The sequence below is a fragment of the Brotaphodocola sp. genome (genome assembly GCF_050873365.1).
In the GTDB taxonomy this organism is placed as follows: Bacteria; Bacillota; Clostridia; order Lachnospirales; family Lachnospiraceae; genus Brotaphodocola.
The window spans coordinates 1-57671 of sequence record NZ_JBNMIQ010000009.1 but is presented as its reverse complement, the minus strand read 5'-3'; the positions used below and the strand labels follow the sequence as shown (position 1 = coordinate 57671).

General features: G+C 47.9%; 46 protein-coding genes. 31 read left to right on the top strand and 15 right to left on the bottom strand.

All coding sequences use genetic code 11. The features are described 5' to 3' along the window. Window positions 1–30: 30 nt before the first annotated feature. Both spoVG and ACR0QT_RS06525 read left to right on the top strand, forming a co-directional pair. Window positions 31–315 (top strand): septation regulator SpoVG, encoded by a 285-nt coding sequence (spoVG, locus tag ACR0QT_RS06530; RefSeq protein ID WP_177978168.1) that lies wholly within the window; start codon window positions 31–33, stop codon window positions 313–315. A 201-nt stretch (window positions 316–516) separates the two neighbouring features. Next, window positions 517–1896 carry an MATE family efflux transporter gene (locus ACR0QT_RS06525; protein ID WP_432630027.1) on the top strand — a complete coding sequence of 460 codons (1380 nt, stop codon included), beginning with the start codon at window positions 517–519 and terminating at the stop codon, window positions 1894–1896. A 45-nt stretch (window positions 1897–1941) separates the two neighbouring features. Here the strand turns inward: ACR0QT_RS06525 and ACR0QT_RS06520 are convergent, their stop codons facing one another. Genes ACR0QT_RS06520 through ACR0QT_RS06510 form a run of 3 tightly spaced genes read right to left on the bottom strand, consistent with a single transcriptional unit; the run spans window position 1942 to window position 5151 of the window. After that, window positions 1942–3381, bottom strand: coding sequence for an MATE family efflux transporter (locus ACR0QT_RS06520; RefSeq protein WP_432630026.1), 1440 nt, complete (start codon window positions 3379–3381; stop codon window positions 1942–1944). Beyond that, window positions 3374–4222 (bottom strand): polysaccharide deacetylase family protein, encoded by an 849-nt coding sequence (locus tag ACR0QT_RS06515; protein ID WP_177978171.1) that lies wholly within the window; start codon window positions 4220–4222, stop codon window positions 3374–3376. Before ACR0QT_RS06515 ends, ACR0QT_RS06520 begins: the two co-directional genes overlap by 8 nt. Next, on the bottom strand, window positions 4222–5151 hold the full coding sequence (locus ACR0QT_RS06510) for a polysaccharide deacetylase family protein (protein WP_432630025.1): 930 nt from the start codon (window positions 5149–5151) through the stop codon (window positions 4222–4224). Before ACR0QT_RS06510 ends, ACR0QT_RS06515 begins: the two co-directional genes overlap by 1 nt. Before the next feature lie 396 nt (window positions 5152–5547). Between ACR0QT_RS06510 and ACR0QT_RS06505 the strand changes: the two genes are divergently transcribed. From ACR0QT_RS06505 to mfd, 5 genes are all read left to right on the top strand, one after another. After that, complete coding sequence (locus ACR0QT_RS06505) at window positions 5548–6438, top strand: transporter substrate-binding domain-containing protein (protein ID WP_432630024.1); 891 nt, start codon at window positions 5548–5550, stop codon at window positions 6436–6438. Between the two features lie 43 nt (window positions 6439–6481). After that, window positions 6482–7150 carry an ABC transporter permease subunit gene (locus ACR0QT_RS06500; RefSeq protein WP_177978174.1) on the top strand — a complete coding sequence of 223 codons (669 nt, stop codon included), beginning with the start codon at window positions 6482–6484 and terminating at the stop codon, window positions 7148–7150. After that, window positions 7134–7856, top strand: a complete 723-nt coding sequence (locus tag ACR0QT_RS06495) for an amino acid ABC transporter ATP-binding protein (protein ID WP_432630023.1) — start codon at window positions 7134–7136, stop codon at window positions 7854–7856. Before ACR0QT_RS06500 ends, ACR0QT_RS06495 begins: the two co-directional genes overlap by 17 nt. Window positions 7857–8383: 527 nt before the next feature. Then, a complete protein-coding gene (gene pth / locus ACR0QT_RS06490; protein WP_432630022.1) occupies window positions 8384–8962 on the top strand; it encodes an aminoacyl-tRNA hydrolase in 579 nt (192 codons plus the stop codon). A gap of 323 nt (window positions 8963–9285) precedes the next feature. After that, window positions 9286–12843, top strand: a complete 3558-nt coding sequence (gene mfd, locus ACR0QT_RS06485; RefSeq protein ID WP_432630021.1) for a transcription-repair coupling factor — start codon at window positions 9286–9288, stop codon at window positions 12841–12843. 237 nt (window positions 12844–13080) lie between these two features. On the opposite strand, the gene ACR0QT_RS06480 is transcribed toward mfd, so the two are convergent. The 10 genes from ACR0QT_RS06480 to ACR0QT_RS06435 all read right to left on the bottom strand — a co-directional run bounded on the left by ACR0QT_RS06480 (window position 13081) and on the right by ACR0QT_RS06435 (window position 25298). Then, window positions 13081–14493 (bottom strand): FAD-dependent protein, encoded by a 1413-nt coding sequence (locus ACR0QT_RS06480; protein WP_177978178.1) that lies wholly within the window; start codon window positions 14491–14493, stop codon window positions 13081–13083. 302 nt (window positions 14494–14795) lie between these two features. Next, window positions 14796–16130: a uracil-xanthine permease family protein gene (locus tag ACR0QT_RS06475; RefSeq protein ID WP_432630020.1), complete on the bottom strand. Its 1335-nt coding sequence runs from the start codon at window positions 16128–16130 to the stop codon at window positions 14796–14798. Between the two features lie 3 nt (window positions 16131–16133). Beyond that, entirely contained in the window at window positions 16134–16721 is a 588-nt protein-coding gene (locus ACR0QT_RS06470) for a xanthine phosphoribosyltransferase (protein WP_177978148.1), read from the bottom strand. Between the two features lie 358 nt (window positions 16722–17079). Then, window positions 17080–17658 (bottom strand): peptidylprolyl isomerase, encoded by a 579-nt coding sequence (locus ACR0QT_RS06465; protein WP_432630019.1) that lies wholly within the window; start codon window positions 17656–17658, stop codon window positions 17080–17082. A 171-nt stretch (window positions 17659–17829) separates the two neighbouring features. After that, window positions 17830–18906, bottom strand: coding sequence for a M24 family metallopeptidase (locus ACR0QT_RS06460; RefSeq protein WP_432630018.1), 1077 nt, complete (start codon window positions 18904–18906; stop codon window positions 17830–17832). A 583-nt stretch (window positions 18907–19489) separates the two neighbouring features. Further along, window positions 19490–20326 (bottom strand): ABC transporter permease, encoded by an 837-nt coding sequence (locus ACR0QT_RS06455; protein ID WP_432630017.1) that lies wholly within the window; start codon window positions 20324–20326, stop codon window positions 19490–19492. Further along, the gene (locus ACR0QT_RS06450; protein WP_432630016.1) at window positions 20326–21345 is read right to left on the bottom strand and encodes an ABC transporter permease; all 1020 of its coding nucleotides are present in this window, start codon (window positions 21343–21345) and stop codon (window positions 20326–20328) included. Before ACR0QT_RS06450 ends, ACR0QT_RS06455 begins: the two co-directional genes overlap by 1 nt. 76 nt (window positions 21346–21421) lie before the next feature. Beyond that, a complete protein-coding gene (locus tag ACR0QT_RS06445) occupies window positions 21422–23062 on the bottom strand; it encodes an ABC transporter substrate-binding protein (protein WP_432630015.1) in 1641 nt (546 codons plus the stop codon). A gap of 255 nt (window positions 23063–23317) precedes the next feature. Then, window positions 23318–24295: an ABC transporter ATP-binding protein gene (locus ACR0QT_RS06440; RefSeq protein ID WP_432630014.1), complete on the bottom strand. Its 978-nt coding sequence runs from the start codon at window positions 24293–24295 to the stop codon at window positions 23318–23320. Then, window positions 24288–25298 carry an ABC transporter ATP-binding protein gene (locus ACR0QT_RS06435; RefSeq protein ID WP_432630013.1) on the bottom strand — a complete coding sequence of 337 codons (1011 nt, stop codon included), beginning with the start codon at window positions 25296–25298 and terminating at the stop codon, window positions 24288–24290. Before ACR0QT_RS06435 ends, ACR0QT_RS06440 begins: the two co-directional genes overlap by 8 nt. A 451-nt stretch (window positions 25299–25749) precedes the next feature. Here ACR0QT_RS06435 and ACR0QT_RS06430 point away from each other — a divergent pair, with 451 nt between their 5' ends. The 4 genes from ACR0QT_RS06430 (at window position 25750) to ACR0QT_RS06415 (ending at window position 31074) form a co-directional block, all read left to right on the top strand. After that, window positions 25750–26286 carry a V4R domain-containing protein gene (locus ACR0QT_RS06430; RefSeq protein WP_432630012.1) on the top strand — a complete coding sequence of 179 codons (537 nt, stop codon included), beginning with the start codon at window positions 25750–25752 and terminating at the stop codon, window positions 26284–26286. 39 nt (window positions 26287–26325) lie between these two features. Continuing rightward, a complete protein-coding gene (locus tag ACR0QT_RS06425; protein ID WP_432630011.1) occupies window positions 26326–27618 on the top strand; it encodes a diguanylate cyclase domain-containing protein in 1293 nt (430 codons plus the stop codon). Window positions 27619–27734: 116 nt separating this feature from the next. Then, complete coding sequence (locus tag ACR0QT_RS06420) at window positions 27735–28550, top strand: substrate-binding periplasmic protein (protein WP_432630010.1); 816 nt, start codon at window positions 27735–27737, stop codon at window positions 28548–28550. Continuing rightward, entirely contained in the window at window positions 28540–31074 is a 2535-nt protein-coding gene (locus ACR0QT_RS06415) for an ATP-binding protein (RefSeq protein WP_432630009.1), read from the top strand. Before ACR0QT_RS06420 ends, ACR0QT_RS06415 begins: the two co-directional genes overlap by 11 nt. 25 nt (window positions 31075–31099) lie before the next feature. Here ACR0QT_RS06415 and ACR0QT_RS06410 read toward each other — a convergent pair whose 3' ends face one another. Together ACR0QT_RS06410 and ACR0QT_RS06405 are read right to left on the bottom strand one after the other, a co-directional pair. Continuing rightward, complete coding sequence (locus ACR0QT_RS06410) at window positions 31100–32845, bottom strand: putative bifunctional diguanylate cyclase/phosphodiesterase (protein WP_432630008.1); 1746 nt, start codon at window positions 32843–32845, stop codon at window positions 31100–31102. Continuing rightward, complete coding sequence (locus tag ACR0QT_RS06405) at window positions 32842–33969, bottom strand: cobalamin B12-binding domain-containing protein (protein WP_432630007.1); 1128 nt, start codon at window positions 33967–33969, stop codon at window positions 32842–32844. Before ACR0QT_RS06405 ends, ACR0QT_RS06410 begins: the two co-directional genes overlap by 4 nt. A 662-nt stretch (window positions 33970–34631) precedes the next feature. Between ACR0QT_RS06405 and ACR0QT_RS06400 the strand changes: the two genes are divergently transcribed. The 20 genes from ACR0QT_RS06400 to ACR0QT_RS06305 all read left to right on the top strand — a co-directional run bounded on the left by ACR0QT_RS06400 (window position 34632) and on the right by ACR0QT_RS06305 (window position 57582). Beyond that, window positions 34632–36866: an ATP-binding protein gene (locus ACR0QT_RS06400; protein ID WP_432630006.1), complete on the top strand. Its 2235-nt coding sequence runs from the start codon at window positions 34632–34634 to the stop codon at window positions 36864–36866. Between the two features lie 82 nt (window positions 36867–36948). Beyond that, window positions 36949–38454: a Na+/H+ antiporter NhaC family protein gene (locus ACR0QT_RS06395; RefSeq protein WP_432630005.1), complete on the top strand. Its 1506-nt coding sequence runs from the start codon at window positions 36949–36951 to the stop codon at window positions 38452–38454. Between the two features lie 355 nt (window positions 38455–38809). After that, a complete protein-coding gene (locus ACR0QT_RS06390) occupies window positions 38810–39772 on the top strand; it encodes a glycosyltransferase (protein WP_432630004.1) in 963 nt (320 codons plus the stop codon). 110 nt (window positions 39773–39882) lie between these two features. Continuing rightward, the gene (locus ACR0QT_RS06385; RefSeq protein WP_432630003.1) at window positions 39883–40869 is read left to right on the top strand and encodes a metallophosphoesterase; all 987 of its coding nucleotides are present in this window, start codon (window positions 39883–39885) and stop codon (window positions 40867–40869) included. 72 nt (window positions 40870–40941) lie between these two features. Continuing rightward, window positions 40942–42258 carry a hypothetical protein gene (locus ACR0QT_RS06380; protein ID WP_432630002.1) on the top strand — a complete coding sequence of 439 codons (1317 nt, stop codon included), beginning with the start codon at window positions 40942–40944 and terminating at the stop codon, window positions 42256–42258. Window positions 42259–42322: 64 nt separating this feature from the next. Next, window positions 42323–44236, top strand: a complete 1914-nt coding sequence (locus ACR0QT_RS06375; RefSeq protein WP_432630001.1) for a GGDEF domain-containing protein — start codon at window positions 42323–42325, stop codon at window positions 44234–44236. Between the two features lie 34 nt (window positions 44237–44270). Next, the gene (locus tag ACR0QT_RS06370) at window positions 44271–45485 is read left to right on the top strand and encodes a glycosyltransferase family 2 protein (protein ID WP_432630000.1); all 1215 of its coding nucleotides are present in this window, start codon (window positions 44271–44273) and stop codon (window positions 45483–45485) included. Window positions 45486–45565: 80 nt separating this feature from the next. Next, complete coding sequence (locus ACR0QT_RS06365; RefSeq protein ID WP_432629999.1) at window positions 45566–46675, top strand: glycosyltransferase family 1 protein; 1110 nt, start codon at window positions 45566–45568, stop codon at window positions 46673–46675. Between the two features lie 17 nt (window positions 46676–46692). Next, a complete protein-coding gene (locus ACR0QT_RS06360) occupies window positions 46693–47772 on the top strand; it encodes an acyltransferase family protein (protein ID WP_432629998.1) in 1080 nt (359 codons plus the stop codon). Window positions 47773–47788: 16 nt separating this feature from the next. Next, complete coding sequence (locus ACR0QT_RS06355) at window positions 47789–49315, top strand: lipopolysaccharide biosynthesis protein (protein ID WP_432629997.1); 1527 nt, start codon at window positions 47789–47791, stop codon at window positions 49313–49315. Between the two features lie 13 nt (window positions 49316–49328). Next, window positions 49329–50348 (top strand): glycosyltransferase family 2 protein, encoded by a 1020-nt coding sequence (locus ACR0QT_RS06350; RefSeq protein ID WP_432629996.1) that lies wholly within the window; start codon window positions 49329–49331, stop codon window positions 50346–50348. 128 nt (window positions 50349–50476) lie between these two features. After that, window positions 50477–51649, top strand: a complete 1173-nt coding sequence (locus ACR0QT_RS06345) for a CDP-glycerol glycerophosphotransferase family protein (RefSeq protein WP_432629995.1) — start codon at window positions 50477–50479, stop codon at window positions 51647–51649. A gap of 437 nt (window positions 51650–52086) precedes the next feature. Beyond that, window positions 52087–52311 (top strand): DUF5348 domain-containing protein, encoded by a 225-nt coding sequence (locus ACR0QT_RS06340; protein WP_278854517.1) that lies wholly within the window; start codon window positions 52087–52089, stop codon window positions 52309–52311. 543 nt (window positions 52312–52854) lie between these two features. After that, complete coding sequence (locus tag ACR0QT_RS06335; protein ID WP_432629994.1) at window positions 52855–53757, top strand: DUF6017 domain-containing protein; 903 nt, start codon at window positions 52855–52857, stop codon at window positions 53755–53757. A gap of 41 nt (window positions 53758–53798) precedes the next feature. Beyond that, window positions 53799–54626 carry a ParA family protein gene (locus ACR0QT_RS06330; protein WP_432629993.1) on the top strand — a complete coding sequence of 276 codons (828 nt, stop codon included), beginning with the start codon at window positions 53799–53801 and terminating at the stop codon, window positions 54624–54626. Next, on the top strand, window positions 54583–55509 hold the full coding sequence (locus ACR0QT_RS06325) for a ParB/RepB/Spo0J family partition protein (protein ID WP_118629850.1): 927 nt from the start codon (window positions 54583–54585) through the stop codon (window positions 55507–55509). The genes ACR0QT_RS06330 and ACR0QT_RS06325 overlap by 44 nt, the downstream gene beginning before the upstream one ends. 8 nt (window positions 55510–55517) lie before the next feature. Then, the gene (locus ACR0QT_RS06320) at window positions 55518–56045 is read left to right on the top strand and encodes a hypothetical protein (protein ID WP_432629992.1); all 528 of its coding nucleotides are present in this window, start codon (window positions 55518–55520) and stop codon (window positions 56043–56045) included. Window positions 56046–56099: 54 nt separating this feature from the next. Beyond that, the gene (locus ACR0QT_RS06315; RefSeq protein ID WP_002588969.1) at window positions 56100–56741 is read left to right on the top strand and encodes a DUF3846 domain-containing protein; all 642 of its coding nucleotides are present in this window, start codon (window positions 56100–56102) and stop codon (window positions 56739–56741) included. Window positions 56742–56751: 10 nt separating this feature from the next. Continuing rightward, window positions 56752–57063, top strand: coding sequence for a DUF5720 family protein (locus ACR0QT_RS06310; RefSeq protein WP_002304317.1), 312 nt, complete (start codon window positions 56752–56754; stop codon window positions 57061–57063). 36 nt (window positions 57064–57099) lie between these two features. After that, complete coding sequence (locus tag ACR0QT_RS06305; protein ID WP_432629991.1) at window positions 57100–57582, top strand: PcfB family protein; 483 nt, start codon at window positions 57100–57102, stop codon at window positions 57580–57582. The last annotated feature ends 89 nt before the right edge of the window (window positions 57583–57671 follow it).

The window sequence follows — 57671 nt, the reverse complement described above, 5'->3', positions numbered from 1 at the left end:
ACATATACGACATGGAAGGGGCTTTGCGATATGCAGATAACGGATGTTAGAGTGAGAAGAATCGAGAAAGAGGGAAAGATGAAGGCCATTGTCTCTATCACGCTGGACAATGAGTTCGTCATTCATGATATTAAAGTAATTGAAGGGGAGAAAGGTCTGTTTATAGCAATGCCTAGTCGCAAGGCAGCAGACGGAGAGTACCGGGATATTGCACATCCGATCAATTCGGAGACCCGTGATACGATTCAGAAAGCCATTTTAACAAAGTATGAGATGACTGCTTTGGAGAGTCAGGAAGACGAGACTTACGCATAAAAATTTATGCATAGGAATCGCGAAAAAAGAGTATGCATCTTGAAAGAAAAATAGATTGATATGTGACTGAGAGAAGATCTCCTGCATTGGCGGGGGATCTTCTCATTTTTATCTTGCGGAGGAAATTTGCCTGTGCTATAATGAGTCCCGTTTATCTAAAAAATGGAATTTTGGACTTGTATTAGGGAAAGGACTTTATTTATGGAAAAAACGCAGAAAAAAGACATGTCCCCTGTGCGGGATATGACGAGCGGAAACCCGTTAAGCCTGATTCTGGCATTTGCGGTGCCGATGCTGATGGGAACGCTGTTTCAGCAGTTTTACAGCATGGTCGATACGATCATTGTAGGTAAATTTCTCGGCGTTGATGCGCTTGCCTCAGTAGGATCGACTGGTGCGGTCAATTTCATGGTCAACGGTTTTGTGATCGGTGTGACGGCGGGATTTGCGATTCCGGTTGCCCAGCAGTTCGGTGCGCAGAATTACCGGAACATGAGAAAATATGTGGCAAACACGATCTGGCTGACAATTGGATTTTCCGTTGTGATGACGGCGGTGATCGGAGCACTGACGTGGAAGATTCTTGTCTGGATGCGGACCCCGGAAAACATCATTCAGGGTGCATACAACTATATTTTCATCATCTTCCTCGGAATTCCGGTGACTTACCTCTACAACCTGACGGCGAGCATCATCCGTGCACTCGGTGATTCGAAGACACCGGTCTATTTCCTGATTTTGTCGTCTCTCGTCAACATTGTGCTCGACTACATTTCGATTAACTTTTTTGGAATGGGAGTCGCAGGACCGGCGTGTGCGACCGTTGTCTCTCAGGGACTTTCCGGCATCCTCTGCGTACTTTATATGAAGAAGAAATTCACGATTCTTCACTTTCAGAAGGGCGAGATGGAGTTTGATGGACGGATGTGTCTGAATCTGTGCAACATGGGAATTCCGATGGGACTTCAGTACTCGATCACCGCGATCGGATCGGTTATCTTGCAGACCGCAGTCAACACGCTTGGTTCTGTCGCAGTTGCGTCCGTCACCGCGGGTCAGAAGGTCAGCATGTTCTTCTGCTGTGTGTTTGATGCACTCGGAGGAACGATGGCGACGTATGCGGGTCAGAACGTCGGTGCGGGGAAAATTGACCGAATCATCAGCGGTGTGAAGGCGGCGACGATTCTTGGAAGCATCTATGCGGTTGTCGCATTTGCGGTGCTGTTCTTCTTTGGCGGATATATCCCGCTGTTGTTCGTGGATGCGGATCAGACGCTCGTGATTCATCAGGCGCACCTCTTCCTGATCTTCAACTCGCTGTTCTATGTTGCACTTGTGTTCGTCAATGTGTGGCGGTTCTGTATTCAGGGTATGGGATATTCGGCATTTGCGATTCTTGCGGGTGTCTGCGAGATGTTTGCGCGTTCGATGATCGGATTTATCGGCATTCCGAAGTTTGGATATATCGCAGTCTGCTTTGCCTCCCCGCTTGCGTGGGTTTGCGCGGACTGCTTCCTGATTCCGGCGTTTTATCACTGTATTGGGCGGTTGAGAAGGATGCTGAATAAGGAAAAAAAGTAATATTTATAATATAGGGTAATTTGAAAAATGGAGAAGAAACCAGCGTCAGTTCTGGTTCCTTCTCCATTTTTTACTTTTGATTCTCCAGATACACAGGATCATGCGGATCAGGCAGTCGACTGCGATTGCAAGCCAGACCCCGACGACACCGAGTCCGAGTGGGTGGATTGCAAACCAGACGAGACCGATGCGCAGTCCCCACATGCCGATGATGCTCACGAGGAGAGCGAAGCGGACATCGCCGGAAGCGCGGAAGATTCCGCCGGCGATCACGGTGAAACTGAAAAAGATCTCCGTCGTGGCTGCGACAAAGAGGGTGCGCGTTCCGAGTGCAACGACGTCAGGGTCCGGGCTGAACAGGTGGATGATCGGACCGGAGAACAGGGCGACAGGAACGCAGGCGAGAACGATGACAATCGAGCCGATCCAGCTGATCCGGACGGCAAAGCGGTCTGCGAGGTCTGTTCGATGTGCGCCGAGCGCCTGCCCGACAAGTGCGGTTGCGGTGTAGGCAAAACCGTAGGCGGGCAGGTAGAGAATTCCCTCTGTCTGGTTCGTCAGATAATGGGCGGCGAGGGAGATTGTACCAAGTCCCGAGATCATCGCGGTCAGGGCGATCTGTCCGGAAGTCAGAGTCAGGCGCTCAAGGAGTACGGGCACGCTGATCTGCCAGAGCTGGGCGAGGGTCTGCCGTTCCACGCGAAAGTCTGCGTGAAGAAGATTGAGCTGAATCGGCGTCTTTCCAAATGTCAGAAAGGCGAGAAGGATCAGCAGGAGCAGACACTGGGAGAGTGCGGTCGAAGTTCCGGCGCCGGCGACGCCGAGACCTGCTCCCCAGATCGAAAACGAAGTTCTTCCAATCGTGATTGTCCGAGTCGGGTAGATCAGGAAAAAGTTTCCGATGATGTTGGCGACGTTTGCCGTCAGGTTGGCGGTCAGTGGAATCTGAGTGTTTCCGGCAGAACGGAAGACTGCGGAGATCGTCACGCACATCGCCTGTGCAGTCAGCCCAAAGCCGATGATCTGCATGTAGCGCTGAGCCTGAGGGACGACCTCGGGATCTGCGCCGAGCCAGATTGGGAGCGGGTGACAGATCAGTTCCACTGCCAAAGACAGGGTGATTCCGAGAACCGCAGAACAGAGGAGAGCCTGAGCTGTGATGCGCCGGGCGTGAACGGGATCTCCAGCGCCGACGGTGTGGGAGATCAGATAGGAGAATCCCACGCTGAGCGCAGTGATAAATCCGTTGATCAGCCAGATGCTCGAGATGTTGACGGCAACGGCCGCAGTCGCAGATGCGCCGATCGAGCCGACCATTGCGGTATCTGCGAGGGAAGCCATACAGATCAGAAATTGTTCGAGGATCGCGGGCCATGCGAGCATCAGAATCGTGCGCGTCAGATGGCGCTGGGCGGAGTCGGACAGAACGTCTGGAGTCTGTGATTCCTTTGACTGTGCTCTTGTTTGGGTGTTTGCGCTACTCATGATCCGGCACCGAAAAACCGTTCTGTTTTAAAACCCAGGAAGCGACGGCACGGTTTGTGTCGAGCCATGCGCCGTGAGATTTCATGTAGCCGATCAGCCGACTCAGCATCTGAACACGGCTTGCGCGTCCGACAAACTGAGGGTGGAGAACGAAGTTGATCATGCGTCCCTCGACGGCAAGGGTGTCAAACTCATCTTTCCAGATCTCGTACATCTCATCCGGGGACTTGAGTCCGTAGCGTTCCGGGGCGGCATCGGTGTAGAAATCATAGGCAGTGTCGTCGAAGATCGAATCTTTTGGAAGTTCGACGAGCGGAACGGTCTTTCCGTCGATCTGGTGGAGAAACGGACCGTCGCTGTCACGCCAGTTACTGCTGTAAATATAGCCGTGCTCAAGGAAGAGGCGCAGGCTGTAATCGTGGATGACTCCACCGGGCGCGCGATGACCGGCGATTTTCTGACCAGTCAGATCATAGATGATCTTTTCACTGCGGTGCATTGTTGCGTCTTCCTGCTCGTAGGTCGTTGCAGTGGATTCCTCATGGAGATAGCCGTGGAAACCGATGTCATGTCCGCGTCTTGCGATTTCTTTCACGACGAGCGGATATTTCTCTGCGATGACACCTGGGATGAAGAAGGTTGCCTTTACCTGATGGACGTCGAGCATGTCGAGAATGCGCGGAACTCCCTGTTTCGGACCGTATGCTCCGCGGGAAAGGTTTGTCATGTGTGCGGTGCTTCCGTCTCCGTGTGTTGTCCACATCGTTTCTGCATCGAGATCGAATGCCATCATGACGGCAATTCGTTTGTTATCCGGCCATTTGATTGTCTCTGCGTTCATCACTGAATTCCTCCGTTTTCTTCTGTCCGATTGTTTGAGTTTGTCAGCAGATTTTGAGTCTGGTTTCCGTTCTGATTCTGTTCCAGGACGTAGCGGGCAACTTCCTCACAGGTTGCAATCCATGCGCCGTGTGCCTTCATGTAGGAAATCAGCTCGCCGACCATTCCGATTCGACTTGCGCGACCGATCATCTGAGGGTGAAGTTTCAGGATGAAAATCTTGTTGCCCTCGAGTGCAAGTCCGTCAAATTCCTGTTTCCAGTTTCCAAATACCTCGCGGTTTGGATACATACAGCGGACAGCGGGATCACTGAACGTGAAATAATAATAGGTAAAGTCATCCATTGTGATGTCGTTTGGAAGCTCGACGAGAGGAAGCGTCTTGTCATCCTGCTCCCAGAGATAAGCCCAGTCACAGTCTTTCATTGAGGAGCTGTAAAGGTATCCGCGCTCGGCAAGAAGCTGTGGGGTAAACGGATGGATCACGCTCTCCGGTCCGCGGTGACCGACCGGTTTTCTTCCGGTGATCTCAGCAAGAATTGCCTCACTTCGGTCAAGAATCTCGCACATCTCCTCGCGGGAGAGGTTCGGATCGGACTCGTGCATATATCCGTGGCAGGCGATCTCATGACCACGGCGGTGAATCTCCTCGACGGTGTCGCGGTAAGTCTCAGCGACGATTCCCGGAACGAAGAATGTGGATTTGATGTTCATCGTGTCGAGCATGTCGAGGCATCGGCGAAGTCCCTCGTGCGGGCCATACTGTCCGCGGGAGAAGTCTGTGAATCCGATTTTCGTTCCCTTTGTCTTTGCGCGGGAGATGCGAAGAAATTCGGCATCGTAATCGAAGGTGACCATGACAGCAATCCGGGCGCCATTCGGCCAGGTGATTGCGGGACCACTGCTTTTTCCATCTGCAATGTAACTCATAAGTAACGATACTCCTTTCAGGTTTCCATTAGTTTTCATTAGTTTCCATTAGGTAGGTTTGCGTTTTTGCAAATTTGTCAGAAATAAAACAAATGTATAAATATAGAAAATAAAGACATATTACACTGCATCCATTAAACGAGGTCCGAATTTGTTCGGAATTGGGATGCATCTCGATTATAAGCATGGGTTTTTGCAATGTCAACTGCCAGCGCCTTTGCGTGAAAAAACAAAAAATGAGAAAAACAAATTATGAATGACATTTTCACTAGATTTTGTATGATTTTTGTTCGGATTTGCATACATGGACAGTTGAAACCTGTGAATGAAAGTGCTATAATTATGCGATATCTTGTATTTTGATACATATAGGTACAAATGAGGAGGAGAAAAACAATGAGAAAAAGTCTGATTTGGGCAGCAAGCGCAATGATGGCAATCGGTCTGCTGACCGGTTGTGGAAGCAGTAAGAGTGCGGAGACCACCGCAGAGGCTTCTGTCGCAGAGAGCAGTAGTGAGGAGAGCACTTCCGCAGAAGCTGAGAGCAGTTCTGAGGAAGCAGAGAGCAGTGAGGCAGAGGTATCTGCTGACAACCCATTCAACGGTAAGACCGTAAAAGTTGGATGTTCTGCAACTTTCGTACCGTTTGAGTCCATCGAGATGGCAGCAGACGGATCAAAGACCTATGTTGGTATGAACATCGACATCGTAAAGGATGTTGTTGAGAAGAATGGCGGAACCGTAGAGTTCGTTGATATGCCGTTTAAGAGCCTGATGGCAGCAATTCAGGCTGGACAGATTGATTTCTGCAGTGGCGGTATGGCTCCGACTGAGGAGAGAGAGAAGACTCTGGATTTCTCTGATATCTTCTTCTATCCGAGAAATGCAATCGTATATCGCGCAGAGGATGATTACCCGAACCTGGATTCCCTTCAGGGCAAGACCGTTGCTTATGCATTTGGAACCAACTACCAGCAGGTAGCTGAGAGCATTCCGGACGTTCAGGCAGTAGGTATTCAGGGAAGCCCGGCATGTATCGAGGAAGTAAAGAGCAAACGTGCAGATGCCTGCATCATTGATGGTGCTGGTGCAGCAGAGTTCTTAAAGAACAATGCAGAGCTGAAGATGAGCCTGCTTGACAAGACCGATGACTGCTTCGCAATCGGTTTCCCGAAGAATTCTCCGTACTATGAGACCTTCAACAACACGCTCAAAGAGATGATGGAGAATGGTGAGCTTGATGCCATCATTGCAGATCATCTGAGCGAGCAGTTCATTCTGGACTAATTTGATTTTTGATTAATGAATCCGGAAAGGTAGGAATATTTATATGAAGCTCGATTTTAGTAGCGTCTGGCAGTACTGGCCGTTTCTTTACCATGGCGCGCTGACAACCTTAAAGATAACGGCTATCTCGGCTGTGCTTGGATTCGTGCTTGGTGTTCTGCTGTCGTTGATTAAAATCAGCAAATGCAGACCATTAAACTGGTTTGGAACGTTTTATACTTCTATTTTCCGAGGAACTCCGCTTCTCGTTCAGCTGTGTATCGTCCATTTTGGACTTCCGCAGTTGACGGGAATGACACTGACGACGATGCAGTCCGGTGTTCTGACGTTCTCGCTGAATTCCGCAGCGTATATCTCTGAGATTTTCCGAGGCGGAATCAATGGTGTGGACAAGGGACAGTATGAGGCTGCAATGTCTCTCGGTGTCGGCTATCGCGATATGATGAAGGATATCATTCTTCCGCAGGCTGTCAAGCACATCCTGCCGAGTTTGGTGAATGAGGCGATTTCTCTGTTGAAGGAGTCCTCGATTCTTTCTTATATCGGAGCCGTGGAACTGCTTCGTGCAGCAGATCAGATCACGGTGCTCACATTCCGTTTCTTCGAGCCGTATCTGGTTATTGCAGTGATTTATTATATTCTGGTAATGATTTTATCGATGGTTGCAAGCCGTCTTGAGAGGTGGGTGAACAGAAGTGATCGAGTTTCGTGATGTACATAAGAGCTTCGGCTCTCTGGAAGTATTAAAGGGAATCAACTTAAAGATCGAGAAGGGACAGGTTGTAACCCTGATCGGACCGTCCGGTTCCGGAAAATCCACGATTCTGAGATGTATGAACCTTCTGGAGCGTCCGACAAGCGGTCAGGTGCTGATCGCAGGAAAGGACATTACCGCACCGAAGACGGATATTCAGGGAATCCGCAAGAACATCGGAATGGTGTTCCAGCATTTTAATCTGTTTCCGCACATGACCGTCATGGAAAATATGACGTATGCCCCGATCCGTGTAAATAAACTTCCGAAGGATCAGGCGGAGCAGAAGGCGATGGAATTGCTGAAACTCGTTGGACTGACGGAGAAGGCGCAGACTTATCCGGGAAAGCTCTCCGGTGGTCAGAAACAGAGAATTGCAATTGCGAGAGCGCTTGCGATGGAGCCGGAGATCATGTTGTTCGATGAGCCGACGAGTGCACTTGATCCGGAGATGGTAAAAGAGGTTCTTGAGGTTATCAAGGGACTTGCACATACCGGAATCACGATGGCGCTTGTCACGCATGAGATGGGATTTGCGAGAGAGGTATCTGACAGAGTTTGCTTCATCGATAATGGATTGATTGTCGAGGATGCCGATCCGGCAGAGTTCTTCTCACATCCGAAGAGCGAGAGAGCACAGAACTTCCTGGATATGGTGCTGTAATCAAGGCTATCTCTTGGGAGTTTTGATTTTGGTACTAATAGGAATCGAATTCTTTTATGAATTTTGAGGGCTTTGAGAATTTTGAAAATTGGGTGGGGCTCCTCAGGCGGGTAAAGTCCTGCAAACTCGTTCTCACTCCGGGTTCGACGTAGCGGTGCATAAGGTCGCAAAGGACGCGACCTAAACACCGACGTCTCACACGGGTTTGCAGGATCTTTCCCGCCCTCAGAGCCCTGCTAGTTATTCTCAAGATTCTAAAGAATCTTATTTCAACTATTAACATAACGCATAAAAACAGAAATGTGGAAAAGAAGTCTTGCGAGGCTTCTTTTTTTGCACTATAAAAGAAAAAATTTTGCAAAAGTTATGAGAAAAAATTAAAGATGAGAGAGAGTTAGGCGGGACTTTACAACCCACCTCACAACTGCTAAAATGGTGCAAGACTCTACTTATAAATGACTTTAAACTGTATGATAGAAGCGAATACAGAGCGCCTTAAATGTTTGTAATTAGGAAAGGAAAGAACAATGTATATAATTGCAGGACTTGGAAACCCGACACGGGAATATGATAAGACAAGACACAATGCAGGCTTTTCCGTGATCGATGTGCTGGCAGATCGCCACAACATTGATGTGAGTGAGAAGAAGCATAAAGCACTTTGCGGAAAGGGAATGATAGAGGGCGAGAAGGTCATTCTTGTAAAGCCTCAGACCTACATGAATCTTAGCGGAGAGAGTATCCGTGAGGTTATGGACTACTATAAACTTGATCCGTCTGAGGAGCTAATTGTGATTTACGATGACATCAGCCTTGATCCGGGACAGCTCAGAATCCGTCTGAAGGGAAGCGCAGGCGGTCACAATGGAATCAAAAATATCATTGCCCAGCTTGGAAATCAGGAATTCCCGAGAATCAAGGTTGGAGTTGGTGCAAAACCACCGAAGATGGATCTTGCAGACTATGTGCTGGGACATTTTTCGGCTGAAGATCAGACTGTGATGAATGAGGCATTTAAAGAGGCATCAGATGCGGTAGAAATGATGTTGCGAGATGGTGCTGATCGTGCAATGAATCATTACAATGCAAAGAAAAAGGCAGAGTAAAAGTATTAAAAAGGATTTTTCAAATTGAATGTAGAATTATCCAGTATGATGTGGAAGCGACAGAGGCGAGAAGGTCTAAGCAAACCCGTGTGAGACGTTGGTGCTTAGACTGCGTAGTTTGCAGTCTTATGCACCATTACGTCGAACCCGGAGTGAGAACGAGTTTGCGTGACTTATCTCGCCGGCGGAGCATTACGAAAGAAAAAGTAAGTATGAAAAAACGCTATTATAATGAATAATAACGTGTAAAAAATATCGATGTAAGTAATTTTGAAGATGGATTAAAAAATTATTTTAATGTGATATGTGGAGGTGAAGAGAAGATGAGTCAGGTATTTGCAAGTCCGCTGTCGGAACTGGCGGAGTTCGAGGAACTGAATCGTGAGATCCAGCGGAGAAAAGGTCCCGTTCAGGTCAGCGGATGCATGGATTCCCAGAAGGTACATCTGATGCAGGAGACGGCATCTGAGATACCGTGGAAGCTTGTGGTGACGTATGAGGATGCAAGAGCAAAAGAAATCTACGACGATTTCTGCTGTTTCCGAAATGATGTGTGGCTGTATCCCGCAAAGGATCTGCTGTTTTACAGTGCGGATATTCACGGAAATCTTCTGGCGCGCCAGCGAATCTCTGTGCTTCGTCATCTGATGGAAGATGCATCCGGCGTGATCGTGACGACGCTTGACGGTCTGATGGATCATCTTCTCTTGCTTTCGCAGATGAAAAAACACGTTTTGCATATTGAGAACGGTCAGGAACTCGATCTGGATTACTGGAAAGATCAGCTCGTGCGACTCGGCTATGAGCGCACTGCTCAGGTTGACGGCATGGGGCAGTTCTCGATTCGCGGAGGTATTCTCGACATTTTTCCGCTGACTGAGGAAGTTCCGATCCGAATTGAGCTGTGGGACACGGAGGTTGACTCGATCCGCTCGTTTGATTTGGAGAGTCAGCGTTCGATTGAACAGCTCGATGAAGTCGCAATTTATCCGGCGATGGAGACGATTCTGACCCCGTCTCAGCTCACAGATGGAGTGAAGAGAATTCGTGAAGAGGAGAAAATTTATGAGCAGAGCCTGAGAAGTCAGAGAAAGACCGAGGAGGCTGGGCGCATTCTGCGGATTGTGAATGAACTGACCGAGGGCATTGAGGAAGGTTGGAATCTTCAGGGACTCGATGCCTACCTCTCGTATTTCAGCGGGGAGACCGTGTCGTTTCTTGACTACTTTGATCCGGAGACGAGCATGATTTTTCTGGATGAGCCGGCGCGACTTCGCGAGAAGGGAACCGCGGTTGAGACGGAATTTCGCGAGAGCATGATGCACCGTCTTGAAAAAGGATATTTGCTTCCGGGACAGACTGCTCTTCTCTATCCGGTCAATGAGGTTCTCGCACATGCACAGCGCGCAAATACCGTTTATCTGACCGGACTGGAACAGAAACTTCCGGGGATGGAAGTGAAGAACCGATATGCGATCAGCGTGAAGAATGTTGCGTCCTATCAGAATAATTTTGAGATGCTGATCAAGGATCTTCAACGGTGGAAGCGCGAGAAATACCGCGTGATTCTGCTCTCGGGTTCGAGGACAAGGGCAAGCCGTCTTGCGGGCGATTTGAGAGAGTACGAGTTGAGCGCATTCTGCCCGGATGATGAGGAGCGAAAAGTTCAGCCCGGCGAGATTCTTGTGACTTATGGAAAGCTCCATCGTGGATTTGAGTATCCGCAGATTCGATTTGTCGTCATCACTGAGGGCGATATGTTTGGCGTGGAGCGTAAGAAAAAGAAGCGCCGGAAAACTGCATATGAGGGAAAGAAGATTCAGAGTTTTACCGAGCTTTCTGTCGGCGACTATGTTGTCCATGAAGATCATGGACTCGGTATTTACCGTGGAATCGAGAAGATTGAGAGAGACAAGGTCGTAAAAGATTATTTAAAGATCGAGTACGCGGATGGAGGAAATCTTTACCTGCCGGCAACGAGACTTGAGGGAATCCAGAAGTATGCGGGCGGGGATGCGAAGGCGCCGAAGTTAAATAAACTCGGCGGAGAGCAGTGGAATAAGACAAAAACTCGTGTGCGCACTGCCGTGAAGGAGATTGCAAAGGATTTAGTCAAGCTCTATGCAGCGCGACAGAATACAGATGGATTTGTCTACGGACCGGACACGGTGTGGCAGAGAGAATTTGAGGAACTTTTCCCGTATGAGGAAACCGACGATCAGCTCACGGCGATCGAGGACACGAAGCGCGATATGGAGAGCCATAAGATCATGGATCGTCTGATCTGTGGGGATGTCGGTTATGGCAAGACGGAGATTGCTCTGCGCGCAGCATTTAAGGCGATTCAGGAGGGCAAACAGGTCGTCTATCTCGTTCCGACGACAATCCTTGCGCAACAGCATTACAATACCTTTGTTCAGCGCATGAAAGAATTCCCTGTTCGCGTTGATCTGATGTCACGCTTCCGGACTCCGACGCAGATCAAGAACACGATTGAGGCACTCAAAAAGGGACAGGCGGATATCGTGATCGGCACACACCGCGTGCTCTCAAAAGATGTGAAGTTTAAAGATCTCGGTCTTTTGATCATCGATGAGGAACAGCGCTTTGGCGTTGCGCATAAGGAGAAAATCAAACAGCTCAAGGAAAATGTCGATGTTCTGACGATGACGGCGACGCCGATTCCGCGTACCCTGCACATGAGTCTTGTCGGAATCCGCGATATGAGCGTGCTCGAAGAACCGCCGGTTGACCGAGTTCCGATCCAGACCTATGTGATGGAGTACAACGAGGAGATGATCCGCGAGGCGGTGAACCGTGAGCTTGCGCGGGGCGGACAGGTCTACTATGTATACAATCGCGTCAAGGATATCGAGGAGGTTGCGGGAAAGATTCAAAAACTCGTTCCGTCCGCAAATGTGGTCTACGCGCACGGGCAGATGTCGGAGCACAAGCTCGAGAAGATCATGTTTGATTTTATCAACGGGGACACCGATGTGCTTGTGTCGACGACGATCATTGAGACGGGACTTGATATTCCGAATGCGAACACGATGATCATCCACGATGCCGACCAGATGGGACTCTCCCAGCTCTATCAGCTCCGCGGGCGTGTTGGACGCTCGAACCGCACATCGTATGCATTTCTGATGTATAAGAGAGATAAATTGCTCAAGGAGGAGGCGGAGAAGCGTCTTCAGGCAATCCGAGAATTCACGGAACTCGGAAGTGGAATCAAGATCGCAATGCGGGATCTCGAGATTCGAGGAGCGGGAAATGTGCTCGGCGCGGAACAGCACGGCCATATGGAGGCAGTCGGATACGATCTGTACTGCAAGCTCTTGAATCAGGCAGTCCTTGCGCTCAAGGGAGAGCGAAACGAGGAGGACGAGTTCGAGTCTGTTGTGGAGTGTGACATCGACGCTTATATTCCGGCTTCCTATATCAAGAATGAGTATCAGAAGCTCGACATTTATAAGCGAATTTCTGGGATTGAGAACGAAGAGGAATACATGGATATGCAGGATGAACTGCTTGACCGTTTCGGAGAGATCCCCAAACCGGTGGAAAATCTGCTTGTTGTCGCAATGCTCAAGGCGGAGGCGCATCGCGCCTACGTGACGGAAGTCAAAGTAAATCGTCAGGAAGTGCGCTTAAAGATGTTCAAGCAGGCAAAACTCGATCCGTCGGGAATTCCGGAGCTTGTTGCCTCTCAGAAAGGAAATCTCAAGTTTATGATGACAGAAGAGCCGTATTTCCTGTATACAGAGAGAAAGAAGCAGAAAGATTGTATGGCAATGCTTGAGAAGGCAAAAGAGCTTCTACTTGCAATCGGAAAACTTGCGGAAGATGCGAAAAATACAAACGATATAAAAGAATAAGATTCTGAGAATACGAATGAGAATACAAAACAGAGTACAAATCAGAATACAAATTAGGACGATGTGAATCAGCATGTGAGATTGAGATGTGCAGAAAACGAAAAAAATCTCAGATGATTGTGGATAAAGAAACGCGCGGAGGATTGTGGAAATCTTCCGCGCGTTTCTTATGTGGAAAAATACTGTCCCAAAGACATGTGGATGATTCAAGTCGACTTTTTCGGAGACTTGGTTATATTACTGCTCCATCTTCTTCAGAATACTCTCAGCCACGCTGAGTCCGTTTGCAGATGCCTGCTGAAGACCTCTCGTCACGGATGCACCGTCACCGACTGCGCGCAGACCGGAGATGCTTGTCTCGAAGTCCTTGTTTACGACAACTTTGTTGGAGTAGAATTTTACCTCAACACCGTAGAGCAGAGTCTCATCACTTGCGATACCCGGCGTTACCTTGTCGAGTGCGATCAGCATCTCGCTGATATCCTTCATGATGCGGTAAGGCAGAACGAGGGACAGATCGCCCGGAACGGCATCCTTTAAGGTCGGGATCAGGTTGTTTCTGCACAGACGCTCCTCTGTGGTACGACGACCTCTCTGGAAATCACCGAAGGTCTGAACCATGATGCGACCACCGCAGAGCATGTTGGAGAGCTGGGCGATGTGCTTGCCGTACTCGATCGGCTCGTTGAACGGACGGGTGAAGTTCTTGCTCACGAGAAGTGCGAAGTTCGTGTTGGTTGTCTTGTACTCCTGAGACTTGTAAGCGTGACCGTTTACAACGGCAAGACCGTTCTCATAATACTCCGTTGCAACCTCACCGGACGGGTTGGTACAGAAGGTACGAACTTTATCATCGAAGGTTGGGGTGTAGTAAACGAGCTTTGCCTCATAGAGGTTTTTATTCAGGAACTCCATAACCTCATCGCGAACCTCAACACGGACACCGATGTCGACAGTTCCGACCTGAGTCTCGATGTCATGCTCTCCGCAGACGTGGGAGAACCAGTCAGAGCCCTCTCGACCGATTGCGGAAACGATTTCCGGCGCATAGTAAGTCTCGCCCTTGTCGGTGATGACGCCCTTTGCGACGTTGTCCTCGATGATGATGTTCTCAACCATCGTGTTGAACTCCATAATGACACCCTGAGCGAGCAGATGCTCCTGAAGACGGGTATAAATCTTGTATCCTTCCTCGGTTCCGAGATGACGGATCGGGCACTCGATCAGCTTTAAGTTTGCGCCGATTGCCTTACGGCGGATCTCCTCGATCTCTCTCTGCTTGTCGACACCGTATACGCTGGTATCTGCGCCGAATTTCAGATAAATATCATCGGATTCCTTGATGAGTTGCACTGCACGGTCATAACCGAGAATCTCCGGAAGATTTCCGCCGACATCCGGGGAGAGGGACAGTTTTCCATCGGAGAATGCGCCCGCACCTGCAAATCCGGTCGTGATGGAGCACGGCTTACAGCCGACACATACACCAGTCGTTCTCTTCGGACATACACGCTTTTCGATCGGACGACCTTTCTCGATCATGAGAATTTTCATATCCGGTTTCTTCTCAATCAGTTTGTAAGCACAGAAGATACCGGACGGACCTGCTCCGATGATGATGACATCATAATTTTTCTGATTCTGACTCATGTACAAAACTCCTTTTCTTTAAACAAAAATGGTAATAAATAACCGCAATTCTGCATCGTTGATGTTGTTGATGCTGTCAGAAAGGCGCACAAAAAACCAGCATACGCAAAACAGAAGCCTGTAGGCAACTGTTTCGGCAGCTGGTAGAAACGTTCAACCCTATCGTGGTTATCGTTCATGCATCGCATAAACTCGAACCTATCTTGAACCTATACACGCATTTTGACGTTAATAGGCTATCACAAAATGCGAAATTTCGCAAGTAAAAAAGTGTCCTGTATTTCCATTAGAACAAGCGAGGGTTATCCTTTTTTCTTTGCGGATGTTGCCTCCATATCAGCCGGCAGAACCAGGTTCAGAATGACGGATACGAGGAAGACAACAGCAACACAGTTTTCTGCAAACACGGTGCGGATGATCTGCGGGAAGATCTCGAAGAGCTCCGGTGCCTGAGTAAATCCGATTCCGACACTCAGAGAAACCGAGGCGATCGTGATGTTTCTCTGGCTGTAACCGCAACGGCTCATCATCTGGATTCCACTCATGACGATCATTCCGAACATCATGATCGTGCAACCGCCGAGAACCGCATCCGGGAGCGTTGCAAGAAGTGCGCCGACAGCCGGGAAGACACCGGCAATGATCATGATGATGGCACCCGTTGCAATCGCATAGCGGTTTACGACTTTTGTCATTGCGACAAGACCGATGTTCTGGCTGAAGGAGGTGATCGGAAGGCATCCGAACAGCGCGGAGAGCGAGCTTACAAAGCCGTCGCAGGTGATTGAGCCTGTCGTCTCTTTCTCAGAAGCATTTCGGTCAAGTGCGGAGGATGCGAGTGCGGAGGTGTCACCGATCGTCTCCGTCGCAGAGACGAGGAAGATCAGCGTGACCGCGATGATCGCATTGATATCAAATTCCGGCTTGAACGGAAGGAAGCTCGGGAGAGCGACCACAGAGACACCATGCAGAGCAGAGAAATCCACCATTCCCATACAGATTGCGAGGATATATCCGACAATCAGTCCAAAGAGGACAGAAAGCTGTTTGAAATACGATTTCGCAAAAATGTGAAACAGCAGACAGCAGATCAGAGTCACCGTTCCGAGAATCCAGTTGGCCGGTGCGCCGAAGTTCTCACTTCCGCTACCGACTCCAAATGAGGCAGCACCGACAGACAACAGGGAAAATCCGATCGAAGTTACAACGCTCGCGGAGACGATCGGAGTGATCAGCTTCATCCAGTACTTTGCAAAAAGTCCGAGGACACCCTCGATCAGTCCGCCGATAAGAACGGCACCGACAATAGCGGGGTAACCGTAGGCAGGACCAACATAGCAGAATACAGAGACGAAGGTAAAACTGATTCCCATCACAATCGGAAGTCCAGAACCGATCTTCCAAATTGGGAAGAGCTGAATCAGCGTTCCGATACCGGCGATGATCATTGCACACTGGATCAACATCGCACTGTGGGAGGCATCAAGTCCGCAGGCTCCGGTGACAATGATGATCGGCGCGATGTTTGCGACGAACATTGCCAAAATGTGCTGGAGACCAAACGGAACTGCCTGCGCGAGCGGGACGTGACCGTCAAGTGTGTAAATGTTCTGAACGGAGGACTCTGTCGATTTCATTGTTTATGCCTCCTGCGGACGGAAGATGATCTCACCCGTCTCGTCGTTCATGCCGTCCACGATTGCGAGGGACTCGAGGTGGTATCCAAGGTTGCGGATCATGCGACCGCCCGGCTGGAAGCCCTTCTCGATTGCGATACCGATGCCCTCAACGGATGCGCCGGACTCAGCCACGATGGAGAGGAGTCCCTGAAGCGCACAGCCATTTGCAAGGAAGTCGTCGATGATCAGGACGTGATCCTCCGGACTCAGTACCTTCTTGGAAACGATGATCTGATTCTTGCACTTGTGGGTGAAGGACTCTACCTCAGCGACATACATCTCACCGTCAAGATTGATGCTCTTGGATTTCTTTGCAAATACAACCGGAACATGGAAGTGACGTGCAACCAGGCAGGCAATGCCGATGCCGGAAGCCTCGATTGTCAGGATTTTAGTGATCGGAGCGTCACCAAAACGTTTCTTGAACTCAGCACCCATCTGATCGATCAGCTCAATATCCATCTGATGATTCAGGAAGGTATCTACCTTCAGTACGTTACCCGGTTTTACAACTCCGTCTTTTACAATGCGTTCTTCCAGAAAATTCATTCTCTTTCCCTCTCCTATGTTTATTAAAATTAAAAAAGTTTGCACGTTACTGTTTACGCATTGCGCAAACAGTAACGGATTTTGCCGATGCTTCGCATTCCAAATCGGCAAAATCTGCTGCCACCACTGTATCATACGGCATTTTCAGTTCAGAAAATGCCTACCCGTGTACAGTGACAAGTTTGCACAGCAAAATTGCTGTGTAAATGGTTACAAACATTGTACTACAAACAAGAAAAAATGAAAATGAGACATTTAGCCATTTTTTTTGAAAATCTGTATCACTTTATAAGGGGATTTTCATAACAGAAAATCCCCTCATCTAATTTAAGAAAAAACTTAATTACCGTAACGAAACTTACAGCTTTGGCCAGCATTTAGGCAGTTTCGGATTTTCCACACGGACCGGCTCAGGGTAAGTCTCTCCGAAAAGCTCGACCTCAACGGTTTCAATCACCTGAGGTTCTACCGGTTTGTTGACCTCAACTCCCGGAATCGGAAAATCGACTGGAACGGTCTTCACGCCCGCAATGCGCTTGATTTCGTCCATTCCGGATACGACATGTCCAAATACCGGGTAGGTTCCCTTGTGATCCGGACAGTCGCGAAGCGGGAAGAAGAACTCACAGCTTGCAAGTCCTGCTTCTCCATATCCGCCCATGCAGACACAGCCCGGGTGGGAGTCGAGTGGAGTGATCTCCGGATGAAGTTCAAATTCATTCGGAATCAGATATTGAAGTTCTTTCTTTCCAAATGCCGTATAGCTGACATCGATCCAGTTCCCCGGGACGATGCGCTCAATCGCATGGTGGTCAAGATAGCCATTGCAGGCACCAAAGAGAAAGCTGTTTACGGTGTTCGGTGCGGACTCGGGAAGAAGTTCAATCACGATGTCGGCACCGTTTGCCATATGAAGTGTGACAATCGGATGTTTCATGCCAGATCTGTATCCTCCTGTTTTTTGCAATTATTCGTAACTGTTCAGTACCTTCACAGTCACGAGCAAAAATCCATTAAAAATTGTCTTCGACAATGGGATTTTTGCTTGCCAGCTCATATTTTTGTACGGTCAGCGCAGTAAATGCGCAGACCTACTGAACAGTTACAATTATTCAATGATCTCAAGCTGTTTCGGGTAGTGGTTGAGCACTTCGACGCCATCCTCAGTCACGAGAACAAGGTCCTCAACGCGCACACCCGTATCCTTTGGCAGATAGATACCCGGCTCGATCGAGAAGATCATGCCCGGCTTTGCCTCCCACATGTTTGTCGAGGAGACATCTCCGAATTCATGCTCGGACAGACCGATAAAGTGACCGAGACGATGGGTAAAATATTCGCCCCAACCGGCGTCGCTGATCAGACCTCTTGCAGTATCATCAAACACATGGAGCGGAATACCCGGGCGAATCTTGGAGATTGCAGTCTCATTTGCCATGCGAACGGTATCATAGACTTTGCGGTGCTCTTCACTTACCGTCTTAAAGTAAAAGGTACGGGTCATATCGGAGCAGTAGCCGTCCTTGATGCATCCGACGTCGAACAATACGCAGTCGCCAGCCTTGACAGCCGTATCATCCGGGGAATGATGTGGGTCAGCAGCATTTGCACCGAAAGCGACGAGTGGCGGGAATGAATAACCATCAGCGCCGAGATCAAGATAAATCTGAAGCATCTGATCTGCGACCTCTTTCTCGGTCACGCCTTCATGAATCAGCGTCTTGAACTGAGCCATCGCCTTGTCGTTGATGTCAGAAGCAACACGCATCTTTTCCTGCTCCTCCTCATCCTTAACTCCGCGGGTCGTGTCGACAGCGAGAGAACCGTTGATGAAAGCAGAAGCAGAGTGCATCTCCATCAGCGGAAGCAGGAAACGAGCCTTTAACTCCTTGTCCACTGCAAGAGGAGCATCCTTGTCGAGATATTTTGCGACGATCTCCATAACCGGATCTGTGTCAGAATACCATACTTTCTCAATTCCAACATCCTCCGGAACGTGGAAAAGACGATTCAGGAAATAAACGTGATGACCGTCGGCGCGAAGCAGAAGACCGTAGAAACGTTCAAATGGAGCCATAGAGACACCAGTCAGATAGCAGATAGACATCGGATCAACGATCAGCATCTGCTCCGCCCCCTGCTCTTTCAATGCAGTGAGAATTCGATTTGCTCTTGATTCATTCATGATAAATAACGTCCTTTCTAAATTCTATTTGTAATTCATTATATATATCCTCTCTCTTAGTAAGAGCGAACCTACATAAGAATTTTTATCTAAGGAGATTATAGTACGGATTAATCCGGGAAAAAAGATCCCAGATGCACAAAAAATCCCGGTTGCGGGATTTCATAAAAATATATTTTATAAAGTTTTGCGGAAATCACATTTATATACTAAACATTTGGAATTCCCAAGTAATTATATGCGCTACGAGCGTCGACTTGAAACTTTTATAAGAAAAGTCATTTATATCTAGGCGACGAAGGCGAAAAAGTCACTGCAAACCCGTGCGAAACGTCGGTGTTTAGGTCGCGTATTTTGCGACCTTATGCACCGCTACGTTGAACCCGGAGCGAGAGCGAGTTTGCAGGACTTATTTTGCCGGAGTCGCCCAGAGAAAAAATTAAAAATCTAAAATCTGAAATTTAAGATCTAAGGTTTAACGTCTAAGGTTTAACGTCTAAAATCTAAGCTCTCCCAAATTTCGGAAATCACCTAGAAACCAAAAACTGAAACTGCCACCTTAAAACATCCAAAACCTCAGCCCTTAGAACTGCGTCCTCAGCTTCGGATCAAGCAGATCCCTAAGTCCATCCCCGATGAAGTTCGCGCCGACCGCCATCGTGAAGATCGCAAGTCCCGGAAATCCTGCGACCCAGAACTTATTGAAGTAATCCACACCGTCGGAAACCATCATGCCCCACTCCGGGGTTGGCGGTGCAGATCCAAGTCCGAGGAAGCTCAGCGTCGAGAACATCAGGATCTTATTTCCGATATCGGTCGTCGCCATAATCAGCACGGAGCTGACACTGTTCGGGATGATGTCGAACATCAAAATGCGGAGTTTGGAAGCTCCGAGTGCCTCGGAAGCAGTGACATACTCGTTTTCCTTGACGCTCAGCACGACGCTTCGCATCAGGCGCGCGTAAGTCGGCCATGAGACGATAACGAGCGCAAACATCGTATTGAACAGATTAGATCCCATCACGGCGTTGATGATCATTGCGAGGATCAGCGACGGGAAGGAGAGGATCATCTCCGAAAAACGCATCATCACGTTGTCGATCCATCCGCCGACATATCCGGCGAGAGCTCCGTAGAGCGTTCCGATCACGCCTGCGATCGTGACGGAGAGGCATCCTGCGAGCAGAGAGTAGCGTCCGCCGTAGATCACACGGCTGAAGATGTCACGTCCAAAGTTGTCCGTTCCAAACCAGTGGAGGGCGGACGGCGCTTTCAGACGCATCGTCAGATCCTGGGCAATCGGATCATACGGAGCGATAACCGGAGCAAGGATGGCAGCCAGAATCCATCCGAGACAGATGAGAATTCCCAGGGTAAAAAGATAGTTGGATTTCAAAAGTTTTTTCAGGGAATGAATCATTAGTTGCACCTCACTCTCGGATCGATGATTCCGTACAGGATATCGACTACCGTGTTGATAATCATGTAGTTGAGCGCAATTAGCAGAGCGACTCCGATGATTGCAGGATAGTCAGCCGCCATGACAGATTCGTAGGCGAACTGTCCGACGCCCGGCCATTTGAAGATCGTCTCGACGAGAACCATACCACCGAGCAGGTTGCCGAGTCCCAGACCGATGACGGTCATAACCGGGATCAGCGCATTGCCGAGTGCATGGTGGATAATCAGTGCCATACCGCTAAGACCCTTCGCTTTTGCAGTTCGGATATAGTCGGTAGACAGAGTGTCGAGCAAGTTCGATCTCGTGGTTCTTGTGATCAGTCCCATCGTGAAAGCGGCGAGCACGATGCTCGGCAGAATCAGATGACGGACTGCGTCGAGCGCTTTTGCCGTGTCACCCTCGATCAGACTGTCGATGACGTACATGCCGGTCACGGTTGCCGGGGCGGAAAACGAATTGCTGAGTCGTCCCGGTCCCGGAAAGATCTTCATCTTATAATAGAAGAAATAGAGCATCAGCAGTGCAAACCAGAATGCCGGAATGCTGACGCCGGTGACGGAGATGGCTCTCACAATCTGATCGAGAATGCTGTTTCGGCGAATGGCAGAGATGATGCCAAACAGGATGCCGAACAGGGACGCGATCACAATGGAGAAAAGAGCCAGCTCCAGAGTTGCCGGATAGCACCGCGCGAGGTCGTCAAGGACCGGGCGGTTGGTGCGGATGGACGTTCCAAGGTCAAAATGCAGTAGGTCACGAATGTAGTAGAAATACTGCACAATGAGTGGCTGGTCCAGACCGTGTTTTATGCGGTAGGCAGACACGATCTCCGGATCATTTAAGGCTCTCTGGCTCAAGTTCGCAACAACCGGATCACCCGGGATCATCTTTGTGAGGATGAAGACGAGGGTGGCAACTCCGAAAAGCATGACGGCCAGATAAACCACACGTTTTCCAATAAATTTCAGCTCTCCCATTTAGTACCTCTCTTTTGAATCTTGTGATGCAATCGTAAAAAACTTCCTAATTATTTTACATTATTATTTTACGTTATTATTTTACATTGATTTCCGTCAGGTCGATCGTGTAGGAATCGAAGATGTCTACATTTGCCAGACGACTTGAGTGTGCAATGTGTGCCGGAGCCTGTGCGATGACGATGAACGGACCATCCTCGTACATAGCATCCTGAATGTTCTCAAGAACCTGGGTTCTTGCATCGTTGTCAGTAGCAGCCATTGCCTCGGTGTACATGCCGGCAAGCTCCGGATCGATCTCAGCAGTCCAGCCAGCGCGCTTTCCAACGGTTCCACCCGGCAGGAACTCGAGCTGTACGTTCGGATCGCTGTAATCAACGCCCCAGTACATCACAGTGAAGCCGAGGGTGCCATTGCGGTAAGCATCGCCGTAGCCGGCAGCCCATGCCTCGGTCACGATGTTGACGTCAATGCCGATCTGAGACAGGTCATCCTTTACCTTCTGTGCAAGGTCGGTCAGCTGGATTCCTTCCATATCCAGATCAGATACGGTCATATCTACGCTGAAGCCATCCGGATATCCAGCGTCAGCGAGGAGCTGTTTTGCCTCCTCAATGTTCGTGTAGTCGTCCGGACGATCGCCCTTGCTTCCCATGAAGCCGTCCTGAATGATGGAGTAAGGAGTCACGGTTCCCTCACCACAGATCATGCGGATGCCGGAGTAGTCGAGAGCCTTGCGGATTGCCTTCTGCACGTTCGGATCAGATACCGGACCGCCGTACTGTTCATCCATGTTCATCATCACGAAGCCGATCATTTTGGTCAGACCGTCGGTGATCTCCACGTTCTCAGAACCTTTGAGCTCCTCAAGCGTGTCATCGGTCAGGTTCAGTGCGATGTCGATATCTCCGCTGGAGAGCGTCATCATCTGGGTGTTTGCATCTGGCTGGATCTTTAAGATGTACTTGTCAACGTTTGCTGAAGTGCCCCAGTAGTTCGGGTTTTTCTCAAGCACAACCTCCTCGTCCGGGGTGTAGCTCGTCAGGATGTACATACCGCTTCCTGCGCTTGCGCTATCGAGGAAGCTCTGTGCGGTATCGGTGGAGGCAGCATCCTCCGCGTCGGTTCCGCCATTCTCCTTGACTACTGCGCTGTCAAGAATAGCTAAGGAGCTGTAAGTCAGCTTGGAAAGAATTGCACTGTCCGGCTCGGTTAAGTGGAAGACAACGGTGGAGTCATCCGGAGTCTCAATGCTGTCGATCGTGTCGCAGATGAAGGACGGGTTGCCCTTTAAGTTCTTGGTACGATTAATGCTGAATGCGACATCGGCGGAAGTCATCGTGTTGCCACTTGCAAAGACGATGCCGTCCTTTAATTTTACAGTCAGGGTCAGACCATCGTCGGAGAACTCGTAGCTGTCTGCAAGAGCCGGCTGAGGAGTTCCGTCGTTCTCATAGAATTTGAACAGGTTCTCATAGCACGCGTTGACGATCAGCTGAGGATACTTCTCGTATACATATCCCGGATCGAGGGTGGAGAAACCAGCGCCCATTGCGACGATGACGGTGTTGTCACCGGTGGAAGCCTGAGACTCGGAAGCGGAATCGGAAGATCCGGTCGGAGTCGTCTCGGTGGTGGACTTACCGCCACCACATGCTGTGCAACCTACTGCGGTTGCCATAGCCAGTGCCAGAGCCATGAATTTTTTCTTTTTCATAATTGTGACCTCCTCTTTTTTCCTAGTTTGCAACGGTTCCGTATCGACAAGTTCAAATTCAAGTTTAAATTTAAGCTCAAATTTAAGTTCAAATTCAAGTTGCCGGTATTTTTCCGGTTGCAATGATTTTATCAGAGATGCCGGATTGCGGTTGCAGGCCGACATGATCTCTCAGTCAAAATATTCAGGGAAGTGAGTATCCCTTGCTTAATCACATGATTAGTCATGGATTTAGTTTGTTTCGTCGCAGTCTGTTCAGTCATAGAGATGACAGGCGACAAAGTGACCCGGCTCGATCTCCCGAAGTTCCGGGGTGTCGCAGGAACAGCGCTCGCACGCCTTCGGACATCTCGTGTGGAACCGGCATCCGGACGGCGGATTTGACGGGCTTGGAACCTCACCGGAGAGATGGATTCTCTCTTTCTGCTCGGAAGCGTCGACCTGTGGGATCGCGGAGAGAAGCGCCTCGGTGTAAGGATGATAGCGTTTCTCATAGAGCTGGTCGTAGGTGGCGATCTCCACCATCTTTCCCAAGTACATCACGCCGACGCGGTCGCTGACCTGATAGACGACGTTCAAGTTGTGGGAGATGAAAAAGTAGGTGAGTCCGAGTCTCTTTTTCAGATCCTGAAGAAGGTTTAAAACCTGTGCCTGCACCGAGACATCGAGGGCGGAGACCGCCTCATCGCAGATGATGATCTGTGGGTTTAAGGCGAGGGCGCGGGCGATGCCGATACGCTGTTTCTGTCCACCCGACATCTCATGAGGATAACGGCTCAGATGGTAGGTGTCGAGTCCGACGAGATGAAGAAGCTCCTCAATTCTCGCGTTCACATCGATCTTTCCGGTCAGGTGATGGATCTCGAAAGGCTCCATCAGGATCTGGTGGATCGTCCGTCTCGGGTTGAGGCAAGCGGAAGGGTCCTGAAAGATGATTTGTGCCTTCTTTCTCATCTGCTTTAAATCGTTTCCCTTGAGCGAGGAGATGTCCTCCCCGTCGAGGTAGACGTGACCGTCGGTCGGATTGATCAGTCGGATCAGTGTTCTTCCGAGGGTACTCTTTCCGCATCCGGACTCTCCTACGACACCGAAGGTCTCTCCCTTGAAGATATCAAAAGAGACATCGTCGACGGCGCGAACCGTGCCGGATTTCTTGTCTTTTCCTTTGAAATATACTTTGACGTGATCGGCCCGGACAAGTACGTCTTTGGAATTTTCATGTTGTTCAGCCATTGTCAGAACCTCCTGTCGTTTCGTTCAAATTGTCGTAGCGCCAGCAACGCACCTTGCGGTTCTCTCCAGCGGAGAATACCGGAGGCTCTTCCTGCTTACAGCGCTCGGTCGCATACGGGCATCTCGGCCAGAAACTGCAACCGGAGATCCGGTCGGTCGGGTTCGGAACCATGCCCTCGATCGTGCTTAACGGATTTCTCTCCTTTGTGATCTTCGGGATCGCGCTTAAAAGTCCCTGTGTGTAAGGGTGGAGCGGATTCTCGAAAATCTCACGCACCGGAGCCTGCTCGACGATGTGACCGGTGTACATGACGATGACGGTATCGCACAGTTCGCTGACAACGCCGAGGTCGTGGGTGATGAAGACAACCGAGGTCTTCATCGTCTCATTCAAGTGGCGGATCAGATCGAGGATCTGAGCCTGAATCGTCACATCGAGAGCCGTTGTCGGCTCATCGGCGATCAGAATCTGAGGCTGACAGGCGAGTGCCATCGCGATCATGACTCTCTGGCGCATACCGCCTGACATCTGATGCGGATACTCGTAGGCGCGAACCGCCGGATTTGCAATGCCGACTGCCTGCATCATGCGGATCGCCTCGTCCATCGATTCCTTCTTCTTCATTCCGCGGTGCAGTCTGAGCGATTCCGCAATCTGCTTTCCACAGCGAAGGATCGGGTTTAACGAAGTCATCGGCTCCTGGAAGATCATCGAGATCTCGTTTCCGCGGATGCCTCTCATCTCTCTCTCTGAGAGTTTTGTGAGATCCTGACCGCGATAGAGGATCTGACCGCCGGTGATCTTTCCCGGGGGATTCGGGATCAACTGCATCATTGCGAGGGAGGAAACGCTCTTTCCGCTTCCGCTCTCTCCGACGATTCCGAGCTTCTCCCCGCGATGAAGCGTATAATTTAAGTGATCAACCGCATGTACGGTTCCAGCCATTGTCCGGAATTCCACGCACAGATCTTTGATTTCAAGTATCGTCTCTGCCTGATTCATAGTGACCTCATTTCTGTTTTGTTTCGATTTTGTTTCTATTTCTTCATGTTCAATGTTCATGCTTTTAAGCTATTCCAATTGTACGATCTCAACCCGGTTTATTTTAGTACTTTGGTGTTCAACAATTTAAAGCAGTAGAGTAAAACGGGTAAAAAAATACGAATTTATTGAATTTGTTATTTAAGTGACAGGATACCACACTTTTTCAAGGAATTCAATAAGAAGAAACGGAGTTACTGTTCAGAAGATCTTAAAAAAATAAATCCTTAAAGAAGAAAAAAAGGAAAAAAACGAATAAAAATAGAAAAAAATCAAAAAAAGGCATAAAAAGTACGTAGGATTTTGTCACATTGTTGAACGAAACGCTGGAAAATGTTATAATCAGAACATCATTGAATGGGATGTGGCTCAAAATTTGGGAAGTTAGGGAAAATGGAAAGGGGAAGAACAGATGGAAGACAATATTTTTATGGAGGATCGCAAGCCGATCACCTTTGAGGAATACTTACAGTATAATCCGAACAGCAGAGAGAATCTCGGGGAGGAGCTTCCGGTTCTCGTCTATCGTCTGCTCGAATATTCGATTCGCGATGAGCTGATTCAGACACTCGGAAAAGAGAAACAGGTCGAGATTTTCCGAAATGCGGGACGCAAGGCAGGGGAATACTTTGCGAAGAACCTGTTGAACCTTGATCAGCCGATGGATACCTTCATCGCGGAGCTTCAGGAGAAACTCAAATCGTTCAAGATCGGTGTGCTCCGCATTGAGGATGTCGATGAGGAGAATGGAAAGATCATTTTGACGGTGTCGGAGGATGCAGATTGTTCCGGACTTCCGATTCTCGGAGAGACGGTCTGCAACTATGATGAGGGATTTATTGCGGGAATTCTTTCCCTGTACTCCGGAAAAGTATATACGGCAATCGAGATTGACTGTTGGGCGACCGGCGACCGTGTCTGCCGTTTCCGGGCTGAGATCAAAGAATAAGAAGATTGCGGGGGAATCAATCAAAGAAAGGGGGGCAGAATGGAAGAAAAAAATTGTGAGAGGCTGTTTGAATATCTGCGCGATATTCTTTACAGCCCGGATGCGTGCCCTCTGGATGTGGAGACTCTCGACCCACCTTATCAGAAACTGGGAAAGGGGCTTCGTTTCCTTGATAAGGCAGTGAGGGAGATGAAGGAGTATTCTGCGGAACTCTCGAAGGGAAATCTCTCTGTCACTTTGCCCGGAAAGGATAATTTTCTGTGTCAGAACCTCAAGAACATGCACACGAACCTGAATCATATGACTTGGCAGGCGAAACAGGTTGCAAGAGGGGATTACTCCCAGTCGGTTTCCTATCTCGGCGAATTCTCAGACGCTTTCAATAAGATGACGGCCCAGCTCAAGGAGCGTGAAATGCGTCTGAAAGAGGAGGCGCAGAAAGAGAAAGCGCATGCGAGCATGATGGAGGGATACAGTCAGCTTCTGATGGAACTGATCTGTCGAAGTGAGGAGCAGATTCTCGTCGTCGGTGTGGAGGATGGTCAGGTGTTCTACTGCAACACAAAGGATGCAAATGAAGATCCGAAGACGAATGAGATTTTCAAGCTTTGTCTTGAGATGACGAAGAAGGAAGGGGTACTCGAACAGATTCAGGAAGAGGCAGAGAAAGTTTGGGAGACGGAGGATTCCCTGCACCGAATCTTCAAGGTGACAACGGGACTCATGCACTGGCAGGGCGAGCTCGCCTATGTGCATATCATCCGTGAGGCGACCGAGGAGAGAACGAGGGAGAAGAGACTTGAGGTCGAGGCTTATCATGATCCGCTGACGGGAATTCGCAATCGCACTTACTTCGAGGAGCAGATGGAAAAACTGCTTGAGCGCAAGGAGAAGATGGTGTTCTGTTACTGCGATCTCGATCACTTAAAATATGTCAATGACCGTTATGGTCATCTTGAGGGCGACCGCTACATCCGCCGGTTTGTGGAGACGGTGAAGTCCTGTGTCCGTGAAAATGACCTGTTTGCGAGAGTAGGCGGAGATGAATTCTGTATCATTCTCAGAAAGTGTCCGAAAGAGATGGCAGAGCGAAAAATGAAGAGGATTCAGCGGGAATTTAAGGAGACCCTTGGAATTCCCTATCCTCAGAGCTTCAGTTGCGGGTTGGTGGAGATTTCCGGGAAAAACAGACCGCAGACGCTTGATGAGATCATACAGGATGCCGACTGTGCGATGTACGATCAGAAGCGGAATCACAAAGAAGAGTACGAAAAACAGCTGAATTATTCTGCGAGTGAGTGGATTGTTAATCATACCCATGAAATGCATTAGACAAATGGATTAATATCAGATAAATACATTAATTAGATAATGCATTAGATAATGTATTAGATAATGTATTAGGCAAATGCATTAGACATGCGCAAGAATTCAGGAAAAGAGGACTTATGAAGAAAGCATCAGGATGGATGATTCCTGTTTTGGTGGCAGTGGGGCTTTTGACTGCCTGCGCGCCGAGTGAGGTGTCTGCCGATGAATATGACAGGAGTCTTCCGGAACTGAAAATCGGAAGCGACCTCTACGCGCCGTATTTTTACGTCGGGGAAGACGGAAATTATACTGGGGTGGACAGAGAGATCGCTTCTGAGGCGTGCAGACGTCTTGGGTATCGCCCGGTATTTATTGAGATTGTCTGGGGAGAGCAGGATCACCTGCTTCAGAGCGGAGAGATTGACTGTATTTGGTGCAGTTTCTCGATGAATGGGCGGGAAGACCTCTATAACTGGGCAGGACCGTATCTGTACAGCCCGGAGGTCGTGGTCGTTCCGGCGGATAGTCCGATTCAGTCGCTTGAGGATTTGAGTGGAAAGACAGTCGCTGTCCAGGTTGATTCCAAGGCGGAGGAATATTTTCTCAAACAATTTGACTCATCGGGGGAGAGTGTGCGCCGTGTCTCGACGTACAGCAGACTCAACGATGCGTTTGTCGCTTTCGGAAAAGGCTATGCGGATGCAGTCGCCGGTCATGAGATGGCGTTAAGGAGATACACGACGGAGAATCCGGAGCTCTACCGCTATTTAGATATCCCGATTTTGATGGCGAGACTTGGAGTGGCATTTGACAAGAAGAATGATTCTCAGCTGATTGAGAACCTGACGCAGACGCTCAGACAGATGAATGAAGACGGAACCATTCCTCAGATTGCTCAGAAATATGGGCTGGATGCGGAATGGACTTTGGGGGTGAAAGGCCATGAACGATAATCGTCCAAAGCGATGGACGAGAACCTTAGATGCCGTTTTAGCAGGTGTCAGTATCCTGCTGTTGCTGATCTATCTTGGGGTTGTCTATAAGAATGATCGGAAGTATATCGCAGATCTGGCGGATGAGACGATCACGTTTATGGAATCTGTCTGTCAGAGATACGACAACTATGAGCTGGGAAATCAGGCGAAAACACGACAGGATCTGTTGGAAAAAGCGGAGGTGCTGACGGATTTCGTTGCGAGAGATCAGCTTGCAAATCAGGATTTTTTGACTGAGTTTGCGAGGCGGGGCGGTCTGAGCGGAGTTCTTGTGCTCGACTCTGATCAGAGCGAGATCTGTGGGGTTGACCTAGATGGAAGAGATGCCTATGCGCTCTGGAAGCCAAAGCTGGAGGGGGCAAGTCTAAAAAATATTTTCGAGTATCCAAAGAAGACATACTGCGGGACGATGATGTCTCAGGATGTCACCTACGAGATCGCATGTATGGCGGGTGGGGATGTAGCAGTTTTGTGCTACATTGAGACCAGAAAGATTAAGACAGATGTCTATGAGCCGTCTATCGACAAAATTCTGACGAACAATACCTTTCACAAAAATCCGGTCATCATCATTACAGACGGAATGCGAATTCTTGCGAGTAATGGAAAAGAGATCAAACAGAATATCCCGGTGGACAAAACCCCGATCACGAATGCTGGAGATTTAAGTCACTATGAGGGAAGACTGATCCATTTAAAGCGGGCACACAGGAGTTGGTACGGGAAGCGTGCGGTTTACGGACGCTACTATATCTATGTCTTTTACCCGGAAAAAGAGGTCTTCACAAATATGATTGCCCTCGTTCTCGCCGGAATCACGGTCTATGCGATTCTTTGCAGTTTTGTGCTTCTTCTGCGTCAGCACTCCGAGAAGGAATATTTTCGCAGGGAGAGAAAACAGCTCAATACAGTCAGGGCAATCAGCAGTATCTATGTGACGACAGCGATTTTTCATCTTCACCGGATGGAGTTTGAGGAGATTCTCTGCTCGGATCGGATGAAATCTTTTGTGGGCGAGAAGAGAGATGCGTCGGAGGTTGTGGAGATCCTGGCCGATCATGTGATCGCACCGGAATTTCGGAAAGATTATCTGGATTTCATGAATCCAAACACGATGAGAGAGCGACTGCGAGGAGTCAAAAACCGGAGTGCGATGTTTCGCGATGTCAATGGAACGTGGTATCTGTGTATCCTGATTCCTCAGCAGATTGATGAAAATGGGGAGGTTCGTGATGTTCTCGTTGCAGCGCGTAACGTCAATGATTACAAGCAGAACGAGGAGCGTTACAAGGAAGAACTCAGAAAGACCGCAAGGGATGCCGAACTTGCAAACGGAGTCAAGAGTTCATTCCTTCGCCGGATGAGCCACGATGTCCGCACTCCGGTCAACGGAATTCGCGGGATGGCGGTGATCGCAAAGCGTGTTGCCTCAGATCCGGAGCGAGTGAAAGAGTGTATGGACAAGATCATTTTCTCCTCAGATTATCTTCAGGATCTCCTCGACGATATTTTGAGGATGAGCAAGCTCGAATCGGGAGAGATTGCGTTTGAGGAGAGAACATTTAATCTGAAAAATATCCTGCGCGATATTAAGTTTTTCATGGAGGAACAGGCGGAGGAGAGAAAGGTTCATCTCACAATGAACGTCGATGAGATCACACATTCTATTGTGGTAGGAAGCCCCCTTCATGTCCGCCAGATCATCCAGAATCTCGTGTCAAATGCCGTGAAATTCAATCGCGAGGATGGCAGGGTGAATGTCAACTGTCGTGAAATCGGAAAAGTGTCCGAGGATGGCAGGGTCGAGTATGAGTTTGTGATCGAGGATACGGGAATCGGAATGACTAAGGAGTTTCAGAGTCATATGTTTGAGGTCTTTACTCAGGAGGAGAATACGGCGAGAACGACCTATTCCGGAAATGGACTCGGACTGTTGATTGCGAAGGAGCTGATTGACCGCATGGGCGGAAGCGTGGACTTTGTGAGCAAACGCGGATTTGGAACAACGTTTACCGTAAGACTTCCGATGAAAGTTGATTTCAGTCAGCAGGAGGAACGGCGGGAAGAGGAGAAGAAAGAGTTTTCGATTCGCGGAGTAAGGGTTTTGATTGCCGAGGACAACGAACTCAATATGGAGATCGCAAAGACGCTTCTTGAGGATGAGGGCGCTGTGATCACGGAGGCGCATGACGGAAAAGAAGCCGTTGAGATCTTTGTGAATCAGGAGCCGGGAAGTTTTGATGTGATTTTGATGGACATTATGATGCCGGAGATGGACGGTTTGGAGGCGAGCAGAAAGATTCGCAGTCTCGACCGGACAGATGCGCAGACAATCCCGATTTTTGCGATGACGGCAAATGCGTTTATCGATGATAAGAAGAGAAGCCGATTGGCGGGGATGAATGAGCATCTCTCAAAACCGCTTGATATGCAGGAGGTCGTGAAGATGATTCACTGCTACTGCTGTGCGGACAGATCATAAAAGTGTGCCTTTTATTTTCTGTTTCTCATGGTACTTTGAGAAAGGCGTCCGCCGGCTCTGGTTTTCCGTAGAAATACCCCTGTGCATACAGGCATCCGAGCGAGAGAAGAAAATCTGCCTGCTCTCTCGTCTCAACACCCTCCGCGATGATCTTCATGTCGAGTGTTTTGGCGAGCTGGACGATGAAGCGGATGATTTCCATCTGACGGGGGTCCTGAAGGCAGGACACGATAAATTGCCGGTCGAGTTTGAGGACATCGATCGGCATTTTTGCTACCATTGAGAGCGAGGACTCCCCGGTACCAAAGTCGTCCATCTCGATCAGAAAACCGTGGTTTCTGAGGTTTGTGAGGATCTCGAAAAGGTTTGAGGAGTCGCGGACATAGACGCGCTCGAGAATTTCAAGGCGGAGCAGGGAGGCGTCCAGGCCGTAGGTCTTGATCAGGTTGGTTAGGACATCACAGAGATTATTCTGATAGAGGTCTCCGCGGGCGACATTGACAGAGATCGGCAGGGAGCGAAGCCCCATCTCTTTTCTTGTCTTAAGGATTCGGCAGGCTTCCTCCCAGATAAACTGATCGACGTGGTAGATATCTCCCTCTTTCTCGAGAAGGGGGATAAATTTGTCGGGGGCGATGAAGCCAAGTTCTGGGTGAATCCAGCGGATCAGCGCCTCCGCGCCGACAACTTCTCCACTGCGGATGTCGACCTTTGGCTGGAGAAAGAGCTTGAACTCGCGGTTTGCGAGGGCATCCGGCACACTGTCGAGAATCCGGTGTTCGAGAAGCAGGGACTCGTGCAGAGAATGGTTGTAAAATGCGACGCGGGAGAGACTCTGAGGCTGGATCGTGTCGAGTGCGAGAAGGGCGCGATCACACATCTGCTCGATGGAGATCGAGGTATCTGCGTTCGAGTCTGAGTAGACGCCGATCTTTTCTCCGATCCGGACGGGCAGAGGGTAGGATTTGAAGAACATCGGCATTTCCTGCCCGAGCGTCTCGTAGAACTTCAGCTCTCCGGGCATCATCATATAGAAGGTGTCGGCAGATGCCCGCGCAAGAATCCCGTGATCCGCTCCGCTTAGACTCAGCAGAAACATCGCGAGGCTCTGCAAGAGCTGGTCGCCCGCCTTTCTTCCGAAGATCTCATTGACGAGTTTAAATCGCTCGATGTCGAGGACGATAATGTCAAATGTCTGTCCATTCGACTCCGCGAGACGTTTGCGTGCCTTGCGGTAGAAGGAGGAGAGGCAGTAGAGATTTGTCAGGTCATCATGCTCGAGCAGGGCGATCGTCGTGTTGGCATCCCGAATCTCATCGAGCACCTGTTTGAGCTGTTGGTTGCTTCTCATCAGGGCGCGCTGGGAGTTGATCAGCTGATTGTTCATCTGCTGGATCTGAAAATACTCATCTTGATAGGGCAGTTGGAGATTCTCCTCCGCCCACGAGAGCGTCTCAGAAAAGAGGTCTGCAAATTTTTTGTAATCCTTCTCATCTCTCACATGGGCGAGGATGACAAGAAAATATTTGGAGTAATTGCAGATGATCGCCGGGATCTCTTTGGGTACACCAAGAAAGCGCAGAGAGACCATGAGTTGTTTCTGCGCGTCGAGATCTTCGTTGTCTGTCAGGCTGAGTGGGTTTTCGAGAAGCTCAGTCAGCCTGACTTTCGGTTTGATTGGATTTGCCGGGTTGTTTTTTAGATCCGCAGAGACATGAAGGATTCTTTGGATCTCCCATTCTTTGTCACACAAAAAAATATGATAGGTCATGATGTAAGTGATGAGTCTCCGTCAAAACAGGTATTTGCCTGAGCGAGAAGCTGTCGGGCATCTCTGGTGTAAAAGTCGATCGGCCACTGTTCCCAGAGTCGGTTGGTACTGAGAAAGGCATTGCCACCGACTGCGATTTTCTGATTCGGGAATTCCTGACGGATCGCTGTGATCAGGTTTCGGCAGTCAATCAGGTGCTGGGGCATTGTCACAGAGAGGGCGACAAGGTCCGGGTGATTGACGCGGATTGCATCGAGCATCGCGTCCTCGGGAACCGCGGCGCCGAGATAGAGGCTGTCCCCCCCGTCGTTCTCAAAGAGGTCTGCGACCATGCGTGCGCCGATCTCATGAAGTTCCGTTCCGGGGCAGGCACACAGAAGCAGGTGGTTCTTGCGCTGTTCGGAATTTGAGAACAGAATTGGGTACATCTGTGCCATCGCCATCTGGGTGACGGAGGTGCAGTAGTGCTCCTGATCCACGGTGATCTGAGCGGTGTGCCAGAGCTCTCCGACCCGGCGCATGCTCTCGGCGAGGATCTCGACGTAGATGTCGTTGATCGGAATGCCCTGCTGGGTGAATTTTTGGATCAGGTACAGAGTTTTTCTGGAATTCTTCTGAAACAGGCTGTCCATGTACTCCTGAATCTCCTTCTCGTAGGTGGAGACGGCAAACCGGGGAGCGGAAGAATTTGCAGAGCCGGAGGGACTCGCGTTCTCGGCAGTTGCCGGCTGATTTGCAACTTCGCGGATTCGGTCGGAGGCGAGATCGAGGAGTCGCACAAGATCTGCCTGCTTCTCAGGTTCGATCGTCGAGTCGATCGCTTCCCGGATCGCATCGAGATGGCGGATCACATAATCGGCAGTCTCGAGGCTTGTCTTCTGTGTGAAGATCGAATCCATCAGTTTGAAGAGCCAGACAGCGTAGTCAGTCATGATCTTGCTGTCGCCGAGGGTGTAGGCAGTGTAGAGAAAATCAATGTTGTAGCGGGTGTCGCGGTAAATGATTTTTTTGACACGCTTGCTCAGCGCGGAAAAATAATCGGGTGCCTTGTTCTGCTCACATTCCGAGGCGGTATCCACCAGATTTTGAAATTCTGTCTCATAATCCATCCATAATAAACTCATCGTTTTCCTCCTTCCGTGGTGCCCTTTTTTTGAAGTTTCGTTTTTTAACAAATTCTGAACACGATGGTTAAAAAAATTGAAAATCTGTCTTTTCAAATAGTTCTAGTATACCATAATTCTGTGGTGATTGAAATAGTTCCCGATCACAGGCAAAAATTTTCTAAATGGAAAAATTCATATGATACAAAAAATTTACATAGTACAGGTGAAACAGGAATGTAAAATACAGAAAAATCATGTGGACAAATCGGAAGCCTTTTTCTATAATAGTAAGCGATATATTTTTTCCACTACTACTATACAAATGACCAGCAACCTCCGACACTTCAGATGTAGTGCTCGGGGGACTTTTTTTCAGAGTGCGAAATGAGATTCTGAGGGAGATTTGTGAGAAAAGTCGTGATATGGTAGATAATTGCCGTGATTTGCTGAAAAAAGTGTTGTCGGAAACATAGAGAAGAGAGTAAAATAAAAGGTACAGGCAGAAAAAAGTTTCACAGAGCGTTGATTTGAACGGGATTTTAAGAGTAACATTTCAAGATGGGACTTTAAGAGTGAGACTTTGAGAATGAGACTTTGGGAATAAGACTTAATGAACGGGACTTAAATGAATGGGATTTAAATGGGATATAGAAAGATTAGGTAAGAGATAAAAGACAATTATGAAGAAAAAAACAGATCAAAAGACGATACGGATGCGGGCGCTTCTCGTGTTTGTGATTACGTTCCTGGTCGTGCTCGGAACCTCTGTCCTCCTGAATCAGAATCAGGAGAGAGGAGAGCGACTCAAGGCAATCTATACGGCAGAATCGACTGTGGGCAGGGTCGAATCCCAGTTGAATCGGTATTTGGCAGAATCCGATTTGATGAAAAAGATGATTGAATCCGGGATGGATGTGGAGAGCAATCAGTTTGATACGCTGTCTGAATTCATGCAGGATGAGCGACATGTCATTGAGGCGCATGAGATTGCCAAGGATGGAATCGTCAACCTCATCTATCCGATGGAGGGCAATGAGGCATCTATGGGTTTAAATATGTTCGAGCATCCGGAGCGAAAGCAGGAAGCCCGTCTCGCAAAGGAGAGTGGGGATTACACGATCGCCGGTCCATTTGAGCTCGTTCAGGGTGGAACCGGAGTCCTTCTGTTTGACCCGATTTACCGGGCAGATGCGCAGGGGGAGAGGCAGTTCTGGGGATTTTCGATCCTCGTTTTGAATTGGGAGCGTTTCCTTGATGAGATGGAACTGGACAAGCTCGAGGAGGCAGGCTACCATTATGAGATCTGGAAGAAGAGTGTTTCTGGCGGGGAGAAAAATATCATCGCCCAGTGTAAGGATGATGAAAAGATTCGCAAGAATGCGCTGAGTGTCGCGTGTGAGGTCCCGAATGATGTCTGGTACTTTGACATTGTGCCGGTGAATGGCTGGGTGAGCCTTGAGCAGATTGTCTCAGGAATCGTGGTTGCCTTTATTCTGGCGCTTCTTCTGATGCTCGGATGCTGGCAGTTTGAGGAGCAACGGAATAAAGATCTTCTTCATGCGGAAAAATTGGAGAAGGTGGCGGAGGAAGCCCGCTCTGCAAATGAGGCAAAGACACGTTTCCTGTTCAATATGAGCCACGACATCCGGACTCCGATGAATGCGATCATCGGATTTTCCGATCTTTTGAAACAACACATTGATGACAGGGAGAAGACCTTGGAGTATATCGACAAGATCCAGATTTCGAGTTCGTTTTTGCTCTCTCTGATCAATTATGTGCTTGAGATGGCGAGGATCGAGAGTGGAAAGGCGACGCTCAAGATGGAGTCCGGTTGTCTCCGTGATCTGGTCAATTCTCTGAATGCAGTTTTCGAGCCGAGCATTCGCAACAAGAACTTAAAGTATTCGTGCAATCTGAATGTTACCCATGAATATCTGATCTGTGACAAGACGAAACTTCGGGAGATTATTCTCAACATCCTCGGCAATGCGATCAAATACACGCCGGATGGCGGGCAGGTCACGGTGGACATCACCGAGGAGGCTTTGGAGAGAGAAGGGTATGCACAGTATCGTTTCGTCGTGAAGGACACCGGAATCGGAATGAGCGAGGAGTATCTGCCTCATATTTTTGAGGAGTTCACGAGGGAGCGGACGAGCACAGAGAGTAAAGTTTTCGGTGCAGGACTCGGACTTCCGATTGTGAAAGCGCTGACTGATCTGATGGAGGGAACGATTGAGATCGAGAGCAAGGTCGGGGAGGGAAGTACGTTTATCGTAACACTTCCGTTTCAGCTTGCCGATCAGGAGCAGATTCGGATTCTCGATCAGAGAAAGAGCGAGAAGACGGACTTGCAGGCGTCGGACTGGGGAGAGGAAAAACTTCGGGAAGATCCGAAGATGCCGGAGAAAGCGAAGAAGTCAGAAAGAACAGTCAGGAATTCCGAATTGCGCCAGGAAGAGTGCTTTCAGGGAAAACGAGTGCTTCTCGCGGAGGACAACGACCTCAATGCCGAGATTGCGGAGACGATTCTTGAGGAGAGAGGGTTTGTCGTGGAGCGCGCTGCCGATGGAGAACTCTGCGTGGAGGAGCTTCAAAAGAAGCCGGAGCGGTATTACGATGTCATTTTGATGGATATTCAGATGCCAAACATGGATGGTTATACGGCTGCTGAGGTCATCCGAAAGCTCAAAGATCCGAGACGACTGACTCCGATCGTCGCAATGACGGCGAACGCATTTGAGGAAGACCGGCGAAAGGCATTTGAGGCGGGGATGAATGCTCATATTGCCAAGCCGATCAATGTGGATGCGATGTTTGACACAATCCGGGAGATTCTCTCTGAGAGTGCAGACAGCGCAGACAAAGGAGAAGGTGAAAAGCAAGACACAGAGTCAAAATCCGACCAATAACAGATCAGTAAAGAAAGACAAAAAGATTTTGAGAGATTTTGATTTTGAATGTATATAGAAAAACAATGGAGGAAAGCAAAGTATGTATGCAACATTCTGGTCGCTGGTACCGCCGATTGTGGCGATTGTGCTGGCATTGATTACAAAGGAGGTGTACAGTTCCCTGTTTATCGGAATTGTCACCGCGTCATTGTTCTGTACGCAGTTTCATGTTGTGAGCGCGTATACAATGATGTTTGAGGAGGGATTCATCGCGTCACTCGCGGATGCCTCCCATGTGGGAATTCTGATCTTTTTGGTTGTTCTCGGAACGATCGTCGTGCTGATGAACCGTGCCGGTGGTTCTTCCGCCTACGGAAAATGGGCGCAGAGCCGAATCAAGACAAGACGGGGAACCCTGCTTGCGACGTTTGCACTCGGCGTTCTCGTCTTCGTGGATGACTATTTCAACTGTCTGACGGTCGGCAGTATCATGCAACCGGTCACAGACAAGCACAACGTGTCCCGCGCAAAGCTCGCCTACATCATCGATGCGACCGCAGCTCCGGTCTGCATGATTGCGCCGATCTCCTCGTGGGCGGCAGCAGTTGCCGGTGTAGCTTCCGATACGGATGGACTGGATCTCTTCATCAAGACGATCCCGTACAATTTATATTCCCTGCTGACGATCGCAATGATCCTGATGATCATCTGTCTCGATATTGACTTCGGACCGATGAAGAAGCATGAGGACAATGCGAAAAAGGGAGATCTCTTTACCTGTGGAAAGAAAGTCGAGGATGACGGTTCGATGAGAGCTATCTCGACGAAGGGAACGGTCATTGACCTCGCAGTTCCGGTGATCGTGTTGATTATCTGCTGTGTGACGGGAATGATCTACACGGGCGGATTCTTTGAGGGCGAGAGCTTCATCAAGGCATTTGCCGGATCGGATGCAGCGTTAAGCCTTTCAATGGGATCGGCGCTGGCTCTGCTGTTCACGATCGTATTTTATGTTAGCAGAAAAGTCCTGACATTCAAGGACTGCATGGATGCGTTCCCGGATGGATTCAAGGCGATGATTGGACCGATCCTGATCCTGACTTTTGCGTGGACGCTCTCCAAGATGACAAATATGCTCGGCGCGCGTGAGTACGTCAGCATGATTTTTGAGGGAAGTGCCTCTCACATGACGGCTCTGCTTCCGGCGATTGTCTTTGTCGTTGCGATCTTTCTCGCATTCTCGACCGGAACTTCCTGGGGAACGTTCGGCATCCTGCTCCCGATCGTCGCAGGCATCAATCTTCCGTCCGAACTTCTTGTGATCACGGTTTCCGCCTGCCTTGCAGGAGCAGTCTGTGGAGATCACTGTTCTCCGATTTCCGACACGACGATCATGTCATCTGCAGGAGCACGCTGTGACCACATCAACCATGTGACGACTCAGATTCCATATGTGGTGCTGGCCGCTTCGGTTTCGTTTGTCGGATACTGCATCGCGGGAACGGTACAGAACGCATGGATCGTTCTTGCAATCTGCATTCTGATTCTGCTTGCCCTGCTTCTCGGTATCCGGAAATTTGTTTCCGTGAGAGAGGTTGAGGGTTGATGATGGTTTTGGGGAGATAGTAGATTGGGAGTCGATTGATTTCCCGAGAGGGATGCTCTTTTAAAAATATCTTTGATAGAATCCTCATGCTCGAAAGTGGGCATGGGGATTTTTTTAGATAGGAATGCATGATAGGCTTTTCTTTTTCAGATTTTTGGGAGATCTGTCGAATTTATTTGAGAGATGAATTGTCAAACTTCTCATTTAGTTCTATAATTGACGTAGTAATTTCTGACTGGGAGGGAGAAGTGCGTCTTTTTCTCGTTTTTCCAGATTCATTCAAGTTAATATACGATATAGATTACGAGACAAAGAAAACGATTAAAATATTTATATTTATAAGGATATATAAAATATGAGTGAATACAAAATTCAAGTCTCCATCGTTGTCCCTGTCTATAATGTGGAGTCTTATCTTGAACGCTGTGTCGAATCGCTCTTAAAGCAGGATATCCTCGATCAGATAGAGATTCTTCTGATTGATGATGGAAGCACCGATCAGAGCGGAGCGATCTGCGATGAGTACGCAAAACAAAATCCGCAAATTTCGGTCTATCACAAGGAAAATGGTGGCTTATCCGATGCGAGAAATTTTGGTTTGGACCGCGCAAACGGAGAATATATTCTGTTTGTCGACAGCGATGATTTTATTGAACCGAATTCGTGTTCCTCGTTTTTGAATGAGGCGCACACTCTCGATGCAGAGCTTGTGATCGGAAAAATGCAACCGATGCGTTCTACCAAGGCGATGAAGCGATATGAGCGAATTGCCGAAGAGCGTTTTGAATGTCATAAGATCTACACAGGAAAAGCGTATCTGACTGGTTGCCTCGAGGGCGGAGCGCTCCGCGTCGAAGCTGTGCGACATTTTTATAAGAGAGAGTTTCTTCAAAGCAATCAGTTTCGATTTAAAAAGGGAATCCTCCATGAGGATGAGGAGTTTACTCCGCGGATTTTGCTAAAGGCAGAGAGAGTTGTTTTGACGGATTTGGCATTTTACCATTATGATAATACGAGAAGTGGATCGATCATGAATTCCGCTTCAATGAGTATGAAGAAGATTCAGGACCGCATTGCGACCTATGAGGAACAGCGAAAATTCTATCAGAGTGTGAGTCCGCGCAAGCTCAGGCGACTGCTTGAGGATGATCTCTCGTGGAAGTACATGGATTGTTATTGTGCCTGTGTACCGGAAAAACGAGGAGAGCTGAAACTTAGTAGAATGACGGTTCTGCGATGTGCCTGCAGTCCAAAACGCAGACTGAAAGCGCTGTTATTCTTAATTGCGCCGGGAATGTATGTGAGAGCGAAAAGGTGAGAAGATCAAAATCGCAGTCAGGGGAGTGAATAATCATCAAAAAGAAGAAAACAAATAACGATACGGGAAAAGGACTTGGGAGGTTCTGGCGGAGAAAGTCTTCAGCGTCGGTGGCTGAGAATGTCGACAAGGTTGAGACGGCACAGGATACTGAGAAAGAAACTCCGGGAGAGTCCACAAAAACTTCGGATACGAAAAAGAAAAAGGCATTCCCGAGATTGCTTCGTCGCAGAGAATCTGCCAAGAAAAAGAGAAAGATCAGATGGTCGGACGTCGCCGTTTTGCTTGGTCTCCTTTTCTTTATCGGGGCGGGAGTAGCTGTAAATATTTCTTACAACAAGACGCACTACACGATGGAATTCTATCAGATTAATTCGAGAAAGCTGAGTCATGGCATCCGGATCATCTTTATGTCGGATATCCACTTGAGAGAGTATGGAGAGGATAATCAGGATTTGATTCAGGATATCACGGAATTAGCTCCAGATCTGATTCTTCTAGGTGGAGATATCGTGATTGACAGCGAGCCAAATTATGACAATATGGTGGCGTTGTGTCACAAACTTGTGGAGATTGCTCCGACTTATGGGGTGCTTGGCAATCATGAGGACGTTAAAATCTATATTCAGAAAGACAAGGATCTGATCAACCGGTTTGAAAATACGGGAATGAGATTTTTGATTAACGAGTCGGACACGCTCACGCTCTATGACAATACCGTCAGCATCGTTGGTCTCGACGGAGATCCGTCAAGTTTTGAAAAGTACGGGGCAAAGGAGCGAATGGAAACCTTTGAGGCGGAGGATAAGAGTGATTTTCAGATCTGCCTTGCTCATGTTCCGACATATTTTCCGGATATTTTGAGTCAGTACCATTTTGAACTTGGTCTGGCAGGAGACGCGCATGGAGGATTGATTCGTCTGCCGAAAATTGGAGCTCTGTACTCCCCGGACGAGGGACTTTTTCCGGAGTATGCGGGAGGAGAGTATACGCTCTCCAACAAGGGACATCTGATCGTAAGCCGTGGAATGGGTGATTCGAGCTGGTGGCCGAGAATCAACAATGTGCCGGAATTGTCGGTAATTGACGTTGATTAATGTGGTTAATGAAAAAATTGGAAAAATTAAAAAAACATAAAAAACAGAAGAAACTGGGAAAGGCGGGATGCAATGAAAGATCTGAAAGAACAAATCAAGCATATTCTGCGCCTGATCTGGCAGAATAAATACCGCCTTTTTTCCTGCGGTGTAGCCCTCTGTATTCTCTTCGGCGGGATTCATTATTTTGAGAGCCGGAGTCAGGCGAGCGTAGATATTTACTTTAACTATTCGGAGGCATCACAGGGACTCAGTCCGAATAAAACGAGATTTAATTCCTATGAGATGGTATCGGATGATATTCTTCAGGATGCAATCGAGAGAGTGGGTCTTCAGGGAACGATCACGAGCAGTCAGCTGGCAGGATGCCTTTATCTCAAACCGGTTGATACCGGAAATGTTGGTGGTTCAAGTGAGTATATTACCACAACATACTATATGTCATTAAATGCAAGTACCCTTGATTTGAAAAATCGAAAGGCGATGGATCTTTTGAGAGGGGTCTGTGCCTCCTATCGAGCGTTCTTCCTTGAGAATTACTGTGATAATCAGGAGATTCCGAAGGAGAAATTGGAGGTCACCTCGGAATGTGAGCCTTATTTGAGGTTGAATGAGATTCAGCTTCGCGCGCAACAGTTATCGCGATATCTGAATGCGCGTCTTGATGAGAATAAGAGTTTTATCGATACGGATAATGGTGACCGCTCCTCGAATAATTTCACAACGATGGGAAAGAGAGTCAACAATTTGATCAATTATGATATTCCGAATGCGATGGCATTTGTGATTGAAGGTGGAGTTGCAAGAGATCCGCTAATCCTTACGCGAATTCTGGAATATAAGAATAAGATTGATGATATTACGGCGCGCAAAAACATGGCATACTATGATGCCAACAAGAATGGAATTTCCATCTATGAAAAATCGATGACAGCAGTTGTCATGATTCCGACGACCGATGAGCTTCAGGAGTATTATATGTCCAGAACGAAGACTGCAATGGATAAGATGGCGCGAACCGCAGATGACTCCCTCGGAGCTTCGATGGATTACCAATCAGAAATTATCAGCACAAGTTATATCATTCAGAAAATTAATGAGAGTGCAGACAATTGGGATCGCCTTTCGGCAGCTCAGGGAATGGTCAACAAGCTGGAAGAGGAACTCAATAGCATCTCGGAAGATCTGTTTGTGCTTGATAAGGCGTACATCAAATACAAGTCGCAGAACTACATCACGTTTACTTACAACGATGCTTCTTTTGCACAGAGAATCAATGCGAAAAAGACCCTGATGCAGACAATTATCGTTATGGCAGGCGGTTGTGCGTTTTTCTATGTGAGAGCGAACAGAAAGGAAAAGAGAGGACGAGCAAGTGAAAAAATTTGAGATATTCAGATATCTGAAACGATTTAGCGCCTTGATTTTTCTGATGGCTGTTGCCGGAGCAATCATGATTTATATGTATGCACAGGGAAAACAGCAGTATACGGCATCTTTGATTATCAAATATACGAATGAGGGAATCAAAGATGGATTTACGCCAGATGGAAGAAAATTGGATGTAAATGAGATCTATTCCTCGGCGGTGATCTCGCAGGCAATCGACTCATTGGGCAGTTCCGGAAAACTAAATGTGATCCGATCAAACTGTAAGGTCGATGAAGTGATTCCTGATGAGCAGGAAAAGATCAATGAGGCGCTGATTGAAAAGGGAGAGGAAGTCACTTACTTTCCGGACACCTACAAAGTCAGTCTGGTTGTAAGCGGAAAAGAGGGCGGAAATTATGCCCGCAATATGCTCGATGCGATCATGCAGAGTTACTGTACCTACTACACGGAGAATTACATTGAGCAGAGACTGTCGCTGAACCCATCTTCCAATCTTCTCGAGAGCGGTTACGACTACTATGAGTGTATCCGAATTCTGGAAGATGATACGAATGCAATGTTGCAATTCTTGGAGGCGAAAAAGGAAAATTATCCGAATTTCCGTTCGTCAAAAACGGGATATCGTTATTCGGATCTTTATGATATCTATGTGGATTTTAAGAAATATACGATTCCAGAGCTTTATGCGAAAGTATTGAACGGTCCTCAGGTCAGAGATGGTGAGGTGCTCAGAAAGTTTCTGGCAAACAGCATTACCACCTCGAATCAGCAGGAGGCGGTTGAGACGGAGCGTCGTCAGAAAATCGACAGCCTGATTCAGCAGTACGTGGAAAAAAATACGGGAATTCTTGAGAGCTATTTCACGGAGGATGGAGAGAACGTCTCTTCGAGTTATATTTTAAAAGAGATTGAGGAAGCCGGTTCTGGTGAAAAAGCAGAGACAACTTACGATGGATTAGTCCTTGAGATGGTTGGAATTGATGAGGTAATTGCGGCAGATCAGATTGATCGCGCCTTCCTCGATGAAATTCTTATGGCATTTGAATCCGTAGGTTCCGGCAGCAGTGGAACCGAGGAAGAGCATGCCGAGATGGAGAGACTGATCAATGATTACGAGAATCAGCTTGAGAAGTATTATGAGATTGTCAATATCAGCAGTAAAGAGCTGAACCTTTACATCAGTGCGGATTATTTAAAGATGGTCAGCTCCGTGCGTGTTGCTCCGTCGATCAACATCAAACTTTACAGTGTGATCGCGCTGGTATTCTTCTTCGTAGTCGGATGTTGTGGTGCAATTGTTCTTGGAAGAACCTCCGATATCGTCGATTATCTGTTGTATACGGATAAGAAATCCGGTCTTCCGAACCGTGAGAAGCTCAATGTCTACATCGATGATATGGCGAAGAGAATCCTTCCGGAGGACTTTACCTGCTTCTCCTTACAGCTTGATAACCTGTCGGAACTCTCAAAGCGTTTTGGCTATACGGTCGGAGATGGAATGCTTCGAGATTTCTCCGGTCTTGTTCAGCTGATGGGAGATACCGATGGCATGGTTGGATACAACGGCGTCGGAAAGTTTGTTGCTTTCTTTGACGAGTGCAGTGACAAGAAGGCGAAGGTCATCCTCAAGATTTTAGATAGCCAGGTGGCGGAATATAACAAGCTGAATCCGGAATATCCGATCAAGTATACGGCTTCGTGGTCGACGACGACGGAGGTCGGAACGTATGAGATTCGAGAATTGCTCCGAAGTGCACAGTCTAAGATTCGTGATCTCTATGATGCGAAGATGAAAGCGCGTGGGGGAGTACAGGAGGAGGCAAAAGAGGAAACTCCGAAAGATCAAAACAATCAGGCAGAGCAGAGCGAGGAAAAGGCAGTTGACAAAATTGAAGATGAAAAGCCGGAAAGTGTGAAACAGCCTGAGAGCTTAAAACAAGAGGAGATGAGTGAAGAAAAAGATTCAAAAGAATAAAGAAGACAAATAAAACAGACGGGAGAAACAGAGGATGATACGCAATCAACGACCTTATCAGTTGATGTATTCAAAGACAGGAAACAGACCGGTTTCTCTGGCGGTTGCGATCTGCGCGAGAACTTGCGGAAGGCTTGGATTTCTGGTTGGCGGACTCCGAAAGCAGGAGATAAAACCTCACGATTCTCTCGAGAGGACTCGGGAGAGTCTTGAAGCGCTCTGTCCGAAACCGAAGTCGGATGTTCCAGAGTGGAAGCCGATGGCAGAGCCAGATCCGGCGGTTGATCTGTCTGTGATTGTGCCGGTGCACAATGCAGAGAAATATATAGAAACCTGTGTGGACAGCATTTTAAACCAGAAAGGGGATTACCGAATTCAGGTGATTCTCGTCAACGATGGATCGACAGACCGGACAGCGGAGATTCTCGAGAAGTATCGGGGACTTGCAACGGTCAGGATCATTGATTTTCATGAAGGCGGAAGCGCGTCAAGAGCGAGAAATGAAGGGCTCTTGTATGCCGTCGGAAGGTACCTGATGTTTGTGGACAGTGATGACAAGTTGCGCCCTCATGCCGTGGAAGCGCTGATGCGAACCGCAGAGCGGGAAAATGCGGATGTCGTTCAGGGTGGATGGCAGTACATGGATGAGGCTGGAATCTACGGCAATGTTCAGATTTATGAGGAGATGAGATATACCGGTCGTCACAGAGCGGACTGCCTTGATCTTCCGGGAATGCCCTGGGGAAAAGTGTATAAGAGGGAACTCTTTGAGGAGATTCGTTTTCCATCGAACTATACCTGTTTTGAGGATACAATCATTCATTTTCTGGTCTTCAGAAAGGCAAAGACAATCGTCTCAATCAGAGAGAATGTATATCTGTGGAGAAAGAATTTTTCGGGAATCACCTCGACAAGTCAGGGACGACCATCTGCGATTCAGGGTTACTGGATTGTGGAGGAGATGCTTGAGCGAGACAAGATTCTTGGCCTGCCCCACGATCAGATGTTTTTGGCGAGTTTGACGATGCAGTTGTCAAATTACTGTTATGCAAATCTTCGCGGGCTTGAGGAGACAAGAAAACAGGAAGTTTTTCTGCTGTGTTGTGCCTTGTATCAGAATTATCAAATAGAGTATGAAAAAGAAATTGGGAAAATGGCGTATGCGATTCGTTGCGGTGCAAAGGCGTTGCAGATGAATCGATATGATTTATGGTGTAATCAGGGCAGATTATTTCAATTGATGAATTGATGACAATTCAAGTTTTCATAAGCGGTGATGGAAAGGATCACCGAGCGGAAAGAGAATGAAAAAGTGAACGGGGGGATAAAATGATTCGGATTTTACAGTCGGTGAGCAACATGGATCGGGCAGGACTTGAGACCATGTTGATGAACTATTATCGTCATATTGATCGCACAAAAGTGCAATTTGATTTTATTGTAAATAAACCGAAACCGGGCAATTATGATGAGGAAATTAAACTTATGGGAGGAAGGATTTTTCTGAGTCCGGGGTTGAGTCCGCTTCGCTATCCAAAGTATCTGCGCTTTGTGAGAGAGATTGTCGAGAAAGACGATCGGATCAAAATTGTTCACGCTCACAATGAGGCAATGGGATTTTATGCACTCAGCGGTGCAAAGAAGGCCGGAGTGAAAGTTCGGATTGCACATGCGCACAATACTCAGATTATTCGCGATTACAAATGGCCATTGAAGATGATTTGCAAGCGTCTCTTGCCTCTTGCAGCAACTGATTTGTGGGGATGTGGCAGGGATGCCGGAATTTATTATTTTGGAAAAAAACGTTGGGAAGAGCGGGGAGTGACGATCCGCAATGCCATAGAGACGGATAAGTTTGCCTTTAACACGGCAGTTCGGGATGAGATGCGAAAAAAGTATGATTTGAAGGGGAAAAAAGTGCTTGGTCATGTTGGACGCTTTAATCTTCAGAAAAATCATAATCGCCTGCTTGAGATTTTTGTAGCTTACCAAAAACGCAATCCGGAATCAGTTCTTGTTTTAGTGGGAGAGGGCGAATTGGAATCGGAAATTCGAGAAAAGGCAGAGAAGTTTGGAGTGGCAAATAAGGTGATTTTTGCCGGTCTGCAACAAAATGTGAATGAGTGGTATCAGATGATGGATGTCTTTTTATTGCCATCTCTGTTTGAGGGGCTTCCGGTTGTCGGAGTCGAGGCACAGGCAGCAGGACTTCCATGTGTGTTCTCCGATCGGGTAACCGATGAGGTGGCTTTGTCCGATCAGGTGATTCGTCTGTCCTTGGAAGAGGGAGATGAGAAGTGGGCGGAAGCGATCGAGTATCTGATTCTACATAAAAAAGATCGGAAACGGGGAGAAACCGTTGTAAAACAGGCGGGATATGACATTGTGATTGAGGCAAAACGCCTGCAAAATCTGTATCTGTCGATGAGTGAACGGTGAGAGGAGGAAGGCATAGAGTGGATGCGTTGAGTACGCCCAAAAAGAACGGAAGGCGTAATTATATGGATGCCGGAAAGGCTCTGGCGATTCTCCTTGTTATTTATGGTCATACGTTTCGAGAGTCCATGCGTGCGGAGTTTCGCTGGTGTGATTTGTCGTATGTGTTTGTTTACCGGGTTCATGTCTCTCTGCTCTTTATCCTGTCCGGAATGGCATATGCGTTGACAAAAGAGAAAAATAAAAAGTTGACTTCGGCACAGTATCTGAAAAAGAAGGCGGGAAGCCTGATTGTTCCGTGGATTTCCTATTCGATTTTTGTCTATCTCGTGTTTGCCTTTGCGCAGTTGATTCCGGCGAGCCGTCAGATTCTGGAGTCGAGTTCGTATCACTTTTTGACTCCGATCGATTATGTGATTGCACTGCTTCGCAATGAGAATCCGTACAGCTTTCATATCTGGTATCTTCAGACCCTGTTTCTGTTTATCAGTCTGACGTTTCTCTTTGACAGGCAGGTCGAGGATGAACATAAGCAGAGACTCGTCAAGATCATTCTGATTCTTCTGCTTCCAGCTTTTTATGAATGGTTTTGTGCAAAATGGATCTGGACATTCAAGGGATTTTTTCAGAAGTATCAATTCTTTCTTCTCGGCACAATTCTGCCAGAAATGTTTTTGGAAAAAAAGAAAAATCTTCTGATGGGAACGGGACTTGCGAGTGGAGCCTATCTGTTCTTTTTGCTGTTTCATCCGCTGAAAGAGTGGTATGCAATGCCTTGTCTGGGCTTACTGCTTTGCTACGTGGAGAATGTGGCGATTGCGGGATTTGGTCTTGGAGTTCTTGCAGTGTGTCTGAAAATGGAAAAATATCTTGGTCATCTCGCGGAATTTGGTCGCCATACGCTGACTTATTATCTGTATCATCAGCCATTCTGCTGTGCGCTTCTCGGACTTTTGTTGTACAACAAACTGCATCTGTCTGCGTGGCTCACGGTTGTGCTGTGCATGATGGCAAGTCTGGTGGTTCCGACCCTGATTTTAAAAATATTCGGGCGTGGGAAACTGGGAATTGTTTTAAGAAAAATTGGACTTCTGGCATAAAAAGGGGGGAGACATTATGAGCAAAGCCACAGCGACGACTGCGGATGAGAAAAACAAACGAGTGGTTTTAAATATCATTTCCGGTCTGTCCTATCAGATCGCCATTGCGGTCTTCGGACTGATTATTCCGAGACTGTATCTGGTGAGCTTCGGATCGGACGTAAATGGATTAAACAGCACAATCAAAAATATTTTTGCCTACCTGGCTCTGCTTGAGGCAGGCGTTGGTCTGTCTGCACAGTATGCGCTCTATGCGCCTGTCGCGGAGGGAAAAACGGAGGACATCAATGCGATTCTATCGGCGACGCGACGGTTTTATCTGAAATCGAGTGTGATTTACACAGCCTTGACGGTGGCATTTGCTCTGGTGTATCCGCTGATCATCAAGACGAGTCTGAGCTATTTTACAGTCAGTGTGATTATCCTGCTCTATGGAATTCCGGGAATCATTCTGTTTTCCCTGCGTGGAAAATACAATGCATTTTTGGAGGTTGAGGGAAAGCGGTATATCATTTCCTGGCTCTCCACGATTACCTTTATCCTGTCAAATGTTCTGAGACTGGCATTTTTGATGATTTCCGACAATCTGCTTTTGATTCAGGCGACATACTGTCTGCCGTCTGTGATTCAGGTTGTTTTTGTGATCCTCTATGTCAGAAAGCATTATGACTGGATAGACTGGAAGGCGAAACCGGATTATTCTGCCCTCTCTCAGAAGGGTTCCGTTCTTGTTCACCAGATTTCCAACTGTATTTTCTGCAACACGGATACGATCATCATCTCGTTCATGTGTGGAATGAATTACGCGAGCGTGTATGCGATCTACTCGCTGTTCTTTGCGAATTTCCAGAAGATTGTCACCTCGTTTTCCAATGGACTGACATTCAAGTTTGGTCAGATGTATCAGATTGAGAGAAAGCGATTTGATCGGGAATTCAGCCAGTATGAATCCGTCTTTTATATGTTTTTGTTCTGGGCGTATACCGTCATCACTGCTTTTCTGATGCCGATCATCCGACTGTATACGGGTGGAGTTGCAGACGCCGAGATTTATGACAATGTCTGGATTCTGATTCTGTTTGCAATGTGGACGGTAATGTCGGGAATAGAGATTCCCCTGCTTCAGCTTCAGTCAATTGCGGGAAAATTTGACGATACGAGAAATCAGGCATTGATTGAGATGACGATCAACATTGTTCTCTCTTTAATCATCACATGGAAACTTGGAATGAGCGGATGTCTGATTGCGACGATTATCGCTTTGCTTTACCGAATCAATGCAATGGTGATTTACACTTCAAAGCATATTTTAGAGCGAAGCTGTCTGAAGAGCTTCAAGAAGATCTTTGTGAACACGGCAGTCGCAGTTGGAGTTCTCGTTTTGATTGGAACAGAGAGTTGTGAGGCAGTCAGCTATTTTTATGTCATGTGGCGTGCGATTCTGAATTCGTTCTGGATTGCAGGGCTTTTCCTCGTTGCAAATCTTGTGACGGATTTTGGGGAGTACAAAGGACTTTTTGACAGTGTGAGAGATCGATTCTGATTAGGAGGAAATTATGCCGAGAATATCGTTTATTCTTCCAGTTTACAATATGGAAAAGTATCTGCCGAGAGTTGCTGAGGCTCTGAAAAAGCAGACGATGGGGGACTTTGAGGCGATTTTTGTGAATGACGGATCAAAAGACCGAAGCGGAGAGATCTGTGCGGAACTTGAACGGGAAGACTCCAGATTTCGGGCGATCTCGAAACCAAATGGGGGCGTGGCAAGTGCGAGAAATACAGCTCTCGATTTGGCGACTGGAGACTATCTCTTTTTCCTTGATCCGGATGATTGGATTGAGCCGGAGACAGCGGAGGTCCTGACGGAGACGGCAGACCGGGAGCAGGCAGACATTGTGATGTTCGGAAAATACAATGACTTTTACGATGAGAAGGGAAATTGCGTCAAGAGTGTCAAGGCACTTCCCTCGATCACAGGTGTCTTTTGTGGGGAACCGTTTAAGGAGTATTTTGACAAGCTGGCGACCTCCTTTTTTATCACGACAAAACTGATGAGGCGGGAGTTTGTGGAGCGATATCATCTCCGCTTTCCGGCTAAGAGCATCGGGGAGGATGGGCTTTTCTATGTGGAATTTTATCGTCACAATCCATCCTGCCTTGTTGTGATTGATCGTCCACTGTATCATTACACGGAGGCGAGGAGCAATTCGCTCTCGAATTCCTACCATCCGGAGCGCGTGAAGGAGAATTTCTATCTCAGCAGTGCGATCCGCAGTGTGGTGGAGGAGTGGGGGCTGATGGATAGCCCACTCCACAGAACAAAGGTTGCCTACTGCATTCTCAGGGATCTTCAGCTTGGAATCAAGAATATCAGTCTTGGTCCGATGACATTTGGTGAACGGTATCGATGGTTGCGTGATGCGATGAGAGATCCGTGGGTAAAGAGATCGGTGCGAGAAGTTTCGTTGAAAACGGAAAAGAGCCGGAATGATAAAATTAAGTTACAACTCTTAAAATGTCATCTTTATGGGGCAGTGTTGATTCTTTCCGGGTGCAACCAGAAAAAGCGTGGATAACGATGGTTTGTGATGCGTGTGGATAAAAAAATTCATGTGAAAGGTTGATAAAAGACTTGAAACGTGGATGTTTAAGATGTTCACAGCGAACGATTAGAAAAGTGAATGTTAAGAGGGGGAATGGCAGGATGAAACGGGCAATTCGTCTGCTCTGCTATGGAAAAGAGCTGGCATTTATGGCATTTTTTAAGGCGGTTGGAGCGGTTCTTCGAGCGTGCTCGCCGAAATACCGGAATATCTGGCTTGTCGGGGAGCGCGGAAATGATGCGCGCGATAATGGGTACTGGTTCTATCACTATCTCAGGACGGAACATCCTGAGATTTCGTCCTATTATGTGATTTCTGAGGACAGCGTAGACCGAAAGAAGATCACAGCTTTGGGCGGTGCAGTGGCACAGCGCAGTCTGAAACACTATCTGCTCTACTACTGTGCGGATGTTCTTGCGGGAACCCACATTCAGCCGTGTGCACCGGATCTGATGGTTCATTATCATCTGGCGAGCAAGGGAATCCGAGCGAGAGGAAAGCAGATTTTCCTGCGTCACGGAATCATAAAAGATGAGATGGAATGGCAACACCGCGATCGCTTTTATACCGATCTTTTTTGTTGTGGAGCAAAACCCGAGTATGAGTTTATCAGGGACACATTTGGATTTGCGAAGGAGGTTCCGCAATATCTGGGACTCTGCCGGTTTGATAACCTGATTCGTGCGGGAAAACGCGACAAGATGATTCTTGTGATGCCGACGTGGAGAGGATCGTATTATCCGTCCGGAGATGCATTTTTGAAGACGGCATTTTTTGAAAAGTTTCAGTCTTTTCTGTCGAGTCCGAGAGTGAAAGAGATGTTGGAAGCCTATGACTATCAGCTGATTTTCTATCCGCATGTGGAGATGCAGAAGTATAATAAGCATTTTCATACGGACTCTGACCGAATCACAATTGCCGACAAGTCGACACATGATGTTCAGCAGTTGCTGATGAGTTGTTCGCTGCTGATTACAGATTACTCGAGTGTCTTTTTTGATGTGGCGTTTCTCGAAAAACCGGTTCTGTTTTACCAGTTTGATGAGGAGGAATTCAGAAAGTATCACTATCAGAAGGGATATTTTGATTACCGGAGAGATGGATTTGGTCCGGTCTGTACAGAGGAAACAGAAGTTCTTGAGGAGACGAAAGCGTGCCTTGAGCGAGGAATGGAACTTCAGGATGATTACAGGGAGAGAGTTCGCGCCTTTTTCCCGATGAGGGATGCGAAGAACTGCGAGCGCACGTTTGAGGCGATTAAAAAACTGATTTAATTATTGCTGATCATTGATTTTGGGTATTAATTAGAATATCAATCCATTTACCAATCGATTCCATACGAATATTTCCTTCTTCATTTCCACATACTATCCATACGAAACACGATATGGAAGATCTGTTAAATATGTGATATTGAGAATGGTTATGAATGATTATGAGGCAAGCCATTGTTGATGTTTAACAGAAAGTGAGATATGCAGGAGGAAGAATTATGAAAGCTACGGGAATTGTGAGAAGAATTGATGATTGAGTTATAATAGGACAAAAGTTCAGAAGCCTTGAAAACACCGGGTTTTCGCTGATTTTGTCCAAACTTTCAGACTGAAATATCTCCGGAGTAAACAGAAAGGCACGGACTTTTTACTTCAAAACATACCTTGTATATGATGCCAGAAAACTGGCGAAACTCAAAGTGTAAGGAGGTCTCAGAATGAAGCAAGGTGTTTTGGTCTACGATCAGAAGTCCGAGCGCATGGATGTGCGGTTCGGTCTGGAGGATTATTACGGCGGGTTGCATTGCGGCACCTGCATGGATGTTTTTGTAAACAACCGATGGAAACCGACTCGAATCGAGTACGGCTGGGATGAAAGAGGATGGTATCTGGTTGGGGTTCCCACCCCTTCCCTTGTGGGATTGCGGGTTCGTCTGGAGTAACTGCCGGTGTACATCAACAGTCAAATAAAACTACTTAGAGCGTTTATTCGCCCCATAATTCGGGGTTGGGTAGACGCTCTTTTTTATGCCCAAATTTCAGGGCAAGTCAGAATGATTGGAGGGTTCTATTTTGAGCAAAACTGTTTATGCCGCAGATAAGCCGGACGATTGCCGCTTCTGCTACTTCTGGAAGAATCGAAAGCAGGGCTGTCGTCTGGGAAAAGAAAATTGCTACTACTTAATCTCTGTACCCCCGAAACCCAAGACGGAATGTGATGGCTGTCCGTATGGACGAGATCATCCTTGCATTGGCTGGTGTACCAAGAAGATTATGAGAGATGTGGGGGTTCGCTGATATGCGTGATTATGAATACAATCGCCGTGATAAGCCGAAGTGCTGCAAAGACTGTGAGAATTATCAGCCACGATGGAGATACCGTTCCTGTTCTTTTGTCCGCTGCCCATACAGACTGAAGGATACGACTTTCCGCAGAACCCCTCTGAAAAAAGAGCATTTTCCGCAGAAAGAGGTGGTGAGGATGCGTGACGTATGATTATTTCTATGGGCAGCAGGCGGAGATGTTCGCATTCTACCGTGTGCCAAAGGTATTGTTCACTGAGGATTGCTTTTGGAATGTATCAACCGATGCCAAGTTGCTTTATGGGATTCTGCTTGACCGCATGAACCTGTCAGCCAGGAACGGTTGGCTGGACGAGGAAGGCCGTGTTTATATCATCTTCACCATTGAAGAAATCAAAGGTGCGTTAGGCTGTGCCGAAAAGAAAGCGGTAAAGCTGCTGGATGAGCTGGAAAAGAAATGCGGTCTGATAGAACGCAAGCGACAGGGACTTGGGAAACCGAACCTGATCTATGTAAAGAACTTCATTTCCGGTTCTGTGGAAAGACAATTCTTGAATTGTCAAAAGGACAATTCTGGAGTTGTCAAAAACACAATTCAGGAACTGTCAAAAGCACAAGGTAATAATACTGATACTAATTATACTGATTTGAGTGATACTGATCCTTTCTTTTCTTCCGGTTTTAGTGGAAAGGAAGTCGACGGGACAGATGAGTTCGCACGATACTACCAGTATTTCTATGAACACCTTTCCATGGATTATCTCAAACAGGATTATCCGTATGACCATGAGATACTCGATCTGATACTGCATCTGATTGTTGAGGTCATGTGCAGCAACCGTAAGCAAATTCGGATTGCCAGCGATGATAAACCGATTGGAATTGTCAGAAGCAGTTTTATGAAACTGGATTCTGAGCATATTAGGTTTGTAATGAGTTCTTTCAAGGAAAATACAACCGATGTTCGCAATATCAAGCAGTATCTACTTGCTTCGATATACAATGCCCCCTACACCATAAGCGCCCACTATGACGCAAAGGTCAGGCACGATATGGCTTCGGGGAAACTTGGAGGGAGGTGGTAATCAATGCAGCATACACAGAATAGAAAGCGAGGTGAAGATATTTGTCGAAAAAAGCAACTGTCATTGCCGTAGTCAATCAGAAAGGCGGAACGGGCAAGACCACAACCACAGAAAATCTGGGTGTAGGACTTGCAATGGAGGGCAAAAAGGTTCTGCTGGTAGACACAGACCCGCAGGCTTCCTTAACTGTCAGTCTGGGAAATCCGTACCCGGATACCTTGTCTCCCACTCTTTCCGACATGATGGGAAAGATTATGACGGAAAAGCCGATTGCTCCCGGCGAAGGCATTCTTCATCACCCGGAAGGTGTGGACTTGATGCCTGCCAATATTGAGCTGTCAGGTTTGGAGGTTTCTCTGGTCAATGCAATGAGCCGGGAAACCATTCTCCGTCAGTACCTGGATACAGTCAAGCAAAACTATGACTACATTCTTCTGGATTGTATGCCCTCTTTGGGTATGTTGACAGTCAATGCGTTGGCAGCTGCCGACAATGTGGTGATACCTGTTCAGGCGGCATATCTTCCGGCAAAGGGCTTGGAACAGCTGTTGGAAACCATCAACAAGGTCAAGAGGCAAATCAACCCCAAACTGAAAATCGAAGGGATTCTTCTGACGATGGTGGACAGCCGAACCAACTACTCCAAGGACATCAGCAATCTGATTCGGGAGAGCTACGGTGGAAAGCTGAAAGTCTATAAGACAGATATTCCCCGTTCTGTCCGTGCAGAGGAAATCAGCGCAGAGGGAACCAGTATCTTTAAGCATGATCCCAAAGGTAAAGTTGCCGAAGCCTATAAAGTTCTGACGAAGGAGGTGTTAAACAATGCAGAAAAAAGGCGCAAACATCAGCTTGAAGGGGTACGATGATATTTTCTCCACCGATCAATCCAGAGCTGAAGCCCAGCAGGAGCGTGTGCAGGAAATTCCGCTTTCTGAGTTACACCCTTTTGAGGGACATCCGTTCCGAGTGGTGGACGATGAGGAAATGATGAAAACGGCGGAGAGTGTCCGAGATTTTGGAGTTCTCACCCCGGCGATTGTCCGTCCTGACCCCGATGGTGGTTATGAAATCGTTTCTGGTCACAGGCGGCACCGGGCATCGGAGCTTGCGGGTAAGGAAACCATGCCTGCGATTGTTCGTGACTTGGACGATGATGCAGCCATTATTCTGATGGTCGATGCGAATTTGCAGAGAGAAACCATTCTTCCGAGCGAAAGAGCATTTGCCTACAAGATGAAGCTGGATGCGATTAAACATCAGGGCGAACGGACAGATTTAACTTCTGCCCAAGTTGGGCAGAAGTCGTGGGCGGTGAATCAGGTTGCTGAGCAAAGTGGCGATAGCCGTGTGCAGGTTCAAAGGTATATCCGTCTGACCGAACTGATTCCTGAACTGTTGGATATGGTGGATACGGGGCAGATCAAATTCAATCCTGCGGTGGAGCTTTCCTACCTGGCAAGTGAAGAACAGCAGGATTTTCTTTCAGCAATGGATTATGCTCAAGCAGCCCCTTCCCTTTCACAAGCACAGCGAATTAAAAAGCTCGCACAGGAGGGCGAGTGTACGCTGGATGCGATGTGCGAGATTATGAATGAAATCAAGAAGGGAGAGCTGGACAGAGTAACCTTCAAAACGGATTCGTTGCGAAAATACTTCCCGAAATCCTATACCAACAAGCAGATGGAGGATAAAATCATTCAGCTTTTGGAACAGTGGCAGAAAAAAAGAGAAAAATCTATGGAAAGGTAAGGTAAAAAATGTTTACACCCAAAAACATTCAGGGCGCTTTGGAAGAACTCTACGACCTTTGCGATCCTGATTATATGGTAGATATGCTCGTAAACTACAGTGAGGAGTTCGATGATATTTCTCCTGCGCTTCTGGCAAAGTCGTTTCAGAAAAATGCCGAGATGGTTAGCGAGTATCGAGTATTGTCCTCTGCTGGTGAGGGTATCGACTATCAGGGAAAGGTACTTCTGAACAGCAGAGCCGTGCGGCTTCTGTCCTATGTAGAAGATATGAGCGGCGATGAAAAAGTTCGCACGATTCAGAGCAAGGAGTTGTGGTTAGCAGAAGATATGACATTCTATGTGGTGTCCTGTATGTCTACGATCACGATGGACAAGGAAGAAGCCATTTGTCTTAACGAACACCGCAGCGTGGTTACTACGGTGGAATGCGAGGACGATATTTTCTTCGACATGGGTTCCATGATTTGCGAACTGGACGATATTTGCTTGTTCGAGCTTTTAGCCGATGTGGATGCGACTATTTATGAACTGTAACAGGTTCATGGATGGTCGCTTTTCTTATTTCCAAAGAAACGGAGGTATCGAAACTTGAAAGAATACGATGTGAAGATCACCGAAACCTTGGAGAAAACGGTTACGGTGCAAGCAGAATCTCACGATGCGGCAGAGGAACAGGTTAGAGCCGCTTATTACAATTCGGAGTACATTCTGGACTCCGAAAACTTTACCGGTGTTGCGTTCGGCACGACCGAGGAACGGGAGGTTCAGAAAGAACAGGCAGATACCATGAATGTGTTGCTGGTAAAGCCGTTCATGTATCCGCAGGCTGTGCAGATCGGCTGTGAGCTGGAGGATTTGCAGAAAGCCGTAGGTGGCGATATTGAGGCAACTTATCCGTTCAATGAGCCGGTTGCACTGGTGATGCACGACGAAGGTAAACTCGTAGGCAAAGAACTGAACCGTGCGCTGCGTGATGATGACGGCGATATTTATGACATTATCGCCGGTGATTTTCTGGTTGTGGGATTGGGCGAGGATGATTTTTGTTCTCTGTCCCCGGAACTGATGAAGCAGTTTGAGGAACACTTTCATCAGCCTGAGACTTTTGTACGCATGGGGCGCAGCATTATGGCGCTTCCCCTGCCGGATGACATGGTGAAGAAAGAAGATGCACCTGTCAAAGCTGATTCGGTTCCCCACAAAAGTAACCCTGACCGAGATGTTCTGTAAGGAGGTTCTTATGCAAAGAAATTCGACGATTGGAGAGCTGATGGAGCGAAAGCGGATTCAGGATGGTGCCAAGGAGTACCAGGGACATACCTATATGGACTTGGCACGATTTGATGACGCCACCAAGCACATGATTATTTTCGATGTGCTGACCGATGAATCGCCTGTCGGTTGGAAAGGCGAAAGAAATCGCCTGTATTTGAGCGATGTGGGTTATCAGAAGGCTCTGGATAACCAGAAAGCTGGCAATATCAAGATTATCAGCCATGCCGCAGTTGCCAAGGGCAATCTGTATTACGACCACAGAGATATGGCACGATAATCTGTTCACTCTACTGCTTGCAGGAGGTGATGAATCATGCAGGAAGAAGTTGAAAACAGGACAGTAAACCTGGCGATCAGCACAACCAAGCTGACGGGGCGCACTATCATTGCCGGTATCCGCAAGTATTTGCAGCACCGGGAAAAAGTGAAGATGAAAAAGGCACGAGACCCTGCCGTTCACGGAAAGCAATCCGTGAAACAGCTTTTGGGACAGAATCAGGGTGCAACGAATGTTGAGATCGACAAAGAGAGCATCCGTGATTTTGAAAAACTCGCCAAGAAGTATGGCGTGGACTTTGCCGTTAGAAAAGATAAGTCCGTTGATCCTCCCCAGTTTCTTGTTTTTGTCCGTTCCAAAGATGCAGATGCTTTGGATGCAATCTGCAAGGAACATCAGGCAAGGGCATTAACCAAGAATGAAAAGCCGAGCGTTCTGGCGCAGCTGAGGAAGTTCAAGGAAATTGTCGCAGCGATTCCGAAGAAGGTTCGAGAGAAGAAACAGGAGCGTGATCTGTGATGGATAAGAGGAAAATGAAAAAGCTTCTGATTCTGAATTTCCCGTATTTTCTGGTAGGGTTGTTCGCTACGAATTTAGGAGAAGCATGG

Coding starts and splice junctions, on each gene's coding strand:
- spoVG (WP_177978168.1), top strand. CDS start 31: ATGCAGATAACGGATGTTAGAGTGAGAAGAATCGAGAAAGAGGGAAAG.
- ACR0QT_RS06525 (WP_432630027.1), top strand. CDS start 517: ATGGAAAAAACGCAGAAAAAAGACATGTCCCCTGTGCGGGATATGACG.
- ACR0QT_RS06520 (WP_432630026.1), bottom strand. CDS start 3,381: ATGAGTAGCGCAAACACCCAAACAAGAGCACAGTCAAAGGAATCACAG.
- ACR0QT_RS06515 (WP_177978171.1), bottom strand. CDS start 4,222: ATGAACGCAGAGACAATCAAATGGCCGGATAACAAACGAATTGCCGTC.
- ACR0QT_RS06510 (WP_432630025.1), bottom strand. CDS start 5,151: ATGAGTTACATTGCAGATGGAAAAAGCAGTGGTCCCGCAATCACCTGG.
- ACR0QT_RS06505 (WP_432630024.1), top strand. CDS start 5,548: ATGAGAAAAAGTCTGATTTGGGCAGCAAGCGCAATGATGGCAATCGGT.
- ACR0QT_RS06500 (WP_177978174.1), top strand. CDS start 6,482: ATGAAGCTCGATTTTAGTAGCGTCTGGCAGTACTGGCCGTTTCTTTAC.
- pth (WP_432630022.1), top strand. CDS start 8,384: ATGTATATAATTGCAGGACTTGGAAACCCGACACGGGAATATGATAAG.
- mfd (WP_432630021.1), top strand. CDS start 9,286: ATGAGTCAGGTATTTGCAAGTCCGCTGTCGGAACTGGCGGAGTTCGAG.
- ACR0QT_RS06480 (WP_177978178.1), bottom strand. CDS start 14,493: ATGAGTCAGAATCAGAAAAATTATGATGTCATCATCATCGGAGCAGGT.
- ACR0QT_RS06475 (WP_432630020.1), bottom strand. CDS start 16,130: ATGAAATCGACAGAGTCCTCCGTTCAGAACATTTACACACTTGACGGT.
- ACR0QT_RS06470 (WP_177978148.1), bottom strand. CDS start 16,721: ATGAATTTTCTGGAAGAACGCATTGTAAAAGACGGAGTTGTAAAACCG.
- ACR0QT_RS06465 (WP_432630019.1), bottom strand. CDS start 17,658: ATGAAACATCCGATTGTCACACTTCATATGGCAAACGGTGCCGACATC.
- ACR0QT_RS06460 (WP_432630018.1), bottom strand. CDS start 18,906: ATGAATGAATCAAGAGCAAATCGAATTCTCACTGCATTGAAAGAGCAG.
- ACR0QT_RS06455 (WP_432630017.1), bottom strand. CDS start 20,326: ATGATTCATTCCCTGAAAAAACTTTTGAAATCCAACTATCTTTTTACC.
- ACR0QT_RS06450 (WP_432630016.1), bottom strand. CDS start 21,345: ATGGGAGAGCTGAAATTTATTGGAAAACGTGTGGTTTATCTGGCCGTC.
- ACR0QT_RS06445 (WP_432630015.1), bottom strand. CDS start 23,062: ATGAAAAAGAAAAAATTCATGGCTCTGGCACTGGCTATGGCAACCGCA.
- ACR0QT_RS06440 (WP_432630014.1), bottom strand. CDS start 24,295: ATGGCTGAACAACATGAAAATTCCAAAGACGTACTTGTCCGGGCCGAT.
- ACR0QT_RS06435 (WP_432630013.1), bottom strand. CDS start 25,298: ATGAATCAGGCAGAGACGATACTTGAAATCAAAGATCTGTGCGTGGAA.
- ACR0QT_RS06430 (WP_432630012.1), top strand. CDS start 25,750: ATGGAAGACAATATTTTTATGGAGGATCGCAAGCCGATCACCTTTGAG.
- ACR0QT_RS06425 (WP_432630011.1), top strand. CDS start 26,326: ATGGAAGAAAAAAATTGTGAGAGGCTGTTTGAATATCTGCGCGATATT.
- ACR0QT_RS06420 (WP_432630010.1), top strand. CDS start 27,735: ATGAAGAAAGCATCAGGATGGATGATTCCTGTTTTGGTGGCAGTGGGG.
- ACR0QT_RS06415 (WP_432630009.1), top strand. CDS start 28,540: ATGAACGATAATCGTCCAAAGCGATGGACGAGAACCTTAGATGCCGTT.
- ACR0QT_RS06410 (WP_432630008.1), bottom strand. CDS start 32,845: ATGACCTATCATATTTTTTTGTGTGACAAAGAATGGGAGATCCAAAGA.
- ACR0QT_RS06405 (WP_432630007.1), bottom strand. CDS start 33,969: ATGAGTTTATTATGGATGGATTATGAGACAGAATTTCAAAATCTGGTG.
- ACR0QT_RS06400 (WP_432630006.1), top strand. CDS start 34,632: ATGAAGAAAAAAACAGATCAAAAGACGATACGGATGCGGGCGCTTCTC.
- ACR0QT_RS06395 (WP_432630005.1), top strand. CDS start 36,949: ATGTATGCAACATTCTGGTCGCTGGTACCGCCGATTGTGGCGATTGTG.
- ACR0QT_RS06390 (WP_432630004.1), top strand. CDS start 38,810: ATGAGTGAATACAAAATTCAAGTCTCCATCGTTGTCCCTGTCTATAAT.
- ACR0QT_RS06380 (WP_432630002.1), top strand. CDS start 40,942: ATGAAAGATCTGAAAGAACAAATCAAGCATATTCTGCGCCTGATCTGG.
- ACR0QT_RS06375 (WP_432630001.1), top strand. CDS start 42,323: ATGATTTATATGTATGCACAGGGAAAACAGCAGTATACGGCATCTTTG.
- ACR0QT_RS06370 (WP_432630000.1), top strand. CDS start 44,271: ATGATACGCAATCAACGACCTTATCAGTTGATGTATTCAAAGACAGGA.
- ACR0QT_RS06365 (WP_432629999.1), top strand. CDS start 45,566: ATGATTCGGATTTTACAGTCGGTGAGCAACATGGATCGGGCAGGACTT.
- ACR0QT_RS06355 (WP_432629997.1), top strand. CDS start 47,789: ATGAGCAAAGCCACAGCGACGACTGCGGATGAGAAAAACAAACGAGTG.
- ACR0QT_RS06350 (WP_432629996.1), top strand. CDS start 49,329: ATGCCGAGAATATCGTTTATTCTTCCAGTTTACAATATGGAAAAGTAT.
- ACR0QT_RS06345 (WP_432629995.1), top strand. CDS start 50,477: ATGAAACGGGCAATTCGTCTGCTCTGCTATGGAAAAGAGCTGGCATTT.
- ACR0QT_RS06340 (WP_278854517.1), top strand. CDS start 52,087: ATGAAGCAAGGTGTTTTGGTCTACGATCAGAAGTCCGAGCGCATGGAT.
- ACR0QT_RS06325 (WP_118629850.1), top strand. CDS start 54,583: ATGCAGAAAAAAGGCGCAAACATCAGCTTGAAGGGGTACGATGATATT.
- ACR0QT_RS06320 (WP_432629992.1), top strand. CDS start 55,518: ATGTTTACACCCAAAAACATTCAGGGCGCTTTGGAAGAACTCTACGAC.
- ACR0QT_RS06310 (WP_002304317.1), top strand. CDS start 56,752: ATGCAAAGAAATTCGACGATTGGAGAGCTGATGGAGCGAAAGCGGATT.
- ACR0QT_RS06305 (WP_432629991.1), top strand. CDS start 57,100: ATGCAGGAAGAAGTTGAAAACAGGACAGTAAACCTGGCGATCAGCACA.